Below are 57,671 nucleotides of genomic sequence, written 5' to 3' on the forward strand. Positions count from 1 at the left end.
ACGGCCCCGTCCTGCGGGGGCGCTGGTTGCCCTGGGCGCCCGCACTGCGCGGTACCGGCTTCTGGGAGGGGAGCCACCCTTTCGAACAAGACAACATGGTCAGCGCACCCCGCCCTCAACCGACAGGCGTGCGCCGAGCCGGTACCTCAGGCCTGTGAGCCGCGGTGACGCCGACGGAGGGGCACGCCGATCAGTGCGGCGACAGGTCCGGCAGCGAGCAGGATCGCCAACGCGGCATAGCCGTAGTTCAAGGCCGCCGCGGTGGCGATACCTGCCACCAGCAACGGTCCGCCGGCGTCGCCGAGCTCGCGGCCCAGCTCCGCGGTGCCCATCGTCTGACCGAGCCGAGCCTCCGGGGTCGAGGCCGCAAGGGCAGCGAACCCCACTGGCGTGATCAGGCCCGTCCCTGCGCCGATCAGGACCGCCGCGAGCAGAATCCCGGCAACGCCCGGCAGGGTCGCGCATCCCAGCCCGGCCGCCGCGAGCGCCAGGCCGCCGCCGAGACCGATCCGAGCGGTCAGGCGCCCGGCATCCAGGGCCCGCCCGGCCCACGGCTGGACCAGCGCGGCAGTGGCGGCGAGCACCGAGACCGCCGCACCGGTTGCGATCGTCCCCAGACCTGTCGCCGCCCCAGTGACCGGGAGAAAACCGACACCCACCGACAGGGCCGCAGTCGCGCCGGCCAGGGCGGCAGTCGGTCGCAGGAACGCTGGATCGGTGACCCGGCGAGCCAGGTCGAGCACCGTCTGCCGCTTGCGTGGCAGCGGCGGAATTGCCGGCACGGCCACCAATGCCCAGGCCGCAACCAGCAGACCGAGGACAGTCATCACCGCGAACAGCAGGCGGAACCCACCCAGCCACACCAAGGCGCCACCGAGCAGCGGGCCGAGGGTGTAGCCGATGCTCTTGTAGAACCCATAGCTGCCGAAAGCGCGGCCGTGCTTGGCGGCCGGGTTCAGTCTGGCGACCAATGCCGAGGCCGCTGGTGAGAACGCCGACGCCGCCGCGCCCTGGCCGAGGCGGGCTGCCCACAGCCAGCCTGGACTGTCGGCGAGCACGTACAACCCCGACGCCAAGGCGAAGCCGACCAGGCCGGCCAAGAGCACGGGGCGAGCGCCGACCCGGTCGGCGATGGTGCCGAACACCGGCTTCAACACGACCTCTGCGCCGTCGTACAGGGCCAGCAGCACGCCTAGCGTCAGCAGCGATCTGACCGCGTCGTCGGAGAAGCCGCCGAGGTTGGCAGCGACCGCGTGCGCGCCGAACGCGGTGGTGAATCCCGCTGCGTACAGCGGCGACATCCGCCGGCGTGATGCTGCTGCCTGGCTCGAAACCGGTTCAGTCATACCCCATTGGTACCTGGCTGACTGGATCTAAGGTGGGGAGCCCCTCACCCCCACCACCTGAACTCGTCCCAGAACCAGTTCCTGCACCACCTCAGGTGCAGCATCTGAAGGCGTCTGAGGTTGGGGTTGGCTGCTGGGGGGAGTGAGGTGGTGACGGTGGGTGGGGGGAGTGTTAAGGGGGCGTATGGAATTTCCCGGCTGTGATTGCGGAGGGAGGGACGCGGGAACCTATGGGTGGAAACTCGACGGGAGTTGTGACGGTGAGCGGGCGCTGGGGGCGTCGACAGCCGCGGATCTGTTGCTCTGCGCAAGGTGACAGGAGCCGTGCGTGAACCTCGTCGATTTGCTCTGGCCGCACCCCCCGCGGGCATGGCACGATCGGCCGTCGGGGGAGATACGTCACCAGGGGGCAGGCGAATGGCGAAAGCCAAGCGGGCGAACCACCGGACCGGTTCGGAGCGTGTTGACGAACCGGGTTGGGAGGCTGCGGCCGTCACCGGGAGTACTGTCCCGGACGCTAACGGGTACACCGGGCAGAACGGTCATGGTGGCAACGGTCAGGGCAGTGACGGGCAGGGCAGCAATGGGCAGGGCAGCAATGGGCAGGGCGGCAGCGGTCAGGCCGCGGAGGGTTCGCAGGGCGCTCGGCAGCAGCACGGCTCGCAGAACGGTCAGCAGCCGCAGAACGGTCAGCAGCCGCAGAACGGTCGCCAGCCGCTGAACCAGCAGGCCCAGGGCCGGCAGGCGCCGGGCGAGCAGGCGCAGGGCCAGGGTCGACAGGGCCAGCGGCCTCAAGACCAGCAGCCCCAGAACCAGCAGCAAGGCCAGAACGGACATGGCCAGAATCGGCCAGGCCAGAGCGGGCCAGGCCAGAGCGGACCGGGCCAGAGCGGGCCGGGCCAGAGCGGGCCGCGGGGGCCGGGGGCTCCGTCCACGCAGGTTTGGCGGACTGTGCAGGCGCCGCAGAACGGGCAGCCCGCGGCGACCGGGCCGGAGCGGGTCGGCGATCTGGATACGCCGGTGAAGGTGGATGAGATCGCCGTCGCGGCGATGGCGCTGTCCCAGAATCTGCAGGCCGCGGCCCGGGGTATGCCGGAGTCCGTTGCCTCGCGTCAGTTCCGGCGCGATCTCGACGAGGCCGCCGACACCTTCCGGGAGGCGGCGAACGAGCTGGAGATGACGGCCGGCAACCTGATCCGCCTTGCCGCGAACGAAGGTCAGAGCTGCGGCGTCACCTGGGGTGACTGCCCGGACCACGGCCTCACCTTGATGAACGTTGGTGACGTGGTCACCTGTCACGTCCTCGGCTGCCACCGCGAGTACGAGGGCGTGATCGAGCGCTGCACGCAGCCTGTCGCCTACCGGGTCGTGGACGCCGCAGGGCCGGCGTTGATGACGTGCGCCGGGCACGCGATCGCCTGCCGCCTGCACCTCGACGGCGCCGTCATCACCCTCGCCACCGACAGCCTCGAACTGCTCTGAGCTTCAGGACATTCTGAGAGGTTGGTCCGCCGGAACGGACCAACCTGCGTCAGAGAGCGGTTACTGGATGCGGCACGAGGTCAGCTGGTCGTTCGCGTTCGGGGTGATGGTGGTGAAGTTCGGCGTGTCCGCCGTCCTGGTCCAGCTCTGTCCGGAGAAGTTGTCCTCGGCAAAGATCGTCACCGACCAGTCGGCCGGAACCCGCACCGACGGCGCCCAATTGTCCTGTACGCCGGCCGCCTGTAACTGGGCTCGAGTGTAGTTGCCTTTGGCAAGCGATTGTCCAGTCGCACCGAGGTAGTCCACGTGCTCGAAGAAGGTCACGCTGCCGGCGCCCTGGCTGGGCATCGGCTGTGTCGGCCTGGTCGCGGTGACCGCGATCTGCCCTTTGAGCATCCGGCCGCCGTCATTCGTCAGCCTCAGGTAGTAGTCGGACGAGCAAGCCGTGCCGTCCTCGTTGAGAGCGCGAATCCCTGACCCGGTGGGGATCCAGGCCGAACTCTCGGGGGTCTTGGCGATCTGGTTGCCCTCGTTGAACTCGTCGAACATCGAGATGTACATGCCCTGCACACCGACCCGGGTCTGACGGAAAGAGTGCTGCCGACGGTGGCTCCGGCGGCGGCGGTGGCCGCTGATGCGGCCAGGAAAGTGCGTCTGGTGAGTGACATGTGCAGGCTCCTGTGGGGCGGGCAGGACTGCGGAGAGTGGCGTGAGCGTACAAACGGGTCCTTCGACGCGCAAGACTTCGCTGCAAAACCTCGACGGAACCTTGCAAGATCATGAGCACTTGCTCTCAAGGATCGTTCCTGTACGCCGGAAAGCGCGATCTCGTCCGCTCCGGGGTGATCTGGCGTTGATCCGAAGAAACTTCCTCGCAACATCTTGACGTGGACCACCCCGCTACTTAGTTTGTTGGCTCAACAGACAAAGTCTGTGACTGGCATCACAGATGCCGTTTTCTCCTGTCGGGGGAGAAGGGGTGGGGTCCGCATGACATTGACCGAGGGAAGTCGTCCGGGCCGCGGTGTGGTCGCTGCCGATCACGTCTCACTCCGGCGGAACAACCTGTCCGTGGTGCTCCGGCACGTGCGAGAGATGGGATCGCGCTCTCGCGCCCGGATCGCCGCCGACACCGGTCTGAACAAGGCGACCGTGAGTAGCCTGGTCGCCGAACTCGTCGAACGCGGCCTCCTCCGCGAAGGTCTTGCCGAGTCCGAACGCGGTGCCCTCGGTCGTCCCGGCCAGCTGGTCGAGCTCGACGGCAGCGGGGTCTGTGGAGTCGGCGCCGAGATCAACGTCGACTACCTGGCCGTCACCGCGCTCGACCTGAGCGGCGAGACCGTGATCGAGCGCCGGTTGCCGCTGGACGTCGCGCACCTCGACCCCGGTACGACGATGGACGAGTTGGCCAAGCTGATCCTCCATGCCGTCGCGGCGGTGGATTTGCGCGGCGGACAGACGGCCGGGGTCACTTTGGCGGTGCCTGGTCTGGTGCAGAGCGCGACCGGTGCACTCAAGCTGGCGCCGAACCTGGGCTGGGCGGAGGTCCCCGTCGTCGAGGCGATGCGCGACCGGCTCGGCCATCCGGCGTACCCGCTGCGGGTCGACAACGAGGCGAACCTGGCCGCACTCGCGGCGTACGCCGAGATGCAGATCGGGCCGGAAGACAAGATCCAGGATCTGGTGTTGCTCACCGGCGCCGTCGGTGTCGGTGGCGGCATGGTCACCGGTGGACATCTGTTGCGGGGCGGACGCGGGTTCAGCGGCGAGGTCGGGCACATGCCGGTCGCACCGGCCGGCGGGACCTGCGGCTGCGGCCGGACGGGCTGCTGGGAGACGGTCGTCGGGCTGACGGCTTTGTTGAACAAGGCAACGGATCCGGACGACCCGGTGCGGGACCCGTCGCTCGATGTGGAGCAACGACTCGCGGAGATCACCAGTCGGGCCGACGCAGGGGACAAGCGGACGCTCAAGGCGCTGGCCGATGTCGGCAGCTGGCTCGGGATCGGTGGCGCGATCCTGGTCAACATCCTGAACCCGGACGTCCTGGTGCTCGGTGGATACTTCGCGGTCCTCGGCCCGTGGCTGAAGAATCCGCTGGAGGTGGCGATCCGGGATCGCGTGATCGCGCCCGAGGGCGGCGGCTGCCGGGTGATCCAGTCGGACCTCGGTTTCACCGCGGCGGTCCGCGGCGGCGCCCAGATCTCCCTGGACCAGGTCTTCCTGGACCCGACCCTCGTCGGCCGCGAATCAACGGGGACAGCCCAATGACAAAGGCCGGCGCGATGACGAGGGACAGCGCGACGACCGCGGTGACGCAGTGACCGATCGGAGTGGGACGAGGAGTGGCGCAATGGGTGGGGCGATGAGTACGGATACGACAGACGAGTTGTTGCGGATGGCGGGGATCGTCAAGGAGTTCCCCGGCGTACGGGCGCTCGATGGCGTGGATCTCGACGTACGGCGTGGGGAGGTGCATTGCCTGCTCGGCCAGAACGGCGCCGGGAAGTCGACGCTGATCCGGGTCCTGACCGGCGCGCACCAGCCCGACGCCGGCACCATCCACGTCGACGGCAACGAGGTGTCGCTGAACAGCCCGACGGACTCCATCCAGCTCGGGATCGCAGCGATCTACCAGGAACTCGACCTGGTTCCGGATCTCACCGTCGCGGAGAACGTGTTCCTCGGCCACGAACCGGCGAGGTTCGGCCTGACCCGGCGGCACGAGACAACGGCCAGGGCTCGCGAACTCCTCACTGGCCTCGGCCACGGCGAGATCCCACCGGGCCGCCCGGTCGGGCTCCTGAGTGCCGCCGGTCAGCAAGTCGTGAGCATGGCAAGAGCGCTCTCCCGCGACGCCCAGCTGATCGTGATGGACGAGCCGTCGGCCGTGCTCGACTCCGAGGAGGTGGCGAACCTCTTCCGGGTGATCCGCGGCCTCACCGCCCGCGGTGTCGCGGTCATCTACATCTCGCACCGGCTCGAGGAGATCCGCGCGATCGGCGACCGGGTGACCGTGCTGAAGGACGGCGCGACCGTCGCGACCGGCCTCGACGCGCGCGAGACCCCGACCGCCGAACTGATCCGGCTGATGACCGGCCGCTCGATCGAGTACGTCTTCCCGCCCCGCGTCGAGATCCCCAGCACCGCACCCGTGGTCCTCGAGGTGGAGAACCTGTCCCGCCCCGGAGAGTTCGCGGAGATCGCTGTCTCGGTGCGAGCGGGGGAGATCCTCGGACTCGCAGGCCTGGTCGGCTCGGGCCGGTCCGAAGTACTGGAGACCGTGTACGGCGCGCGCCGGGCGGCGACCGGCGTCGTACGGGTCGACGGCAAAGAGCTCAGGCCGGGTCGCGTGCAGAGCGCAGTACGGGCTGGGGTCGGGTTGGCGCCGGAGGAGCGGAAGAGCCAGGCGTTGCTGCTCGACGAGGCGGTCTACAAGAACATCACCGTCTCCACGCTCGGCCGGTTCGCCAGCATGGGCTTCCTGAACAGTAGGGCCGAGCGCGAAGCCGCTGAGGAGCTGACCAGGGCACTCGACGTACGACCGGCCGGGGTGGACCATCCAGTCCGCAACCTGTCCGGCGGCAATCAGCAGAAGGTCGTCCTGGCCCGCTGGTTGCTACGCGATTGTCGCGTGCTGCTGCTCGACGAACCGACCCGGGGAGTCGACGTGGGAGCGCGATCCGAGATCTACGCGCTCGTACGCAAGCTGGCCGCCAACGGGGTAGCGATCGTGCTGGTCTCCAGCGAGGTCGAAGAGGTGCTCGGTCTGGCGGACCGGGTCGTGGTGATGCGGGAGGGGCGGGCCGTCCACAGCGGACCCGCGCAGGAAATCGACGAGCACCGGGTCCTGGATCTGGTGATGGAAGGAAGTGCCGTGTGATGAGTGAGGAAGTCGCACGACCCCCGGTGACGGACCAGCCGGACCAGCCGGACCAGCCGGCGGACCGGACAGCATCGACGCAGGCGACTGTGACGCAGGCGCCCGGGACGACCGTCAACCGCGGCGCGGGCATGGCGGGCAGTCTGTTGAGAGGTGGAGTCGGCCGGAACCTCGGCCTGGTGATCGCCCTCGTGGTGCTCTGTATCGTCGGCGTCGCGACCGGTGGGGACCGGTTCGCCAGTGGGGCCAATGTGCTCACCATCCTGCGCCTGGCCGCCGTCATCGGCGTGGTCAGCATCGGGATGACGTTCGTGATCACCGGCGGCGGGATCGACCTGTCGGTCGGTGCGATGGTCGCACTCGCCTCCGTCTGGGCGACCACGCTGGCCACCCAGCAACTGGGTGCCGACTACGGCTGGATCTTCATGGTCAGTACCGCGCTGCTGGTCGGCGCGGCCTGCGGTCTGGTCAACGGGTTACTGGTTGCCTACGGCAAGATAGTCCCGTTCATCGCGACCCTGGCGATGCTGGCCGGAGCGCGCGGACTGGCGGAGATCATCTCCGACCGGAAGACCCAGATCATCACGGTCAACCCGTTCGTCGACTTCTTCGGCGGATCGCTGATCGGCGTACCGGTGCTGGTCTGGATGTTCCTCCTGGTCGCCGCGGCCGGCTGGGTGCTGCTCAACCGGACCACCTTCGGCCGCCGGACGTTCGCCGTCGGCGGCAACGCCGAGGCGGCCCGGCTTGCCGGCATCAAGGTGCAGCGTCACACTGTCGCGCTCTACGTCCTGGCCGGGCTGTGCTGCGGGATCGCCGCGGTGATGCTGATGGCCCGTACGACGACCGGCAGCGCCACCCACGGACAGCTGTACGAGCTGGACGCGATCGCGGCGGTGGTGATCGGCGGCACCTTGCTGTCCGGCGGCCGCGGCACGATCGTCGGCACCGTGATCGGCGTACTGATCTTCACCACCTTGAACAACGTCTTCACCCTGAACAACCTGAGCATCTCCGCCCAGTCGGTGGCGAAGGGCCTGATTATCGTGATCGCGGTCCTCCTCCAGCAACGCCTGGCCGCCCGAGCCACCTGACCGGGGTGGTGGGGTGGGGGTCAGTAAGTGCGCCGCGCCCTAGGTCTGAGCAGTCGCAAGAACCCCTGTAGGTAAAGCATCTCTTTGGAGGACAAGATGTCCGCACGTCCCGCCCGACTACTGATCACCGCCGGCCTGGCCGGCCTGAGTTCGATGGCGCTGATCGCCTGTACCAGCAACACCCCCGAGGCCGAGAAGTCGACCGACACCGGGTCGAAGGCCGCCGCGGTGGCCAACGACGCGCCCGGCAAGAAGGTCAAGATCGGGTTCTCCGCTCCGGCGGCCGACCACGGCTGGATGGGTGCGATCACCAAGGCGACGAAGGCCGAGGCGGCCAAGTACCCCGACGTCGAGCTGGTCGTTGCCGAGGGCACCAACGACGTCAACCTGCAGATCAGCCAGGTGGAGACGTTCATCAACCAGAAGGTGGACGCGATCGTGCTGCTGCCCTTCGACGGCGCGGCGCTGACCGCGGTGGCGACGAAAGCGATGCAGGCCGGCATCACGGTGATCAACGTCGACCGCGAGTTCGACAACTCGTTCGCCGCCCGGACCACCGTCCTCGGCGACAACCACGGCATGGGCGTCTCCGCCGGCACCTACGTCTGCGAGCAGCTAAAGGGCAAGAAGGACGCGGTGATCGCCGAGATCGCCGGGATCGACTCGCTGCCGCTCACCCAGGCCCGCAGTACCGGGTTCAAGGAGGCGCTGGCCGACTGTGGGCTGAAGGTCAGCAACCGGGTCGCGGCCGAGTTCACTGTCGAGTCCGGCGAGAAGGCGGCGGCGAACCTGCTGCAGGCCGCTCCGAAGATCGACGCGATCTGGAACCACGACGACGACCAGGGTGTCGGCGTGATGGCCGCGATCAAGAACTCCGGTCGCAAGGAGTTCTTCGTCGTCGGTGGCGCCGGTTCGGCGAACGTGATGCGCGACATCAAGGCCGGCAACACGCTCATGCGCGCCACCGTCATCTACCCGTCGACGCAAGGCGCTGACGGTGTCCGACTGGCTCGGCTGCTGGTCCAGAAGAAGGCCCTCGGCGACCTGGTGGAGGTCGAGGTCCCGCGTCAGGTCCAGCTGTACGCACCCGTCGTCACCAAGGACAACGTCGACCAGTACCTGCCGACTGCATTTGAAAGCTGAAGGGAAGGAAGGCGCTGGGAGAGACCAGTACCTGCCGACCGCCTTCGAGAGCTGACAAGGAGAACTACCGGTATGACGAACCTGGGCATCGGCCTGATCGGGTACGCCTTCATGGGCGCCGCCCACTCGCAGGCCTGGCGGAACGCGCCGCGTTTCTTCGACCTGCCGCTGCACCCCGACCTGAACGTCCTGTGCGGTCGTAACGCGGAAGCGGTGCAAGCCGCCGCGACCAAGCTCGGCTGGACCGAGACGGAGACCGACTGGCGCAAGTTGCTCGGCCGCGACGACATCCAGCTGGTCGACGTCTGTACGCCGGGGGACAGCCACGCCGAGATCGCGATCGCCGCGCTCGAGGCCGGGAAGCACGTCCTCTGCGAGAAGCCGCTCGCCAACACGGTCGCCGAGGCCGAGGCGATGGCGGCCGCGGCGGCGAGGGCGTCCGCGCGGGGGATCAGGTCGATGGTCGGGTTCACCTACCGGCGCGTGCCCGCGATCGGGCTGGCCCGGAAGCTGGTTGCCGAGGGCAAGATCGGCACCATCCGGCACGTGCGCGCGCAGTACCTGCAGGACTGGATCGCCGATCCCGAGGCGCCGTTGTCCTGGCGACTGGACAAGGAGAAGGCCGGTTCGGGCGCGCTCGGCGACATCGGCGCGCACATCGTCGACCTGACGCAGTACATCACCGGCGACCGGATCACCGAGGTGAGCGGTCAGCTGGAGACCTTCGTGAAGGAACGTCCGGTCGCCGCGGAACACAGCGGCCTGGCCGGTACTGCGGGCGCCGAGCGCGGCCCGGTCACCGTCGACGACGCCGCGATCTTCCTGGCCCGGTTCGGCGAAGGGGCGCTCGGTGTCTTCGAGGCGACCCGCTTCGCGACCGGCCGGAAGAACGCGATCCGGATCGAGATCAACGGCAGTAGGGGCAGTCTGGCCTTCGATTTCGAGGACATGAACCTGCTGCACTACTACGACGCGACGGAGCCGGCCGATACAGCCGGCTTCCGCCGGATCCTCGCGACCGAGCCGGTCCACCCGTACGTCGCGGCCTGGTGGCCGCCCGGGCACCTGCTCGGGTACGAACACGGCTTCACCCATCAAGTGGTCGATCTGATCACCGCGATCGCCGAAGGTACCGACCCGTCCCCGTCGTTCGCCGACGGGCTGCAGGTGCAACGGGTGCTGGCGGCGGTCGAGGACAGCTCGGCCTCCCGACAATGGCAGGAGATTCCTGGATGAATTCATATACACCGACCAAGGACGACAAATTCTCGTTCGGACTGTGGACCGTGGGCTGGGAGGGCGTCGACGTCTTCGGTACCGCGGTCCGCGCCCCGCTCGACCCGGTGCTCGCGGTCGAGAAGCTGGCCGAGCTGGGCGCCGCCGCGATCTCGTTCCACGACGACGACCTGGTGCCTGACGACGCCAAGCGGCAGCAGACGCTGGAGCGCTTCACCAAGGCCCTCAGCGACACCGGCCTGGTGGTCGAGATGGCCACCACGAACCTGTTCGCCCACCCTGTCTTCAAGGACGGTGGCCTGACAGCCAACGACCGCGACGTACGCCGGTACGCGCTGGCGAAGGTCCTGCGAAACGTGGACCTGGCTGCCGAGCTCGGCGCGAAGACCTATGTGCTGTGGGGCGGCCGGGAAGGCGCCGAGTCAGGTGGCTCCAAGGACGTCCGGTCCGCGCTGGACCGGTACAAGGAGTCGATGGACCTGCTGACGGCGTACGTCCGCGAACAGGGCTACGACCTGCGGTTCGCGATCGAGCCGAAGCCGAACGAGCCCCGCGGCGACATCCTGCTGCCGACCATCGGGCACGCGATCTCTTTCATCAACGACCTCGCCGATCCAGACCTGGTCGGGATCAACCCCGAGGTTGGGCACGAGCAGATGGCCGGCCTGAACTACGCGCACGGCATCGCCCAGGCGCTGTGGCACGGCAAGCTGTTCCACATCGACCTCAACGGGCAGCACGGTCCGCGGTTCGACCAGGATCTGCGGTTCGGCGCCGGCAATCTCCGTGAGGCGTTCTGGACCGTCGACACCCTGCTCGGGTCCGAGGCCCGGCCGGGTTACGACGGCTATGTGCACTTCGACTACAAGCCGCCGCGCACCGAGGACCTGGACGGCGTCTGGGAGACGGCTCGCGGCTGCATGCGCAACTACCTGATCCTCCGCGAGAAGGTCCAGGCCTTCCGCGCCGATCCAGAAGTTGTGAAGGCGCTCACCGCGGCCCGGGTCACCGACCTCGCAGTACCGACTCTTGCCGACGGCGAAACGCTGGACGAGTTGCGCAAGGCGACTTATGACCCGGACGCACTGGCCGAACGTGGCCTCGGCTTCGAGTATCTCGACCAACTGGCGATGGACCACCTGCTCGGCGTTCGCTGAGCAGTTCTCCCGCGCAGGGCAGAGCACGGGAACCGCAGTAGCTGAACTGGCACTACCAGGGCCGAAAGATCCAGGGACCCGCCCTGGAACCCGCCCGGTGCTCCGGCACCGGGCACAGATGGAGCGCGCGCCTTATCCGACCCATGAGGAGCAACCCCATGATCCAGCTACGCCGGCACGGAACGCTCATCCGTGCCCTCGTGCTCGCCCTGATCGCCGCGTTGGCGATCCCCTTGTCAGCGACACTTCCCGCGCAGGCCCATCCCGGGCACGGGGACGAGACCTTCAACGCGCTGATCTTCAGCAAGACCGCCGGCTTCCGGCACGACGCGATCCCGGCCGGGATCCAGGCGATCAAGGACCTCGCCGCCGGCAACAACTTCACCGTCACCGCGACCGAGGACGCGGCGATGTTCAACGACACCGAGCTGGCGAAGTACGAGGTCGTCATCTGGCTGTCCACCACCGGTGACGTGCTGAACGCGGACCAGCAGGCGGCGTTCGAGCGCTACATCCGCAACGGCGGCGGCTATGCGGGCGTCCACTCGGCTTCGGACACGGAGTACGACTGGCCCTGGTACGGCAAGCTCGTCGGCGCGTACTTCGACAGCCACCCGGCCGGTACGCCGAACGCGACCGTGAAGGTCGAGGACCACGCGCACCCGTCCACCAAGGATCTGCCGACCACCTGGCCACGCACCGACGAGTGGTACAACTACCGGACCAATCCGCGCGGAGCAGTTCACGTGCTCGCGTCGCTCGACGAGTCGACGTACACGGGCGGGAACATGGGCGTCGAGCACCCGATCGCGTGGTGCCAGGACTACGACGGCGGCCGCGCCTGGTACACCGGCATGGGCCACACGATCGAGTCGTACTCCGATCCGGCGTTCCGCGAGCACCTGCTCGGCGGGATCAAGACGGCGGCGGGCGTGGAGCCGGCCGACTGTGGCGCCTCGCTGGATGCCGGCTACGAGAAGGTCACGCTGGACGACAACACCTCCAACCCGATGGAGCTGTCGATCGCCGATGACGGCCGGGTCTTCTATATCGACCGCAACGGCGCCGTGAAGATCGTCAAGACCAACGGCACCGTCGTCACCGCGGCCACCCTGGACGTCTACACCGGCCAGGAGTTCGGCCTGCTCGGGATCGCGCTCGACCCCGCGTTCGCCACCAACGGCTTCATCTATCTCTACTACTCGCCGACCGGATCCGATACCTACGACAAGGTGTCCAGATTCAAGCTCACCGGGGACACCCTCGATCTGGCCAGTGAGAAACAGGTCCTGCGGATCGACACCCAGCGCGAACAGTGTTGCCACGCGGGTGGCGCACTCGAGTTCGATGGCCAGGGCAACCTTTTCGTCGCCACCGGCGACAACAGCAACCCGTTCGACTCGGACGGCTACGCGCCGCTCGACGAGCGCGGCGGCCGCTCGGCCTGGGACTCCCAGCGCAGCGCGGCGAACAGCAACGTGCTGAACGGCAAGGTGCTCCGGATCCACCCGGAGGCGGACGGCACCTACACGGTCCCGTCGGGCAACCTGTTCGCGGCCGGTACGGCGAAGACCCGTCCCGAGATCTACGCGATGGGTTTCCGCAACCCGTTCCGGATCGGCATCGACCCGACCACCAACCACCTCTTCGTGGCCGACTACGGCCCGGACGCTGGTCAGTCCTCGCCGACTCGCGGCCCGGACGGCCGGGTGGAGTGGAACATCCTCGAGAAGCCCGGCTTCTACGGCTGGCCGTACTGCGTGGGCAACAACACGCCGTACAACGACTTCGACTTCGCCACCGGTACTTCGGGCGCCACGTTCAACTGCAACGCGCCGGTGAACAACTCGCCCAACAACACGGGCATCACCCAGCTGCCGGCCGCGATCCCCGCGACCATGTGGATGGGCAAGTCGAGTACCGGTGTACCGGAGGTCGGTGGCAGTGGCGCACCGATGACGAGTGGCGCGTACAAGTTCAACCCGGACAGCACCTCCGACCGGAAGTGGCCGGAGTACTTCGACGGCAAGGCCGTGTTCGCCGACTGGAACGACAGCCGGTTGTTCTCGGTGCAACTGAACGACGACCGGACCAAGGTCGCGGACGTCTCCCGGATGCTGCAGGGGATGAACTTCATCCGGCCGCATGCGTTGCAGTTCGGACCAGACGGTGCCTTGTACGTGATCGAGTGGGGGAGCGGGTTCGGTGGTAACAACGCTGACTCCGGCATCTACCGGATCGACTATGTACAGGGGAATCGGGCGCCGATAGCCCAGTTCACGACGGACAAGACCTCCGGCCCGGTGCCACTGGATGTCGCCTTCGACTCGGCCGGATCACGAGATCCGGACGGGCAGCCGATCACCCTTGCCTGGGACTTCGACGGTGATGGCACGACCGACAGCACCGAGGCGAAGCCGTCGCACATCTACACCACTCCTGGAGTGTTCACGGCCAGGCTGACCGTGACCGACAGCGATGGCCGGACGGCCGTCTCGAACAAGACGATCACGGCCGGCAACACCGCGCCGACGATCACGGTGGACGGCCCGGTCGACGGCGGGTTCTTCGACTTCGGCGACACGATCCACTACAAGGTGACCGTCACGGATCCCGAGGACGGCACGATCGACTGCAACGACGTGATCACCCAGCCGGGGCTCGGCCATGACGAGCACGCGCATCCGTACGAGCAGTACCACGGGTGCGAGGGGACCTTCCCGCTGCCGGGCGACGAGGGCCATGTCGGGGCGAACATCTTCGGCATCGTCACCGTCACGTACACCGACCAGGGCGCGCCGGGCTCGGGCCGGATCACCACGCAGAAGGTGATCCAGCTGCAGCCGAAGACGCGCGAGGCGGAGTTCTTCGACGAGACCGGTGGGCCGGGCGCGACTCCCGGCGTACAGGTCGAGGACACCGGCGACGTGGCCGGTGGCGGCAAGAACATCGGGTTCATCGAGGACGGCGACTGGTGGGGCTGGAAGCCGACCAACCTGACCGGGATCGACCAGATCCAGCTGCGCGCGGCCTCGCCCGATGCGGGTGCGACCGTGCAGGTACGGCAGGGTTCGCCGACGGACGGCCCCGTCATAGCGACCATCCAGGTCACGCCGACGGGTGCCTGGCAGACGTACGGCAACTTCACGGCACCGGTGAGTGGCGCGTCGTTGGCCAGTGGGCCGCTGTACTTCGTGAAGACGACGGGCCAGCTGAACGTCAACTGGGTGAAGTTCATCGGCAAGGGCGTGACCGAGAACGAGCGTCCGGCCGTCACTGTGACGGCCTCCACAGTCCAGGGACCTGCGCCGCTGAAGGTGGACTTCACGGCCGCGGCAACCGATCCCGAGGGTGACCTGCCACTGTCCTACGTCTGGAGCTTCGGCGACGGCGCCACGGCCACGGGCGCTTCCGTGAGCCACACCTACACGATTGCCGGCACCCACATGGCGACCGTGAAGGTGACTGACGCCCGCGGTGCCGCCGGTAGCGCGAGTGTCAGCGTCAAGGTGGACGCAACCGCTCCACCGACCTGCCTGACCGGCCGATCGGACGGCTTCGACGGTACGTCGGTCAACACGTCCCGCTGGAACTCGATTGTCAGAGGCAACCAGGAACTTGCCGTCAGCAACGGAAACCTGAATCTGCCGCTGACCGCGACGGACATCTACGGAACCGGCAACACCGGTACGCCGAACCTCGTGCTGCAGTCGCTCCCGGCAGGCGCCTGGCAGGCGACGACGAAGTTCACCTTGCCGGCCCGTCTCGCTTACCAGCAGGCCGGGTTGATCGTCTACGGCGACGACGACAACTACGCCAAGATGGTGATCCAGGGCCGGAACACCACCTCCTCGGCCGCGGACCGGGTCTTCCAATTCATTCGCGAGGAGAACGCGGTACCGAACGAGGTCGCGGCGTCGAACACGGCCAACCTCGGCGCGGACTACCCGGACACCGTCTGGGTGCGGTTCACCAGTGACGGTGTGAACCTGAAGGCGTCGTACAGCGCTGACGGTGCGACCTTCACGGAGATGTCGGAGACCAAGCAGCTGGCCGGGATCGCCAACCCGAAGATCGGTCTCTTCGGCCTGGCCAACCGGACCGAGGCATTGCCGATCACCGCGCAGTTCGACTACTTCACCATCACCCCGGACGACACCGCCGAGCAGCCCACACCGGATGACGAGTTCACCGGTACGACGCTCGACGCCTGCCGGTGGTCCGCGAGCGTGCGGCCCGACCCCACGGCGTACCGGGTGACCGGTGACAAACTCGAGATCGACACTGGCAAGGGCGACATCTACCAGGGCACGGCCACGAACCCGAAGAACCTGCTGCTGCAGCCGGCTCCCGACGGCAACTGGACGATCGAGACCAAGGTGGACGGGTCGGCCTTCGACGAGGCGTACCAGCAGGCGGGCCTGATGCTGTACGCCGATGACGCGAACTACGTGAAGTTCGACTTCCTTGCCAGCAACGCACCCGGTGGCACCGTCAGCCGGGGGATCGAGTTGCGCAGCGAGGTCGCGAACGCGATCGTCGAGCCGGCTCCGAACGCCTCACCGGCACCCACCCAGGGCGTCTGGTACCTGAGGCTGGCCAAGAGCGGGACGACCTTCACCGGCTCGTACTCCGCCGACGGCTTCGCCTGGACCGCCTTGCCGGCCGTGACGAACACGGCCGTCGGATCGGCCAAGTTCGGGATCTACGCCTTCGGTGTGGATCAGGTCGCGTCGAAGACGGCGAAGTTCGACTACTTCAAGCTGGTCAAGGACACGGTGGCGCCGCAGGTCAATCTGTCGCTGAACCCGGGCACGCCGTCCGGTCTCGGCGGCTGGTGGAACGACGCGGTGGTCGCCACGGCGATGGGTACGGACGATCAGCCCGGTCAGGTCTACCTGGAACGGAAGATCGACGACGGGGACTGGGCCGAGTACACGGCTCCGATCACCGTGTCGGCCGAGGGCACGCACACCGTGCAGGTCCGGGCGAGTGACACCGCCGGGAACGTCTCGCCGGCGGAGTCCGTGACGGTCAAGCTCGATCGGAGCGCGCCGAAGGCGACCGTCACCGGGATGACCAGTGGCGGGACGCTCGGGGTGGCCTCCGTGGCGACAGTGGCCGCGACCGCGACGGACGCGTTGTCCGGAGTGGCCTCGGTAGCGCTGACCGTGGACGGGAAGCCCGTCCCCGCGGGCGGAAAGCTGGACGGCGTGGCACTCGGGCTCGGCGCTCACGTGCTCGCCGTCACGACGAAGGACAAGGCCGGCAACACCGCGGTGACCAACGTTCCGTTCACGGTCACCGTGTCGTACGCCGAAGCCACCAAGCTGGTCGAGCGGTACCGGGTCGCCAAGACGTTGCCATCGGCAACAGCGACGATCCTCAAGGTGCAGCTCGCCCGGGCCGAACAGCAGCAGACCCGGGGCCATCGGGCCGTGGCGATCGTCGCCATGAACCTGTTCCTGGCCCAGGCGGCGACGGTCAGCGACGTACCTGCCCGGACGCTGCTGACAGCTGTGGGTCAGGACCTGTTGGCGAGGATCTGACCCGATGACCGTCGCCGTGCGAAACCGCATCCTGTCCGACGCGGAGAGGCGTACAGGAGCTCTCGACGGACCGGAGTGGTTCGGCCCCGCTCCGGACCCCGGGAGAGCGGTTTCGCACGGTCGGCGGGGGACCGGCTCGTCCGGTCCTCGTCCCCGGCGCCGGGGCCTGCGCTCCGGTCGCGGCGCCGGGGACACCCGAACACCCGAAGACGAGAAGGAGTAGACGTCATGGCACGACCGATCACCCTGTTCACGGGCCAGTGGGCCGACCTGCCGTTCGAGGAGGTGGCCCGGCTGGCGTCCGAATGGGGCTACGAAGGCCTGGAGATCGCCTGCTGGGGTGATCATCTGGACGTCCGGAAGGCGGCCGAGGACGAGTCGTACGTCCGGAACCGGCTGGACATCCTGGCGAAGTACAACCTGAAGGTCTGGACGATCTCCAACCACCTGCTCGGCCAGGCGGTCTGCGACGACCCGATCGACCAGCGGCACCAGGCGATCCTGCCCGCGCACATCTGGGGCGACGGGGACGCCGAGGGCGTTCGGCAGCGGGCCGCCGAGGAGATGGCCACGACCGCACGGGCCGCCCGGGCGCTCGGGGTGGATGTCGTCGTCGGCTTCACCGGATCGTCGATCTGGAAGACGGTGGCGATGTTCCCGCCGGTACCGCAGTCGATGGTCGACGCCGGCTACCAGGACTTCGCCGATCGGTGGAACCCGATCCTGGACGTCTTCGACGAGGTCGGCGTCCGGTTCGCGCACGAGGTGCACCCGTCGGAGATCGCGTACGACTACTGGTCGACGACCGCCACGCTGGCGGCGATCGGGCACCGCGAGGCCTTCGGCCTGAACTGGGACCCCAGCCATTTCGTCTGGCAGGACCTCGACCCGGTCGGCTTCCTCTGGGACTTCAAGGACCGGATCTACCACGTCGACTGCAAGGACGCGAAGCGTCAGGTCGGCAACGGCCGCAACGGCCGGATGGGCTCGCACCTGGCCTGGGGCGACCCGCGGCGCGGCTGGGACTTCGTCTCCACCGGCCACGGCGACGTCCCGTGGGAGGCGTGTTTCCGGATGCTCAACACGATCGGCTACACCGGCCCGATCTCGGTCGAGTGGGAAGACGCCGGCATGGACCGCCTGGTCGGTGCGGCCGAGGCCCTGCAGTTCGTCAAGACCCTCGCCTTCGACCCGCCGACCGCGTCCTTCGACGCGGCGTTCTCCTCCTGAGCCGAGCTGAGTCGAGTTGAGTGCCTGTGGTGCTGGACCCTGCTCAAGCCCAGCACCACAGGACATCTCGTACTACGGCCGCCCGGGCAGCCGGTAGTTGTCGCCGAGGACCTGACCCCGGTCGGGCTTGTAGAGGTCGAAGCCACGCGAGTTGCACTGCAGGCCACCGTTGATGCAGTGGCTCACCAGCGCCGCCAGCGTTTGCGGGTCCCAGGCGTTGAAGAAGTCGTAGTGCCAGGAGTACCCGCGCCCGCTGGCCAGATGGATCTGGCTCTCGTCGCCGTCAGCGGGGAACGCGATCTTGAACTCGAGCATCGGCAGCGCGACCGGGTGGTCGGCCGGACAGACGAGGTTGACCGGGTAGGCCATGTGGCTCTTGTGATCGGCGGAGTCCAGGTGGACACCGTCCCAGCAACTCGGCGCCTGGTAGCGGACGTTCAGCTGGGTCCCGGCCGGGCAGTTCGCCGGGAAGTCCCAGTTGTGCGTGGTGTTGCCGCACTCCCAGCCCTCGACGGCACCGGGTGCGGTCCGGAACTGTTCCTGGGTCGCGGCCGGGCTGCCGACGACGAACCGGATGCCTGGCGGGAACGGACGGACGTCCTGGTACCGCAGGATGCCCGACTTGTAGTAGATGGTCTGCGCCCAGGTCTGGATGATCGGCTGGTCGCCCCGGAACATGGTCGGCCACCAGTACGCCGAGTTGTCGTCCGGATTGAGGCAGGTGTTCGTGTACGGTCCGGTCGCGGTCAGCGACTCGAACGTGGTCGCTGCGTTCGTGCTGGTGTTGCCCACGAAGCTGTGTTCGTGGGAGGCGCCCGGCATGTTCGGGAACACGATCGGGTCGTTGGTCGCGCGGTGATGGACCGTGCAGTTCACCTGGAACTCATGGTGCGTGACCAGGTTGTCGGCCTGGGCGGAGTTACCGGTCGCGGCTGTCAGCAGCGCGGCCAGGGTGAGGGCGGCGATGCCGCCGGCGGACAGGACTTTCTTCCTTTTCTTGAACACGGAGCTCCTCCTGTCGAGGGATTCCGCGGGGCGGCGGCCATCTTCTTTCGACTACAGCGGCTGGCCCGCGGTGGGACACATCGCGGGAGAGCGCTCTCTGGAACAGCCTCATCCCGGCCCTGCCCGGTGTCAAGAGCGCCCCGGTTCCGGAACCGGCTGAGCGTGACGAGGCGTTGACAAGGAGGCAACGCAGCCGTAACCATCAGCTCACGAGAGAGCGCTCTCTGATCTCTCGGCCACCGGCAACCCACCCCTGTCCCGTGCCGGTCGCTGTGCCGAACCGCCCCTCATGCACACAGCGAGGAGTACCCCGATGAATTTCCTGATAAGACACGCCCGGCTGCAGCCCCGAAGTCGCAGACGTCGTGTCCGTTCGGCGATCGCGGCCACGGTCGCGGCCGCCACCGTCCTGCTCGGCAACGTCGTCCTGGCCGGACCCGCCCAGGCCGCAACCCTGCTCTCACAGGGCAAACCGGTGACTTCCTCCGCCGACGAAGGCGCCGGTACGCCGGCCTCCGCGGCAGTGGACGGCAATCTGAACACGCGCTGGTCGACGCCCTTCAGCGATCCCCAGTGGCTCCAGGTCGACCTCGGCGCGTCCGCGGACGTGAGTCAGATCGTGCTGCGCTGGGAGGCGGCGTACGCCACGGCTTACCGGATCGAGGTGTCGAGCAACGCCCAGAACTGGAACCCGATCTACAGCACCACCACCGGCCACGGAGGTACGGAGACGCTCAACGTGACCGGCAACGGTCGCTATGTGCGCTTCTACGGCACTCAGCGCGTCGGCGGCTACGGCTATTCGCTGTGGGAGTTCGAAGTCCACGGCACTCCCGGTGGCAGCGGACCGCCTCCGGGCACCGGCACCGTGCGGGTCGCGGGCAGTCAGGGCAACTGGCAGCTGCTGGTGAACAACGCGCCCTTCACGATCAAGGGCCTCACCTGGGGTCCGCCGGCGAACGAGGCGGCCCAGCGCCTGCCCGACCTGAAGTCGATCGGCGTCAACACCGTCCGCACCTGGGGGACGGACGCGGGTTCCAAGCCGCTCTTCGATGCCGCGGCTGCGAACGGCATGCGCGTGATCGCCGGCTACTGGCTCCAGCCTGGTGGTGGACCCGGTAGCGGTGGCTGCGTCAACTACGTCACCGACGCGACGTACAAGGCCAACATGCTGGCCGAGATCCGGCGCTGGACCACGGAGTACAAGGACAACCAGGGTGTGCTGCTCTGGAACGTCGGCAACGAGTCGGTGCTCGGCATGCAGAACTGCTTCTCCGGCACCGAGCTGGAGAACCAGCGCATCGCGTATGCCAAGTTCGTCAACGACGCGACCAAGGCGATCCACGCGATCGACCCGAACCACCCGGTCACCTCGACCGACGCCTGGACCGGCGCATGGCCGTACTTCAAGCAGTACACGCCTGACCTCGACCTGCTCGCAGTGAACTCGTACGGGCACATCTGCGATGTCAAGCAGGACTGGATCAACGGCGGCTACACCAAGCCGTACATCGTCACCGAGGCCGGGCCGGCTGGTGAGTGGGAGGTCCCGAACGACGCCAACGGAGTACCGAACGAGCCTACGGACCTCCAGAAGCGCAATGGCTACCTGCAGGCCTGGAACTGCATCACCGGGCACGCGGGTGTCGCACTCGGCGCCACGCTGTTCCACTACGGCACCGAGAACGACTTCGGGGCTGTCTGGTTCAACCTCACGCCGGCCGGCGAGAAGCGGCTGTCGTGGTACGCCGTACGGCAGGCCTTCGGTGGTCAGCAGGGCGGCAACACGGCACCGGTGATCAACAACATGACGCTGAGCCGTACTACGGACGTCCCGGCCGGCGGCACCATCTCGGTGAACGTCAACGTGACCGACCCTGACGGGGACGCGTTGACGCACGAGTTCAAGGTGGGCGGCAAGTACATCGACGGCAGCGGTGCCCTGGTGGGTACGCCGTCCAGTGGCAACGGGCCGTTCACGGTCACCGTGCCGCAGCGGCTCGGGGTGTGGAAGCTGTACGACTACGTCCGTGACGGTCACGGCAACGTGGGGATCGAGACCCGGTCGTTCCGGGTCGTTGCCCCTCCGGTCGAGGGCACCAATATCGCCCGGGGCAAGACGGTGACGGCCTCGTCGTACCAGCAGGTCGGCAATGGCGCGCCGTACCCGCCGTCGAACGTGACGGACGGGAACAACACCACCCGGTGGGCCAGCGACTGGTCGGATCCGCAGTGGATCCAGGTGGATCTGGGGTCGGTGCAGTCGTTCGACCGGGTCCAGCTGATCTGGGAAGGCGCGTTCGCGCGGTCGTACCGGATCGAGGCCTCCGACGACGGCAACAACTGGCGGCAGGTCTACACCACCGCGGACGGGAACGGTGACGTCGACGATCTCGCGCTGACCGGATCGGGGCGGTACGTCCGGCTGACCGGGACCCAGCGCGGGACCGGCTTCGGCTACTCGCTCTACGAATTCGGGATCTACCGGCGCTGAAATGGGCCAGGGCCCGGCGGTCGTGGCAGCGGCCGCCGGGCCTGTGGACAAACGACAGGGGAGACGGTGTTGTCAGAGATACGATCCGGTGCCATGAGCACGAAGCCTGCGAATCGCGAGCCCACCTTGGAAGATGTCGCCTCGGTGGCCGGCGTTTCGCGCGCGACCGCGTCCCGGGTCATCAACGGCAGCGACAAGGTCAACGCCCAGATGATCCGGAAGGTGCGGCAGGCCGTCGAAACGACCGGCTACACGCCGAACAAGGCAGCCCGGACGCTGGTGAACGGCAAGACCGGCTCGATCGCGCTGGTGCTGTCCGGGTCGGACGGCTCGGCCGAGCAGGTGTTCGGCGATCCGTTCTTCGGGCGGATCGCCGGTGGGGTGGTCAAACACCTCAGTAATGAAGGGATCCATCCTTCGATGGTGCTGGCCGATTCCGACGAGGCGCGCGCCAAGGCTGTTGCCTAAGTACGCCGGGGTGGTGCCGACGGCGCGCTGCTGGTCTCGACGCATGCGGACGATCCGCTGCCCGGGTTGTTCGTTGCCGAGGGACTGCCTGCGGTGCTGTTCGCCAGGCCGGGTCGGCCGACGCCGATCAGCTTCGTGGATCTGGATCATGACAAGGGTGCCGCGCTGGCGGCCGAGCGGCTGGTCGACCGGGGTTGCCGGAAGATCGCCACCATCTCCGGGCCGCCGGCGGTGCTGGCGGCGCAGGACCGTGAGAAGGGGTTCCGGCAGGCGATGGCCCAGCACGGGTGGCCTTACATACCGGTTGCTGTCGGCAACTTCACCCGGGAGAGCGGCGAGCTCGCGATGAGGCGACTGCTGCGCGACCACCCCGACCTGGACGGTGTCTTCGTCGCCAACGACCTGATGGCCGAAGGGGCACTCCAGGTACTCCACGACCACGGCCGCCGGGTCCCCGACGACGTCGCGGTGATCGGCTTCGACGACAGCCTCCCGGCCCGCCAGTCCGAACCAGGCCTCACCACGATCGCCCAGCCCCTCGAGAAGATGTCCGCCGAAATGGCCCGCCTCCTGCTGGCCCGAATAGCGGACCCCACCATTCAACCCACCTCGGTCATCTTCGCTCCCCAGCTGGTAGTCCGAGAGTCCGCCTGAGTCCCGTGCGAAGCCGAGCAGGTGCGAGCAGCTGAGCCCAGGCGCCCGGGCAAGACGGCCGGATCAAGCGGCCGGGCCAGGCGGCCGGGCCAGGCGGCCGGATCAAGCGGCCGGGCCAGGCGGCCGGATCAGGCCGCCCGGTTCAGCCCATCGGGCCAGGGATCAGAGTCACGCGGCAGGGTCGGGGATGAGGGTTGCGGACTGGGTGGTGATCCAGGGGAGGTCGGCTTGGCGGGACCAGCGGTTGACCTCGGTGGCGAGCGCGGCTGCGCCGAGTGCGTTGCCTTCGTCGCGGGTGAGCACGGCGAGCAGGGTCTGCTGGGCGAGGGCTCCGAGGAGGTGACCGATCTGCTGGCGAAGTTCGGTGGAGCGTTCCCAGTGCGCGCGGGCCAGCTTCAGGTCGCCGGCTGTGTGGGCGTGGTCGCCGAGATGTCTTAGCGCCAACGAGATCACCATCTTGTCACCGGAACTCTTGCCGAGCTCGAAGGCGGCCGTGTAGTGCGCGAATGCCTCGTCGGGCAGCACTTGAAGGTTGTCCGCGATCACGCCCGCATAGAACGCCGCATGCCCGGCACGAGCCTCATCAGGCGCAGTCGCCTGCAGTGCTTCAGCTTGCAGCCCCAACTCCTTGCCCAACTCGGCAGCGCCCTGTTCGGCGCCCGGCTCCTCGCCCTCGGCGCCCGGCCCCTCGCCGTCGGCGCCCGGCCCCTCGCCGTCGGCGATCGTGTGCTCGCGGGCGAGCGCCTTTCCGTAGGTCTTGCGGAGCGTGAGCATGGCGAGGTCCCAGCGGTGGATCTCGTCGGGGGACTCGGTGAGTGCTTTTTCGAAGAGCTCCAGGGCGGGTGCTGCGGTGTCCACCACCTGGGCGAAGTCCTGGTCGACGGCGACCTCGGCCCGCGCGGCGGCCAAGGCCAGCTTCTCGGCGGAATCGGCCGGGGTAACGGCTTCGAGGAGGTGGGTGGCGTCGGCCCAGCGGCCGGATCGCATCAGGGTGGCGGCGGAGCGGAGGACGGCGGAGAGCGCGATCTGGGTCATCTCGGCAGAGTATTTTGATGTCGAAAGGTTTGACAACAAAGCTTCATGCGCCGAATACTTCGGCGCATGAAGGATGCGATCGACCAGCACATCGAGCTGTGGGCCGCTCGGGAACTGCCAGACCTGGATCTGCGGGTGGAGGGCATCTCGACTCGGTTGCACGTGCTGGCGAAGTACCTGGACCGGCGTCGCGACGCCGTGCTGGCCGGCCATGGGCTGCAGTGGTGGGAGTTCAAGACGCTGCACATGCTGCGCCGCGGCGGTCCGCCGTACAAGGCGACGCCGGGGCAGCTGGCGACCCAACTCAACCTCTCGCCGGCAACGCTGACGAACCGCCTGGACGCACTGGTCCGGCAGGGCTACGTACTGCGGGAGCACGACCGCGACGACCGCCGGAAAGTGGTCGCAATGCTCACCGACGCCGGTCTGAAGATCTGGCAGCAGGGCATCGGCGACATCAGTCGCGTCGAGGAGGAGCTGGTCGGCGAGCTCGGCCGGGCGGACCAGGACCAACTCATCGGCCTGCTCCGCCGCCTTGTACTGGCGACCGAAAGGTCCTGACGACCGGACCGAGGATGCAGAAGCGGCCGACGACTTTGTTGCGCTCAGTAGTTGATGTCAAGAACGACCAGTCGGCTCCGACTTACCGGTGAAGGCGCCCCAGACAGGGGGCCCGGGACTGGAGAGCGGACCGATGGAACCGATGAACCTGCTGGTAGCGCGCAGGACGGTCGCCGACGACATGCGACGCCAGGTGAACCCCCTTCCGGACGGAGCTGCACAGCAACGCCGGACCCGGATCACCCGCCAGGTGGTGAACCTGTTCAGGCGCTCCGTGACCAGGCACTCGCGGTCGGCCGGGAAGCCCGCGGCTGCACCCCGGGTCGTGTCAGAGTCGTTCGGTGACTGATACGACGAACAAAGCGGCTGTCCTACTGGCGGCGTACGACGATCAACTGCGGGGCGGCAGCGAGGCGGCCGACGTGCCGACCAGCACCGACGGACCGGTGATCCGGGTCGAGTATCCGAACCGTGGCTTCGTGAGTTACCGCTCTCTCGAGGGCGTCGACGATCTGGACGCGTTGATCGCACGGCAGCGGGACTACTTCGCGGAGAAGAACCAGCCGGTGGAGTGGAAGACGCGGGGTCACGATCTGCCCGCCGACCTGATCGACCGGTTGACGGCCGCCGGGTTCGTTGCCGAGGAGCGCGAGACGGTGGTCATCGCCGAGAGCGCGGACATCGTCGAGCGGCTGAGCGGGCGCGACCAGGTCGACGGCGTCACCATCCGGCGTACGGCTGAGGAGTCCGGCTTCGCGCGGATCGCGGCAATGGAGTCGATGGTCTGGGACCAGGACTGGTCCTGGCTCACCGACGACCTGATCCGGCGCCACGCCACCGGTCTGACGGACATCTTCGTCGCGGAAGCCGGCGGCGAGGTCGTGTCCGCCGCGTGGGCCGTTTACAAGAAGGGCACGGACTTCACCGGGCTGTGGGGCGGTTCCACCCTGGCCGAGTGGCGGGGCAAGGGGATCTACAAGGCGCTGGTCGCGGTGCGCGCCGCCCGGGCGGTGGAACTCGGCTACAGGTACCTCCAGGTCGATGCCTCGGACGACAGTTCGCCGATCCTGCAGCGGCTCGGATTCCTGGCGGTCACCACCACCACCACGCCGTACGTCTACACGCCCCAAAGCTGACCCAGAGCTCTTCCAGCTAGGCGTTCAGGCTTCTCGTCAACACTGGTTGTGGCGCTCAGGGATTTGCTCGCAGGTGGTTGACGATGAGGTCGGCGACCGCTCGCATGCCGGCCTCGTTCGGGTGGTACGGGACGCCGCCGAAGGGGACGAAGCGGAAGCCGGTGGTCCATGGCTCGGGGGAGCCGACCGCGTGGTCGAGGCTCGCGCTCGATGCGGTAATCAACTCGGCATCGGTCCTCTCCGCAGCCTTCGCGAATGCGGCGGCCAGACCTTCGGCCATCATCACGACACTCGGCAGTTGCTCCTCGTTGAGCGGTACGTCGAGTCGCGGCCGGGTGCCCGGTCCGACCAGCGTGAGGTAGTCGACGAGCAGGATCCGGCTGCGGGGAGCGCTCTTCCTGATCTGGGTCGCGATCTCGGTCAGCGAGTCGGCGGCAGCGTCGTACTCGCTCTGATCCTTCAGATAGCTGACGCGGGCCCGGATCCGGTTGCCGAGCCGCTTGGCGATCAGGCCGACCGGCCGGGCCAGCGTGTTCATCAGGCTGCCGCGGATGAAGGTGCCGATGTAGTCGAGGTCGTTGCCGCCGATCGTCACCGTGACCAGTTCCGTCTCGGGGCCGATGGCACCGAGCTGCGGCGGTGCGTCGTTCTGCGATTCGGACAGGACGTTCGCGGTCGTCGCCCCGGAGTACGTGACGTCGACGAGATCCAGCTCCAACGCCTCGGCCACCAGGTGCGCGTAGTTGCGCTGCGACCGGCCCGAAGCCTTGTCGAGCCGTGGCTTGACTCCGGAACCGGCAGCGAACGAACTGCCCAAAGCGACATAGCGACTGCCAGGTGAGATCACCGCACCGAAGATAGCCGCTGTGCGGTCACGATGTGCAGGCATCCCATCCTGGCCGGGCTTCCAAGACGTGGTCAGTTCGAGGCGATCCAGGGGTCCTCGGGCTTGCTGCCGGGGCTGAAGCCGTTCGACTCGGCCAGTGTGGCGGCTTCTCCAAGGCCGTGGCCGAGGGCTTCCGGGAGGTGGGCGTCGCTGCCGAAGGTCACGCGGCGGCCGCCTTCCTCCCGCCACCATTTGAGGATCGTCGGGTGGAGCGGGATCCGGGTGTTGATCTCCAGAACGCGCTCTCCGGCGGCCAGCGCGCTGAGGGCGTGGCGAAGTTCGTCCTCGAAATCGGTCGGCCTGAAGGCCTCGCTGCCGCCGGGCCAGGAGCGGACGGGATAGTCGACGTGGGTGAACACCTCGAAGGCATCCGAGCCTCTCACCATCCGCGGGATCTCCGCCAGGTACGCGCGGAAGACCTCGTCGGCAGGCCGGTGCGGAAACAGCTCCCAGGGCTCGGCGTACTCGTCACCGTCGAGCAGGCAGTGCAGCGAACCGATCACCCGCTCGAAGGTGCCCTGGGCAAGGAGTCCGGCGACCTCGGTCACATGCAGGTGAGGCTGCCCGACCTCCATCCCGGTCAGGATCCGCAGCTCCGGGTACTTCGCCCGGCAGCGCTCCACCGACTCCAGATATCCCGCGACATCGAGGACGGGCGCGTTCAGGATCCCGTCGGTGACCAGGTCCGCGAACTTCTCCGCGAGGAATCCGGCCCGGAACGGCGTGAAGTCCACATGCTCGGTGAACGAGACCGCCGGCAGCCCGAGCTCCATCGCCCGCGCGCAGGTTTCCTCCATCGCACCTTGATTCGCGTCCCACGAGAACTGGCTGTGCACATGTCCGTCAGCAGGAAGTCCCATCCGTCAGCTCCGGACCATCTGCCGCCGTCGCACCACATCTTGAAAGTCCACCTCGCCACAGTAATCCGGGCCGGAGGGCACCGCCCGGGTGATCGGGCAGCCACCCAGGCATACTCCTCGGGTGATCGACCACTTCGGTACCGCCGCGATTCGTGAACGAGTGCTGACCGCCTGGGCGGGCCGGACCGGTGCGGTTCCGGGAGGACGCGAACGCCGAGGAGGACCTCGCGCTCGGCGGCTACCTCGACCGGGTGGTGATCGAGCTGGCCCAGAACGCAGCCGATGCCGCCGCCCGGGCGGGCGTGCCGGGGCGGGTGCACTTCTCCTTCCACGAGGGAACCTTGGTCGTCTCGAACACCGGTACGCCGTTGTCCGCCGAAGGAGTCGAGTCGCTCGCGACGTTGCGGGCGTCGGCCAAGCGCGACGATGCGGATGCCAGCGTCGGCCGGTTCGGGGTCGGGTTCTCGGCGGTGCTCGCGGTGACAGACGAGCCGGTGATCCTGTCGCGGACCGGTGGCGTCCGGTTCTCGCGCGCGGACAGTGCTGCTGCGGTCGCCGAGGCGGGCGTAGGGTCGCCGGGACTGGTGGACGAAGTACGGCGTCGTGATGGTCAGGTGCCCGTACTCCGGCTGCCGTTCGAGGCCGACGGAGAACCTCCCGAGGGCTACGACACCGCAGTGATCTTGCCGCTGCGGGACGAAGCCGCGGCCGAGCTCGTACGACGGTTGCTCGGCGAGGCTGATGACGCCTTGCTGCTGGCGCTCCCCGGCCTGGAGCGGATCGAGATCGATCTCGATGGGGCGGTGCGGGTGCTCGCCGACGCCGAGTCGCGGTGGTACGTGCGGCGGGCCGGCGGGAGCTTCGACGAGAACGACAGAGAGCGCTTGCTCGCGGATCGGCCGACCGAGGAGCGCTGGCGGCCGCACTGGTCCGTGCTCTGGGCGTTGCCGCGTGATCCGCTGGGGGAGGTGCCTTCGGTGGTGCACGCCCCGACGCCTACTGACGAGCCGTTGTCCCTACCGGCGTTGCTGTTGGCAACCTTTCCGCTCGATCCCTCCCGGCGGCATGTTGCCGCGGGGCCGTTGACCGATCGACTCGTTCACGAAGCGGCGACGGCGTACGCCGAACTGCTGCGGATCCGTGCTGAGGAAGACGCCAACGTGCTGCCGTTGGTGCCCGTCGGGCTGGCGGCCGGCGGGCTCGACCGTGCGCTGCGAGAGGCGATTCTGGCCGCCCTGCCGACGACTCCGTTGGTCCGCTCGGTCGAAGACGGATCGCTGCTGCGGCCGGGCGACGGGGTGGCTATCGACGGCTCGGACGACGCGTTCAACTCTGTCATGGCTCCGCTCGTGCCGGGTCTGATCGCCTCTCCCCGTCAGGATCGGACCGCACTGGATGCGCTCGGCGTCCGGCGGCTCGAACTCGCCGACCTGGTCGACCAACTCGGTTCGGTGGCCGAGACGCAATCGCCGGAGTGGTGGCGGGAAATCTATGGAGCGCTCTCCGAGATGGTGACGGACGCGTTGCTGCGCGAGTCTCTCGGGACTCTGCCGGTTCCGCTGGCGGACGGTCGGCTTGTTCGTGGCGTCCGTGGCCTGCTCCTGCCCGGCCACGAGTTGGCGGCCGACGTACTGGCTGTCTTCGGCGAGTACGGCGTACGAGTGGTGCATCCGGACGCCGTACACGGAACGCTGGAACGGCTGGGAGCGCTCTCCACGACGCCGCGCGCGTTGCTGGAGGACAGCGCCGTACGAGTTGCGGTCGAGCATTCCGGTGAGGCCGATGATCCCGAGGTCATCGCCAACGCCGTACTGACCGTGGTTGCCGCCGACGCGTCCCAGGCAGAAGGTCTGTGGTGGCTGTCCGACCTCGTACTGCGAGACGCCGACGGCGAGCTGGTCCCCGCGAACGCACTGGTGATTCCGGGATCGCCCGCGGCGTCCGTGCTCGATGACGAAGAGGTCGCGCCGATCTCTACCGAGATTGTTGATCGCTTCGGAATCCCTGCCCTCGAAGCGATCGGCGTACTCAACTCACTCGGGATCGTGGCTGCTTCGGACGTCGCCCTCGATGACCTGCCCGAGGCACTGGCCGACCTGGACGGGATCGAGGACTGGGCGTACGACGTCGCGCCCGGCGGCTCGAGGTTCGGGGCGACGGTGGGGGAGCTGGCCGCGATCCGCGACCTCGACTGGGTCGTGGACGACGCCTGGCCCGAGGTCCTCGAGTTGATCGGCGCGTCGCCCGAGCTCCGGCGAGCCTTGGTGGAAACGGTCCGGGTGGTTGGTCCGGACGACCGGCCCGCCGGCGGACCGTCGTACTCGGCCTGGTGGATCCGGGAACACCTTCTCCTCCCCGACGGCGAACCGCTGGCCGGGCGAGCGGATCCTGACGCTGATCCGGTGCTCGCGGCGTACCTGGACGAGGCACCCGACTGGACGGCACGGTTGGATCCCGAGATCCGGACCGCGATCGGCCTGGTCCGCGAGGTCGGCGATCTCGAGGCCGACGGCGTCGCGCAAATCCTTACCCGGATGGCGGATCCCGCCCGAGAGATCACAGAGAGCGCGCTCCTACGACTCTGGAACCACCTCGGCCAACTCACGGTCTACGCCCCGGACCCCCCGACCGAGATCCGAGTCCTCACCGGCGAAAGCGCCCGCCCAACCACTGCGGAACAGCGCGACGAGTCGGTCGGTGGCGGTGCCAGTACTGCGATCGTCGCCGCCGGCGAGGCCGTCGTCGCGGACGCACCGATGTGGCTGCAGCGCACAGACCTCGGTGGTTTCGTCGTGGCCCGGGGTGTAGTGGCAGACGGCCTGGGTGATCTGCTCGACCTCCCGATGGCACAAGAAGTTGCCGAGGGCAAGATCGACGCCCCGGGAACAGCGGCCGACGTACCGGCGATCGTTCGCGAACTCGTGCCGCGGACGCCTGAACTTTGGTGGGAACACGAGGAGCTCACCGTCGACGGCGTCGAGGTCTCCTGGTGGGTCAGCGAAGACGGCGAACCACATGCCGCAACGTTCGACGGCCTGGCGAAGGCTCTCGCCTGGGCCTCCGGTCGCTGGGACCAACGACACGTCATCCTCGCCATCCTCAGCGACCCGCCCCGCGCCTCCGAACTCCTCGTCGACGCAGCCTTCGACCGCGGCACCGACAGCACCGAGTAGCACCGATCGGTCTCCTCGGTGCCTGGACCTTTACAGGGCCGGATGCACACGAGACTCTCGGAGCACCAGCCGGCGAGTCCGGCCTTCGGAGCCAGACCCAGAAGATCACCACCGATGAAGCGCGGCCGACGATCCCGGTACCGAGGGCGGCCGGATCATGGCACCGGCCCTGATGGAAGGCGATCTGAGCTTGGCCGACCTGCCTCGGTGCTGAAGGGGATCGCCACTTCCGCATCGGCGTTCGAGCAGTTCCACGCGCCCGCTGTCGCCAGCCTGATGGTGTCGTCGCTCAGCCCGGCCGAGCGCGACGAACTCGCCGCCCCGCTGCAGAACCCGGACCTCAGCCGCAATTGGAGCACCGACACGAGCCGGTCGTCGCTCGTCCAGACCATCCTCGACCGCCTCCAGAGCCTCCGCACAGACGGCTGATTCGTCTGGTTGTTTGGCGGGCAGAGCTCGCCTTTGTCGGCCTCATTGCCCAGGTGCCAGTAACGCCGTGTTGTCTGTTTGCCGTCAGGCACCTCCACCGCTGAGCTTTGTTGTGTTTTCCCTTGTAAAATTGGGGAAACAGGGTTGCCTGCCGATTTGTAGCGGAGGTCATCCGGTGCGTAGAGTCGAACACATGTTCGACTCGAATCTGGATGATCTCAGTGCGAAGGCGACGCTTGCTGCGGCGGCGCGTTTGCAGGAGGAGCGCACCCGGATCGATGTCGATTTGATCGAGCATGCGCAGCATTTCGCTGATCTTCATCCTGACCCTGCTGTGATTCCCGGTCATGTCGAGGCGCCGCCTGGTGGTGAGCGGGGCAAGGTGTACGGCGGTCAGGGGTGTCCGGGGGTGGCGGAGTTCGCGCCGGCCGAGTTTGGTGCGGTGACCGGTCGTAGCAAGGTGTCGGCCGCGTTGTTCATCGGGCAGGCTCTGGCGTTGCGGCACCGGCTGCCGTTGACGTGGGCGCAGGTCAGGGCTGGTCATGGTGAGGCGTGGAAGGCGTTGCAGATCGCCAAGGCCTGTACAGGGTTGCCCGAGGAGGGTGCGGCGATTGTTGACGAGCGGGTCGCGGACATCTTCGACGGGTTGACGCCACTGCGCCTGGCCAACATCGTCAAGGCCGTCTTCTGGCAGGTCGACCCGGTCGGGGCCCGGGCCGAGGCGGAGCGGAGGGCCCGTGAGCGGGGTGTGTGGCCCGGCCGGACCGACGAGCACGGCACCACGATGTTGTCGTCCGGGCGTCGACTGGTGACGTGATCCGTTTCAACGCGACCGTCCGCGAGGTCGCTGGCGCTCTGGCCGCTCTCGGTGACACCGACCCGTTGAACCAGCGCCGCGCGAAGGCGATCGGCATCCTCGCCGACCCCGCCTTCGCCCACCAACTCCTCCAGGTAGCCCAGCACCTCACCAACGCCGGCCCCGCCGGCCCTTCCACTGCTCCCGAGCAGGCGACTGCAACGGGGCTCGAGACCGTGCCCGAGCCCGCGACCGCACCCGAGTCGGAACCCGCGCCCGAGCCCGCGACCGCACCCGAGTCGGAACCCGCGCCCGAGCCCGCGACCGCACCCGAGTCGGAACCCGCGCCCGAGCCGGAATCCGAGTCCGCGATTGCAATCGCAACGGCGACGGCGTCCGCGACGGACTCCGCGGCCCCGACCGTGCCCGAGGCGGCGACGGTGTCCGGATTCGGATTCGGATTCGGATTCGAGTCCGGGTTCGCGGTTGCAACCGCGACGGCCACGGACCCCGCGACGGTGTCCGAGTCCGAGACCGCGGTGGGCGCCGACATCGCCAGTGATTCGGCAGTCGCTAGGCACAAGGACTGGGATTGGGGTATCGGTGAAGAGCCCGATGCCGATGCCGACCGGGATTCGCCGCATCCCAGCATCGCCGGTCATCCGCTCGATGACTGGACACCGGCCGCTGCCCTTGTGCCTCAGCCGCTTGGCCCTGTCCGTGCGTTGAGCCCACTGCCCGGTCCAGTGCCAGGTCCCGGTCCACGGACCGGTGCTCCGCCCGACCCGGGCTTGGATTCTGGTCTCGATCTGGGTGCTGGGCTCGGAGACGAACCGGACCAGGCTGCCAAGCCTGGCCCGGGGATGGGTGCCGCCGCGCGCCGGGAACTCGCGGGGAAGTTGGCGGCGATCAAGCAGGCCGCCTATCGCGACGGCATCGGCTCCACCGGCCGGCGTGGGCCGGCCCGGACGTTGTTGTACGCGCACATCGCCGACGCGACCCTGCTCGCCGATGAAGGAGTCGCCCGCGTTGAAGGGTTCGGGCCGGTGTCTGTGGCACGGCTTGGTGAGCTGCTTGGGCATGACCAGGTCGTGGTGCAGCCGGTGATCGACCTCAACGACGACACCGTCAGCGCCGACGCCTACGAGATCCCGCACCGGATCCGGGAGCGCGTGAAGCTGACCCATCCGGTTGAGTTGTTCCCGTACGGGTCCGCCGAGACCGGGATCAACACCGATCTCGACCACATCAAGCCCTACCGCAAGGACGGACCGCCGAAGCAGACGAACACAGCCAACCTGGCGCCGCTGGGGCGGCTGAGCCATCGGATCAAGACGCATGGAGGCTGGACTGCCACGCGCCTTGACGCCGACACCATGGAATGGATCACCCGGTACGGGTTCAGGCTCCACGTCACCCACCGCGGCACCACCGCATCCGGCCACCAGACGAATTCGCCTGAGCGCTAAGGCGACCTGCCAGGCCCTGCCATTGTGGTTGGCAGCCCACAGTCGCGACGCGTTCATGCCTCTTGCGGGCGAGAAACGCAGTGACGGAGAGCTCGGCGCGCAGCGGCAGACCGTCGCGGAGTTGCTCTCCAGCCTCAGCAACGGTCGTGAAACCGAAGCGGGCCAGGAGATACGCGCGCAACGCCCACGTCTTCCGCCTCCGCGGCACCCGGGCCGGCCCCTGACCCGGCTCGATCACCGGCGGCCCCATCAGCCGGATGCTCGTCATCGCCCCCCTCCCCGAGGTACTCGGCATGCGCCGCCAGCGTCTGGTCGGCGCCGTCGTCGACTGCAGCGGTACGTCGGCGAGCTGGGCCGCGAACTGGGCGCGATCTTCCTCGGAGAGCGTTCCCGTGAGTTTGGTGATCGGTCCGTAGAACTGCCCGAACCGCTCGGAGAAGTGCTCCGCGGAGCGGCACCGGAAGACGAAGTCACGCTTCGTCAGCGTCACCCACTCGACCGGTCCCCGAACAGCTCGGCGAGATGCTCCTCGGTACCCCACAAGGTGCCCGGCCGGACACCCGCGGGTGGCGGCGCCCACTTCGAGACCGTCTCGAACACCTGCCCGACCGGCCCGCTGCTTGTCCTTGATCGCCTCGAAATCCACAGCCGTACTCGTCATGCGACTTCCCCCAATGAAGAACCCAGTCTGGTCACCGCCCTCGCGGCGTAGCCAAAAACCTCCTGCACACCGTGTGACGAGGCGGGTGAGAGCTCAGGCGGGCCGCCAACTACGGAGCGCGAACCATCGTTGTCAGTGGTTGGTGTTTGCACTGATCAGCACGGTGAGTACTTCCGTTGCAGCGTTAGAGCCAGAGCCTTGCCAACGTTGTCATCGGTATTTATAGTCCGAGGAAATGTTTCCAGAACGTAACCGCCGGATGACAGCTGGTGAGCTGAAGGGAACCATCGTGAACGATGCGCCGCGCCCGCAATTCGAAGACGTAACAGACGTCCTCCGCCATCAGGTCACCCGCCGGACCGCGATCGGAGGCGGTGCCGCCGCTCTGACCGCCTTCCTGGCCGCGTGTTCAGGCAAGGGGTCGTACTCCGACAAGCCGGCCAACAAGCCCGCCGCGACCAAGTCGGTCCAGATCGGCAAGGCGAACATTCCGACGCCGCGCGACCAGACGGTGACTATCGCCCAGGTGGAGTACACGGTCTTCAACAGCTGGAACCCGTTCATCCCGAACGGCATGGCGCACGCCGCCGGCCTGGAGACGCTCGCGCAGGAGCCGATGTTCCTGCTCAACCTGGCGACCGGCGAGCTGGTCAACTGGCTCTGCACCGGCTACAAGTACAACGACTCGTTCACGGAGCTGACGTTCAACTTCGATCCGAAGGCCAAGTGGAGCGACGGGCAACCGCTCACCTCGGCCGACTTCAAGTTCACCGTCGAACTGCTGCGGGACCGCAAGGATCTCCTCGGCGGCGGTGGCGACCTGTCCGAGTTCGTGAAGACAGTCGAGACCCCGGACCCGCAGACCGCCGTGATCAAGATGACGAAGGCCACCCCACGGCTGCACTACGGGTTCATCGCGGCCATCGCCGGCCCGCAGTACTCGGTCATGCCAGAGCATGTCTGGAAGGGTCAGGACCCGACGAAGTACCGGGCGAATCCGCCGATCGCGAGCGGTCCCTACGTGCTGAAGCAGGCGATCCAGAGCCAGAAGATGTTCGTCTGGGAACGGAATCCGGACTACTGGAACAAAGACAAGCTCGACCCGGCGCCGAAGTACGTGATCTTCCAGAGCACCGCCAAGCAGTTGGACTCGGCGTCGCTGGCGTTCGAGCGGGCCGAGTTCGACGTCGGCTCGATCGACGAGCAGCACGCCAAGCAACTGCGCAACACCGGCTACCCGAGCCTGGTCACCACCCAGTTCCACGACCCGAACCCGCGGGTCTTCTGGCTGAACAACGATCCGGCCCGCGGCGTGATGGCCGAGGCGAAGATGCACTGGGCGATCAACTACCTGATCGACCGGGAGAAGATCGGCAACAACATCTGGCCGGTCAAGGTGCCGCCCGCGCAGTACCTGTGGGCGGACTATCCGAGCAACGACAAGTGGAAGAACGACGAGCTGGCCGCGAAGTACAAGTTCGAGTTCGCGCCGGACAAGGCCGTCAAGCTGCTCGACGAGATCGCGCCCAAGGGCGCCGGCGGCAAGCGGATGTACCAGGGCAAGGCGATCAGCCTGGAGATGATCACGCCGTCGCCGGTCGACGGGCAGGAGTACGCGATCGGGAACCTGCTGAAGACCGAGCTGAACAAGGCCGGCGTGCCGACCACACTGCGCAGCCTGAGCGGTTCGGTGCATGACGAGAAGTTCCAGCGCGGTGAGTACGACATCGACTCCCAATGGGCCGGTGCGGCCTTCGATCCCGAGCAGATGTACACCGACTGGGAGAGCAGCAAGGCCAAGAAGGTCGGCGTCAACGCCGTCGACAAGAACAAGTCGCGGTTCCGGGACCCGAAGATGGACGAGCTGTCGGCGAAGCTCGCCCAGCTCGACCCGACCAGCGCCGAGGCCAAGCCGCTGCTGGATCAGGCCCTGGAGATCTACTTCCAGAAGCTGCCATTGATCCCGACCATCCAGACCGGCTACCCGTCGTACTTCAACACCACCTTCTGGACCGGCTGGCCGACCGACGACGACCTGTACCAGGTCCCGCTGAACTGGTGGCCGCACTTCGTCTTCGTTCTCGGCAAGCTGAAAGCCACCGGACAGAAGGGCCCGGCGTGACCGCGACGGCCCCGCCAGCCGAGGCCGTCGAAATCACCGCCAAGAGCGCAGCCCGTAGTGGGCTGCGCGCCTGGCTGTCGCGGCATCCGCTGGCGGCGTACGCCTTGCGCCGGTTCGGGTTGTACCTGGTCGAGTTGTGGGGCGCGCTGACCGTCGCGTTCTTCTTCTTCCGGCTGATCCCCGGTGACCCGGTCCGGACGCTGATCCAGACCCTGCAACAGAACTACATCTACAACCAGCAGGCCAGCACCGAGGTGATCGCCCGGTACCAGCACGAGTTCGGGCTCGACGGCAACATCTTCACCCAGTACCTGAAGTACATGAACAAACTGATCCTGCACGGGGATCTCGGGCCGTCGCTGATCAACTACCCGACCCCCGCGCAGAACGTGATCCTGCATTCGTTGCCCTGGACAATCGGTTTGCTGGGCATCTCGGCGGTACTGGCCTGGGTGCTCGGGATCATCATCGGCGCGGTCGCCGGCTGGCGGCGCGGGAAGGCCGGGTCGGCGATCATCACGAACCTGTCGATCGCGCTCTCGCACGTTCCGTTCTTCTTCGTCGCGCTGATCCTGGTCTACATCTTCGCGTACACCCTCGGGATGCTGCCCGCGCGATCGGCGTACGACTCGAACATCAGTCCGGGCCTCAGCCTCGACTTCATCGGCAGCGTGCTGAAGTACGGGTTATTGCCGGGCCTGTCGATCGTGGTGATCGGCGCCTTCGGCTGGATCCTGTCGACGCGGATGCTGATGGTCCCGGTGCTCGGCGAGGACTACCTCACGTACGCCGAGGCGAAGGGCCTGAAGCCATGGCGGATCCTCACCCGCTACGCGTTGCGGAACTGCTACCTGCCGCAGGTGACCGCCTTCGGGATCTCGCTCGGCTTCATCTTCAACGGCAACGTGCTGGTCGAGCAACTGTTCAACTACCCGGGACTCGGGACCACTCTGGTCACCGCGATCCAGCAGTTGGACTTCAACACGATCCTCGGTGTGACGGACATGGCGATCTTCTCGGTGCTGACCGCCGTACTTCTCCTGGACCTCCTCCTGCCCCTGCTCGACCCACGCGTCAAGTACTGGAAGTGATGACGATGCGAGTGCTGACAGCCGTACTACGTACCGTCCGGGACAGCAGGCGATTGGCTACGGGACTGGTGATCCTGGCGCTGATGGTGCTGCTCGCTTTGTTCAGCCCGTTGATCGTGCATGCCATCGGCAACGGACACGACCCGCTCGAGCTGGCGGCATACGAGAAGTGGCTGGTGCCGTCGGGGGATCACATCCTGGGCACCGACCAGTTCGGCCGGGACGTGCTGGCGATGGTGGTCAGCGCGATGTCCGTGTCACTGCAGATCGGTGCGATCGCCGGCGTGATCTCGACCGTGGTCGGCGTGATCGTCGCGTTCGTGGCCGGCTACAAGGGCGGCTGGGTCGACGGGGTGCTCTCGACGTTCACCGGGATCCTGCTGGTGATCCCGACGTTCCCGCTGCTGATCGCGCTCTCGGCGTACGCGAAGAACGTGAGCCTCTTCCGGGTCGGGGTGATGATCTCGATCTTCAGCTGGCCGTTCGCGGCGAAGACGATCCGCTCGCAGGTGCTGAGCCTGCGCTCCCGCCCGTACGTCGACCTGGCCCGGGTGAGCAAGGCCCGCGACCTGGAGATCATCGGCACCGAACTGCTGCCGAACCTGCTCCCGTTCATCGGGGTCGGCTTCGCGTCCTCGGCGCTCGGCGCGATCTTCGGCCTGGTCGGCCTGGAGGTGATCGGGCTCGGACCTGGCGGCGTGATCGACCTCGGCCAGATCATCTTCAACGCGATCAACACCGGCGCGCTGACGCTCGGCGCCTGGCCGATGTTCGTCGTACCGATCGTCTTGCTGACCTTGCTGTTCGCGGCGCTGAACATGGTCAACATCGGACTCGAAGAGGTCTACAACCCACGGCTGAGAGGAGTGGCCGGTGAGTGACGACACCGTACTGGAGGTGGCCGGTCTCGAGGTCACCTATTCGACCAACCGTGGTGATGTGAAGGCCGTGCAGGACCTCGACCTGTCCGTACGCCGGGGCGAGATCCTCGGCATCGCGGGGGAGTCGGGCAGCGGCAAGAGCACGCTTGCCGTCGCCTTGCTCAGATTGCTCAAACCACCGGGCCGGGTGACGGCCGGCAGCGTCGAGTTCCGCCCGGCCAACAGGTCTCCGGTCGACCTGCTGAAGGTGCACGGAGAGCAGCTCCGGGTGCTCAGGTGGAGCGCGCTGTCCTATCTGCCACAAGGCTCGATGAACTCGCTGAACCCGGTGATGCGGATCCAGGACCAGTTCCGCGACGTCATCCTGGAGCACGCGCCGGAACGCAAGGAAGCGCTCTCCGAGATGATCCCGCGGTTGCTCGGCCAGGTCGGCCTGGAGCCGCGGGTCGGGCGGATGTATCCGCACGAGCTGTCCGGCGGGATGAAGCAACGGGTGCTGATGGCGATCTGCGTCGCGCTGGAACCGGACCTGGTGATCGCCGACGAACCGACGACGGCGCTCGACGTCACCATCCAGCGAGTGATCCTGCAGAGCCTCGCGGACCTGCGCCGGGACTTCGGCGTGACGCTGATGGTCATCTCGCACGACATGGGAGTGCACGCCCAGCTGGTCGACCGGGTGGCGGTGATGTACGAAGGCCGGCTGGTCGAGGTCGGCGACGTCCACCAGGTCTTCAAGGACCCGCGGCACGACTACACCCGGCAGCTGATCGACTCGATCCCCAAGCTCGGAAGGAGGCCATCATGAGCGTCATCGAACTCGAAGGCGTCGAGCAACGCTTCCACGCCCGTGGTACCCCTGACGGCTACCTGACCGCCCTCAAGGACGCGACCTTCACGTTGCACTCCGACCCGCCGCAGATCGTCAGCCTGGTCGGTCAGAGCGGCAGCGGGAAGTCGACCATCGCCCGCAACATCCTCGGCCTGCAGAAGCCGACCGCGGGCCTCATCAAGTACGACGGCAAGGACATCTTCAAGCTGTCCCGCGCGGAGAACGACAATTATCGCCGCAACGTCCAGCCGGTGTTCCAGGATCCGTACTCGATCTTCAATCCGTTCTACCGGGTGGATCGGGTGCTCTGGAAGGCGGTCAAGAAGTTCAACCTCACGCGTGACCGGGCCAAGGGCCTGGCCATGATCGAGGAATCCCTGAACGCCGTCAGCCTCGACCCGGCGAACGTTCTCGGCCGCTACCCGCACCAGCTCTCCGGCGGTCAACGGCAACGCATCATGCTGGCCCGGATCCACATGCTCCGGCCGGAGTTCGTGATCGCCGACGAACCGGTCTCGATGCTGGACGCCCAGATCCGCAAGACGTTCCTCGACATCCTGCTCGACTTCCGGCGCGATCACGGGATGACGACCCTCTTCATCACCCACGACCTGTCCACCGTCTACTACCTCGGCGGCGATGTGATGGTGATCAACAAGGGCAGCATCGTCGAACGCGGCGCGGTCACCTCGGTGATGCACGAGCCCTCCCACCCGTACACCCGCCTGCTGCTCGACTCGATCCCGCCACCCGACCCCGATCAGCGCTGGACCAACCGCATCGAGGTCGACGACTCCGGCGACCAGACCCCGGCCACGGCACCGCAGGAGCCCGTAGTGTGACGAGTGGTTGCTGAGAGCAAGCTGAGGCGGGTGTCGGTGGGGCCGGGCGTCCGGAGGGCTGAGACAGTGGTCGGGTGATCCTTGCTCTGGTGGGTGCGTTCGGTGCGGCTGTTCTGTACGGCGTGGGTACCGTCCTGCAGGCCGAAGGGCTTCGCCGGTCGGCCCGGTCGACGGCGACCACCTTGTGGGGACGGATAGAAGCAGGCTGGCTGTACGTCGTGGGGCTGGCGCTCGACGGCGCCGGATTCCTCGCCTCGGTCGCCGCCCTCAGATCGCTTCCGCTGTTCATCGTCGAGTCCGCCGTCGCGTCGAGTGTGGCCGTGACCGCCATCCTGGCTGCGATCTTCCTCGGCGGCCGGCTGGACCGGCCGACCGTGATCGCGCTGATCGTCGTCGGGCTCGGGCTGGTCGGTCTTGCCGCCGGAGCTGTCGAAGGCCCCGGCCGAGAGCTGACCGGCTCCGCGGCCGTGCTCCTGCTCGTGCTCACCGTCCCGGTCGCGGCGGTCGGCCTGCTCGCGCTGCGGATGCCGGTCGGGCGAGCTGTGCCCGTGCTGGCCGTCGTCGCCGGCCTCGGCTTCGGCGGGGCGGGAATCGCGGCTCGTACGCTGAAGGTGGCCACTCCGTGGTGGCACGAGGTAGGCGATCCGGTGTTATGGGCCTTGGTGATCTACGGCATTCTGGCGCTGGCCGCCTTCGGGGTCGCCTTGCAACGAGGCTCCGTGACCGTCGTCGCCGCGATCACCTTCAGCATGGAGACTGTGGTGCCGGCTGCGGTCGGCCTGATCTGGCTGGGGGACAAGATCCGGCCCGGGTTCGCCTGGCTGACCGTATTGGGGTTCGTCCTTACTCTCGGTGGGTCGGTGCGGCTGGCCAAGTTCTCCACTGCCGAGTCGATGATTGAACAGTGACCAAACAGCGGACCGTACGCCGGTTGGCAGTGGCGACCGTGGCGATGATGCTGTGCGCCGGCGGTCTGCTCGCCACCACCGGCACGGGTGGCACGGCCGATCGGGAGAGTACGAGCCTTCCAGCGACGCCTTCACCGGGTAGCAAGGCGTTGAAGGTCGTGGCGCTCGGCGACTCGGTGACCTCGGGCGCTGCTTGTGGCTGCGCCGCGTTCCCTGGGGTCTATGGCCATCTCTTGAGCCAGCGGACCGGCGTACGGGTGGCTGTCGACAACCGAGGGGTGAGTGGTCTCGACTCCGAGGGGCTCCTGCAGCAGCTTGACGAGCCTGGTTCGGCCACGGGCCCGAGCGGTGAGCGGCGCGGACGTCGACCTGCTCACGATCGGCGCCAACGACTTCGGGGATCACCACGACGAGATCGTCGAGGCGAGCTGCGCGAAGGCCGGCGCCGGCGATTGCGTCAGCGACGAACTGGCGCAACTGTCCAGCGACTTGCGTCGCATCTTGAGCCGGCTCCGCCAACTGCGTGCCGATCGGCCGACCACCGCGTTGGTGACCGGATATTGGGACGTTTTCGAGGACGGCCAGGTCGCACGGCAGAACTTCAGCGCTGACGGGATCGCCGCCACGGTCGACCTGACCAAGCGGGTGAACGCGGTCATCGCCGCGGCCACGATCGCCGAAGGCGCGATGTCCGTCGAGCTGTCCGGTCCGTTCCAGCGCGCGGGTGACATCACCAAGCTGCTCGCGCCCGACGGCGATCACCCCGATGCGGCCGGGCATCAGCTGATCGCACAGGTCCTCCTCGCGGCCGGACTGCCCACGATGAGGCCGCGATCATGACCCGCTTCGGCCGCTTCCTGGCCGCCGTACGACGACCAGGTGTTCGCGGGCGGTCCACCAGCGCGGCCGTCGTCGTGGTGGCGCTGGCTCTGGCGGTCGGAGCGTTGATCCTGCTGCTCCTGCTCCAGCGCGCCTTGATCAACAGCGTGTCCGATGCGGCCGGCGACCGGTCGCTCGACATCGCGACCCAGGTGAAAGAGGACGGCCAGCGCGGTCTGCGGGAGGAGCTGGTCGAGAACACCCGGCCGAGCCAGCTGATCCAGGTGCTGGACCAGAACGGCGCGGTGGTGGCCAGTTCGTCCCGGCGTACGGAGCCGTCGTTGACGGACCTGCGCCCGGGTGACGGCCAGATCCTGCGCAACGAGATCGGCCGGATGCCGTTGGTCGACGACGACCACGACTTCCTGATAGTTGCCCGTGGCACCGAGTTCGAGGGTGCCCGGTACACGGTGGTGGTCGCCTCGTCGCTCCAGACCCAGCGCGAGACCGTCGAGACCGTGGTCTTCTACCTGCTGCTCGGGTTCCCGTTGCTGCTGCTCCTGGTCGGGCTGGCGATGTGGATCCTGGTCGGCCGTGCGCTCTGGCCGGTGGAGCGGATTCGCGCGCAGGTGCACGGGATCGGTGCCGGCCAGTTGGCCGAGCGGGTCCCGGTGCCCGCCACCCAGGACGAGATCGCGCGGCTGGCGGTCACCATGAACGAGATGCTGGATCGATTGCAGTCGGCGCAGGAGACGCAACGCCGGTTCGTCGCCGATGCGAGCCACGAGTTGCGGTCGCCGATCGCCACCCTCACCGCGGCGCTCGACGTCGTCGTGGTCGATGTCTCCGGGCAAGCGTGGCTGGATCTGCAGCAGGTGATGGATGCCGAGACCGGCCGGATGCGCCGCCTGGTCGAGGATCTCCTGCTGCTCGCCAAGGCGGACGACGACGCCCTGCGGTTGCAGGGCTCCGACGTCGATCTGGACGACCTGATCGAGTCCGAGGTCCGCCGGCTGCGGAGTTCCGACGGGCCGGTCGTGCAACGCGACGTACAGACGGTCAGGGTTCGCGGCGATGCGGACAAGCTCTCCCAAGTGATCCGCAACCTGGTGGAGAACGCGAGCCGGGCCGCGAGGAGCACTGTCCGCTTCACGCTGGCAGAAGAAGCCGGTACTGCGTTGCTCACGGTCGAGGACGACGGTGACGGCGTGCCGATGGCGGACCGGGAGCGGGTGTTCGAGCGCTTCGTCCGCCTCGATGCCAGCCGGGACCGGGGCAGCGGCGGATCGGGGCTCGGCCTGGCGATCGTCAGCGAGGTGCTCCGCTCACACGGTGGTTCTGTGCGGATCACCGACTCCCCGCTGGGCGGTGCGAGGTTCGAGGTGACCCTGCCGACCGAGAGCCCGTCGCCCGGGGGACGGTAGACGCGACGGTGAGGGTGACCGCCGATCGGCAGGGTCGTACTAGGAGGTCGTCGTCCGCTCGAGGCCTAGTTGGGCGCACAGCCACGGGAAGATGTAGCTGAAGGCGGACTCGGCGAACTGCCAGTTGTGGGTGCCGGGCAGGACCGTCAGCTTCGAGGCGATGCCCTGCTTCTTGCCGGCAGTGATCAGCAAAGTGGCCTCTCTGGCGTGCAGCTTCTCCTCGGTGCCGTCGAGGTACCGGCCGGTCAACGCCGGGAAGCGGCCGTGCTTCGCGATCACCGTCAGCGGGTCGTGTGCGGCGTACGCGGCCGCGGATCCGCCGAACAGGTTGGCGATCGTCTGCGCCTTGTCGCCGGTGTTCGGGAACAGGTCACCGGAGATGTCGACGAAGTGCCCGAAGGCGGTCGAGTGTTCGGTGGTCAGGCCGATCGCGCAGGTGCCGCCCATCGAGAACCCGGCCACCGCCCACGCCTTCGGGTTCTTCGAGGCGCCGAAGGTCGAAGTGATGTACGCGGGGATGTCGCGGTACAGGTGGTCCTCCGCCTGGCCGTGCGGGCCGTTGACGCATTCGGTGTCGTTGCTGAACGCGGCCGTGGCATCGACGAAGACGAGGATCGGACCGAGCCCGTGGTGATGAGCGGCGTACGCCTGGGCGGTCTTGACCGCGCTGCCGATCCGCACCCAGTTCTCCGGCTTGGAGCGCTCGGCGCCAATCATCTCGACGACGGGCAGGACCGGATGGCGCGGCCCGTGGAACCACACCGGTGGCAGGTAGACGAGCTCCTGGCGATGCGCGAAGCCACTCGGTACGGCGGGGATCGTGACGCCGACCAACTCGCCTGAACGAGCCCCGGCCGGATCCTTGTTGTCCTTGATCTGTGCGAGTGACACCTGCCCGGGCGGCTGCTGACCTTGCAGACCGGCCACGGCCGCCCCGACCGTCGGGTAGTAGCCGACGAACTGATTGATGCCGTTGACACCGACCACCGCCGCGAGAACGAAAGCCAGTACTGCGGCCAGCCGGCGACCCCAATGAGCACTCGACCAGCCCACGCCCAGCAGCACCAAGGCACCGAAAGCACCGGACAGCCAGATCCAGACGCGCACGGGCAGCGGGTCGGTCATCCCCACCGCCGGCGCGATCACCTTCACGACCAGCACCCCGGACAACGCCGTCCCGACGACCACGATCGGCAACCGCCGCGTCCGCCACCTCGCATCCCGCCACCCGATCGCGAACAGCAGCACCACGACCGCCACGATCTCCAGCGCCACAGGCAGCCAGCCTTTGAGCAGCGACACCTCAACAACCATCAAACGCCTCCCCAGAATGAACTACCCACCGTCGGCTGCGAGGCGGTAGCCCATACCGCGGACGGTTTCGATGGCGTGCCGGTCGAACGGGGCGTCGAGTTTCAGCCGCAGATAGCGGACGTAGACCTCGACGACGTTGGGATCGCCGTCGAAGGCCGGATCCCAGACCGACTCGAGGATCTCGGTCTTGGTGACGATGTCGCCGCGGTGCCGCATCAGGACCGGCGTCCAGACGCCGCGGCGACGGAGCTCCTCGAGCACCTTGTACCCGTTCAGCTTGGGCAACATGATGTCGAGCACGATCACGTCGTACGCGCTCTCGCTCGCCGCCCAGACCGCGTCTTCGCCGTTGTGCACGACCTCGACCACGAATCCGGCGTCGGTGAGGCCGCGGCGGACCGTGTCGGCCAGCCGCACCTCGTCCTCCACCATCAGCACCCGCATACCCCCAGTCTGACCTCGGGCCACTGAGAATCCGCTGAATGCCGCTCCGGCCGGCCCCTTCCGGCGGCGACTCAGCGACTTCTCAGCCCGACCGGGATACCGTCGAAGGATCTCGAGGGGGCTCATATGGCATTAGCAGGTCTGATCCGGGGCGGAATCGTCACGCTCGTCATCGCGACGGCGGTCGCCTGTGGCGGACACACCGCCAGGCAGGACACCAGCTCGCAGCCTTCATCGGCTCCGACGACGCCCCGTAAAGAGGTGATCAGCAAGGACGACACCTGTCCACCCGCACCGCCCGCCGAGCCGGTGCCGCCGTCACCGCACCCGGGCAAGGTCACCAAGATCCTGCTGGTCGTGCTGGAGAACAAGAACCCCTGCGCCAGCACCAAAGGCATGCCGTACCTCGCGGCGCTGGCCGACAAGTACGCCAAGGCCGGCCTGTACTACGCGATGGCGCATCCCTCCCTGCCGAACTACCTCAGCCTCGCCGGCGGCTCCACCTTCGGCATCCGCGACGACCGTTCACCGGCCGCGCACAAGCTGACCGGACCGTCCGTCTTCGGCCAGGTCCTCGAGGCCGGCGAGATCGCGAAGACCTACGCCGAGGACATGAAGTCGAACTGCCAGCTGGAGCAGGGCAAGAACGACCCGTACGCCGTCCGCCACAACCCGTGGCTCTACTTCGCCTCCGACACCGAGCGTCAGGGCTGCCAGCAGTACGACGTGCCGGCCGGGACCGTGACGGAAGGGGAGTTCCACGACGACGTCGCCAACGGGACCCTGCCGACCTTCGGATTGCTGGCGCCGAACCTGTGCGACGACGCCCACGACTGCCCACTCGGCTCGGCGAACACCTGGCTGACGAAATGGTTCGCCCCACTCCTGGCAGGGCCCGACTTCGCCTCCGGCCACCTCCTCGTCCTGATCACCTTCGACGAGGACGACAAGCACGCCGGCAACCGCGTACTCACCGTCGCGGTCAACCCTTCCCTCCACCACCTGGTCATCGGCACCCGCCTCGACCACCTGGCCACCAGCAAGGCAGTCTCCACCCTCGTCTCGGCCCCACCCCTCCGCGAAGCAGCCAAAGCCCCCGACCTCTTCACCGCCCTCGGCCTCGCCCACTGAACTCCCGCTTGCGATGGCGGGTCAGGCGGTGATGATGGCCGGATCGGTGACTCCGGCCTCACCGGTCTCGACATGACCGGCGAAGCGGCGGAGGAAGCCGTTGTCACCGGCAACGACCACCGATACGTCGTACCAGCTGTTGGTGCGGTTGAGGTCCACCTGGTAGGTCGCCTTGGTGCCCGCGCGCAGCTTCAGCACCTTCGCGCGGCCGCCGTACGCGTTGGTGATGGTGAAGGTGGCCTGGCTGCTGCCGGTGTTGGTGAGAGTCAGTTCGAGGTCGCCGTTGCGGCCGTTGTGCCGAGCGGTCACCTCCGGACCCGCGACGGGCTTGCCCTTGAAGGTGCGCAGGAAGCCGTTCGGGCCGAAGACGGTCAGGTCGGTGACGCCTCCCGAATAGGCGGTGTTCCAGCTGTCCGACAGCGTCTTCCCGGCTTCGGTCGTGTAGGTCCATGGCCCGTCCGTGCGATTGGCGGAGGTGACCAGGAACTGTGCGCCCGCCTGCTGTCCTGAGGCGAAGGTCAGCGCGAACTTGCCGGTGCTCGGCGTCGCGGCGCCGTCCACACTCGGTGCATAGGGCAACGGTCGGGTACGCCGCCGGCCGCGCTCCTGGACCGGCAGCTTGCCAACGGCCGGCGGCGTCGGCGCATAGTCGGGGTGCCGGTCGTTGTCCGGCGGCTCGTAGGCCGCGGTGTCGGGCAGCCGGTCGACCTTCGTCGTCGACCTGGCGAAGTCGAAGGCCGAGCTCAGGTCGCCGCAGATCGCGCGGCGCCAGGGCGAGATGTTCGGTTCGTGGACGCCGAACCGGCGCTCCATGAATCGGATGATCGACGTGTGGTCGAGCACCTCGGAGCAGACGTATCCGCCGGTGCTCCAAGGCGACAGCACCAGCATCGGGACGCGCTGGCCGAGACCGTACGGACCGGCGGCGTACTTCGTGCTGCCGGGGAACAGGTCGGGCTGGACGTTGACGGTGGACAGGCCCTGGTTCGCCGAGCCGGGCGGGAACGGCGGGACGGCGTGGTCGAAGAAGCCGTCGTTCTCGTCGTAGGTGACGAACAGCGCCGTCTTGCTCCAGGTGTCCGGGTCCGACGTCAGCGCGTCGATCACCTGTGAGATGTACCAGGCGCCGTAGTTGACCGGCCAGTTCGGGTGCTCGGTGAACGCCTCCGGTGCCGCGATCCAGGAGATCTTCGGCAGCGTGCCGGCCTGGACGTCGGCGCGCAGCCGGTCGAACAGGCCTTCGCCGGCCTTCGCGTTCGTCCCGGTCCGGGCCTTGTCGTAGAGCGGGTTACCCGGCGTCGCGTTGCGGTAGTTGTTGAAGTAGAGCAGCGAGTTGTCGCCGTAGTTGCCGCGGTACGCGTCGTCGATCCAGCCCCAGCCGCCCGGCCCGTCCAGCCCGTCGCCGATGTCCTGGTAGATCTTCCAGGACACGCCGGCCTGCTCCAGCCGTTCCGGGTACGTCGTCCAGCCGTAGCCGGCCTCGTCGTTGCCGAGGACCGGGCCGCCGCCGGCGCCGTCGTTACCGGTGTAGCCGGTCCACATGTAGTACCGGTTCGGGTCGGTGGAGCCGATGAACGAGCAGTGGTACGAGTCGCAGATGGTGAACTTGTCCGCGAGCGCGTAGTGGAACGGGATGTCCTCGCGGGTCAGGTAGGCCATCGTCGTCGGCGACTTGGCCGGCACCCACTGGTCGTACTTGCCGTTGTTGAACGCGCGGTGCCCGTCGGGCCAGCTGTGCGCGAGGTCCTGGATGAACTGCATACCGAGGTTGTCGGCCTCCGGCCGGAACGGCAGCACCTCCTTGCCGCCGCTCGTCTGGTGGAAGACGGACTTGCCGCTCGGCAGGGTGACCGGTCGCGGGTCACCGAAGCCGCGGACGCCGTTCAGCGAACCGAAGTAGTGGTCGAACGAGCGGTTCTCCTGCATCAGCACGACGATGTGCTCGACGTCGTTGATGTCGCCGTTGCGCCGGTGCGCGGGGATGGCGGCGGCCCTGCTCGATGCTGTTCGACATGGCGGCGAAGGCGGCGGTGCCACCGGCCAGCTGGAGGAATCTCCGGCGGTTGAGTTCTGGCATGTCTGATCTCCTCGTGGGCGGGACGGTCGGAGTGTTCAGCGCGCACGCTGCTTCCACAGCACCCTCATCTGTACAGCCGTCGGACGTCAGATGAACTGCTACTTCGGCGTGTCGTTCAGGCTGCGGCCGGGATGTCGGTGAGGGCGTAGTAGACGGGGAGGGCGACCCATTCGCCGATTATCGGGAGGTGCCCGAGTTCGAAGATCGGCCAGGCGGCTTCCTCGAGTTTCCGCCGGTTCGCGGCGATCAGGTCGGGATCGCCGTTCGTGCCCGATTGGCAGGGGCCGGCGAATGAGAATCAGCAATGGTTTGGTCGTGGCCGGACCATAACGTGCAAGAATGTACGGAAACAAGGAGGAATGTGCATGCTTGCGGCGCAGCGGAAGGACCTGATGCTGGCCCGACTGGCCGGCGACGGGCGGATCGTGGCGAAGGATTTCGCCGCGGAGTTCCACGTCTCCGAGGACAGCATCAGGCGGGATCTCAGGGAGCTGGCCGAGGCGGGCCTGTGCCAGCGGGTGTACGGCGGCGCGCTCCCGGTCTCGCCGGCGGTCGCCGACTACTCGACGCGGCAAACGGTTGCGGTGGACAGCAAGACCAGGGTCGCGGCGACCGCGGCCGCACTGATAGAGCCAGGCAGTGCGGTGATCCTCGACGGCGGTACGACGGCGTTGGCTGTGGCGCGAGCGTTGCCGCCCGAACTGGAGGCGACGGTGATCACCCACAGCCCGACGATCGCGGCAGCCCTGGGGGAGCATCCGTCGATCGAGCTGTTCATGATCGGCGGCCGGATTTTCAAGCACTCGATGGTCGCGAGCGGTGCCGCGGCGGTGGAAGCAGCCCAGGCGATCACGGCCGATCTCTTCCTCGTCGGCGTGACCGGCGTCCATCACGAGGCAGGACTCACCACCGGCGATGCCGACGAGGCGGCGATGAAACGCGCCCTCTCCCGCCGGGCCGGCGAGACCTACGTCCTCGCCAGCTCAGAAAAACTCGGCGCCGCATCGCGCTACCCGGTTCTGCCGCTGCACGACATCACGGCGGTGATCACCGACGCGAAGGCCACCAGCCGCGCAGTACAGGACCTCGAGATCGCAGGCGTCCGCATCCTCGGCGCAACCTGACCGACGCGCTCGACTGCCGAAGTACCGGTGTCCCCGACCCGCGCCCCGTCCCACCCCCACCCCCACCGACGCCCCGCCTGCGCTTGCGTCCGAAGAACTGGAGGGACGTGTGTTCCACTTCTTCGGACGTAAGGCCTTGGAGCAGATCGATGTCCCCCGCAGGGCGGGCTCCGGGGGCGTCCCGATGGGTTGGGCAAGTCGCCCGCAGCGTGATTGGGCAGTCGGCCGGCGCCAAGTTCGGCGGCGCCTGGGATGCCCCCGTCGGCCGCAGTACGGACATCTCTGTGCACCGGCTGAGCGTTCCGGGCCGATCGCACGCTCAGGCCGTGCACAAAGGCGCGGAACGTCAGCGCCGGTGGCGGCCCTTGTGCATCCGGTGAGCGTTCTCCGGCGACGGAATGCTCAGCCCGGCCGGTGCACAGAGACGCCGGACTGGGGAGAAATGCCGCACTGGGAGAGACGCCGTAGTGGGAGAGACGCCGTAGTGGGAGAGACGCCGTACTGGGAGAGACGCCGTACTGGGAGACGGGGGGGCTTGGTGGGTTACTTGGCGATGGTTACGCAGGTGGCGGTGGACTTCTTGGTGGGGTCGCTTTCCGAGGTTGCGGTCAGGGTGACTCGGCCGTGGGCGGCTGAGTTCGGGGTGTGGAGGGCTTGGACCGGGACGGTGATGCGTTGGCCGGTCTTGGCGGTGGTGAGGGCGTTCTGCAGGTTGACCGACCAGCCACGACCGTCTGCCTTCGCGGACAGCCGATAGACGTCGGCGTTGAGGTACTTGCTGACGTCCTCCGGGTGCTGGCCCGCGGGCGGCGCGGCCTTGCCCGTGTTGGTGAGCGGGAAGGTGCAGGTGGTGACACCGTTGGCCGGTCGGCCGACTGTCGGCAGCAGCCGTACGCCGCGCTCGGCCGGACCGGCGCCGTCGAGCGACTTGACCGCGACCGTGTAGGAGAGGACGCCCTTGCCGTCGCGGTGCACGTTGGTGATGTAGAAGTGCAACCGGTTGGCGGCGTCGACGTACTCGTACTCGCTGCCGGAGTTCGTCCCCGCGTGGAACAGGGCGTCCGAGAGCTGGCGGTAGTCGCCGATCGTGATCGGGACCTTCGTACCGTCGGGGAGCACGTAGTCGGTCATCCCGATGTTCTGCGGATTGGCGTCGATGACCCACTCGAAGGGTGCCGCGTCGACATCCTTGGTCTTGGCCAGCAGCACTCCGGAGTCGGGCGTGAACGAATCGGTGCCGACCCGGTCGACCACCTCGACGGTGTAGTTGTTGTAGCCACGGCCGTCGCACATCGGATCCGTCTTCGGATCACAGGCCGGCGCGAGATCGCCGCCACCGAGCTGGAGGTTGATCCCGGACAGCCCGGTGGCGCCCGGCTGGATCTCCCGGGCAGTGACGTCGGCGACCACCACGCCGGACTGGGCCAGCGCTTCGCGGTTCAACCGCAGTACGTTCTGCTCCTCGACCATGCCGAGCTTGATCTTGTTGCGCAGCATGTGTTGCGCGCCCATCGACGAGCCGCCGGTCGCGGGGATCATCCAGCGGCTGTGTGGACCACCCGGCCCATTGAACGTTCCGCGGCTCAGCATCTCCCAGATCCCGGAGTACGAGCGCCGGGGCGGTACGCCGAAGGGGTTGTTGTAGTTGTCCCCGATGCCCAGGACATGGCTCAGCTCGTGCGCGTACGTCGACATGCCAGAGCTCTCGCCCTGGGTGGTCGAGCCGCCACCGGCGTTCGGCCACAGGGACGAGCCGGCCGCCCACGAGGTCCATTCGACGTACCGGGTGTTCGACCAGTTCGGCAGGGCCGGGTCCGGCGGCCCGAAGTCGTCGGTGACGTCTTCCTTGGTCGGGAACTTCATCGACCCGAACTCCTGCCAGGTGGACGATTCGTCCTGGCCCGCGCTGAGGTAGAAGACGAAGTCGAAGCCCGCCGGGACCTGGGCACCGACATCGGCGGCCCAGGCCGCGCGCGCATCGGTCCGCAGGTTCTTGGTGCAGTTGTCACCGGCCGGGCAGGCGCTGCCGCCCTGGAACTCCATGCCGTACTCGTAGGACTTGCCGGGCATCTGATACGCCCCGAAGGCAGTGAGCTGTACGCCGTACCGGCCGCCGGAGTCCTCCATCCAGTATTCGTGGATGGTGTGGCCGCGATTCAGCGCGCCGGGCTTGTTCAGGAAGTCGCGGTAGAACGCGGGCACCTGGTCGCGCGGGATGCCGTTCGCCTCGGCGCTCGGGTTGCCGAACGGCGTCGAGTGCTTCGGCTGGGTGATCACGAACGGCTGGTTCGGGTAGTCGAGTACGACGAGCGCGCCCTTGAACGTCCGGACCGACCCGGTCTTGCTCGGGTCCGCCCAGTTCGTTCCCGGCGGCAACTTGTAGTCGGACCAGGTCATCTGGTCCGGGTTGGCCCAGTTCTGCGGGTCGATCGGGCCGGCCGCGGTGGCCAGTCGCGCGGGGGAGGCGCTCTCCTGCCACGGCTGGGTCTGCGGCCAGTTGTCGTACTGCCAGGCGTTGGCCGGGTCCGGTGGTTGCGACGGCGACGGCGACGGCGCGGCGAGCGCGAGGCTGGGGACGGAGACTGCGGCGAGTACTGCGATCAGCCGCAGCGGAAGGCGGAATTTCCGGTGGTCGGGCACGGGCGGGCATCCGATCTACATGGGCGGGAGAACGGCTTCTCACAGCTTGCCCTGCCCGCGGCGACGGCGACAGCCGATGCGGCCTGTCTCCATCGGAAAGACTTCTGGATCAAGCGCTCCGGCCCTGGGCCGCGAACTCGGTGCCGCGGGCATCGAAGAGTTCATGAACAAGAAGTCGGTCCGGCTCTGAGCCGGCCCGGGTGGAGGACCGGTTCGCGCTCCCGGGCCCCGGTGGCGTACGGTCACAAGATGCCCGTTTCCGGCAAGTTGAAGGCCCTGATCGTGTGCGAGACGTTGTCCGGTTCGACCCGGCTCGTCGCTGAGGAGATCGGGAAGGGGATCGGCAAAGGACTCGATGTCGAGATCATCGAGGTGAGCAAGGCACCGGCGCAGCTGGACGCTTCCGTTGCCCTGCTGGTGATCGGCGGTGCCCCGCAAGCATTCGGGAGCACCCGACCGACAGCGGATCGGCCGGTTCCGACGCCGGACAGCGGTCTGCGCACGTGGCTCGGCGGCCTCACCGGTACGGCGAATCTCGCCGCCGCGGCTTTCGACACCCGGCCGATGCACAGCCGGCGGCTGCCCGGGTCGGCGGCGAACGGCGTGTCGATCCTGCTCGGCAAGCGCGGCTACACGCTGGCAGCGACTCCGCACAGTTTCTGGCTCAAGGACGCCGCGGAGAACCTCGCCATCGGCGAAGCGGCTCGTGCCCGGCGCTGGGGCGACGAGCTCAACGGGGCTCTCACCAAACTCCGCAACCCCGCCCCCGCGCGCTACCGCCCGAAGGCCGGCCACTCCGGCTAGTCCCGGTCACACCTCGCGTCGGCCGGCCGCCGCGGCAACCTGTCCGATGCTGCGCTTGCTGGCCGAGCACGGGTGCGGGTAATCCCACGCACCCTCCTACGTCGGCGCTCCCACCCATCCCGGTCCGCCGTTCCTGCGTCGCGGCTGGTGGGTAGGTGCAGGCGCGCTGCGGGCGGGTGTTGTCACCAGAAGTTCTCGCCGTTGACCTTGACGGTGTGCGGTTGTCGGGGCAAGCTCGCAGAGTTTGATCTATTGGTATGAATTTGATCCATAGACCTCTCGTGAGTGCGCAACTTTGTTCCCTGTCGCCGCCCCGCTCGAAGGGAAATGCAGATGTCCGTCACGCGCAGGAAGTTCATCGCTACGTCTGCCGGTGCCGTCGCGGCCGGCATCGCGGCGGGCCAAATCGCCCCCGAGACGGCCCGTGCCGGTACTACGGGGACGTTGACCGACGCGAAGCACATCGTGATTCTCATGCAGGAGAACCGCAGTTTCGACCACTACTTCGGGACCCTGCGCGGAGTGCGCGGTTTCGGCGACCGCAGCGCGATCCAGATCCCCGGTGGTTACAGCGTCTTCAACCAGCCCAATGGTGGCGGCCGCCACTACCCGTGGCAGTTCAGCAAGACCAAGCCGGCCGGTGGTGCGGACCCGGAGCGGCTGGCACAGTGCAACGGCGATCTCGGCCACGGCTGGTCGGACCAGCACAGTGCCTGGAACGGCGGCAAGCTCGACAACTGGGTCGCGGCGAAGGCCTCGGTCCGGGCGCTCGGTCACCTGGTCCGCAACGACATTCCCTTCCACTACGCGTTGGCGGACAGCTGGACGATCAACGACGCGTACTTCTGCTCCATCCTGAGCGCAACGGGCCCGAACCGGACCTATCACTGGAGTGGCCAGATCGATCCCGGTGGCGTCGCCGGCGGACCGGCGTACGACGGAGGCGACGAATCCGGGCTCCGCTGGCAGACCTACGCCGAGGCTCTCGAGAACGCAGGAGTCAGCTGGAAGGTCTACCAGAACGCCTCCGACAACTACGGCGACAACGCGTTGGCCTACTTCGCCCAGTTCCAGAACGCGCCCGCGGGCAGTGCACTCCGCGTCAAAGGCATGTCGTCCGTACCCCGCGTCACCGGTCGTACTCCGGACGACATCCTGGCCGCGATCCGCGCGGACGTGACCGCCGGGACGCTGCCCCAGGTCACCTGGATCGTCCCCAATCAAGAGGTTTCCGAGCACCCCTACGCGACTCCGGCCGACGGCGCGAACTTCGTGCGCGGCGTGATCGAGGCGCTCAACGCCGACCCGGCCGTGTTCGACTCCACCATCCTCTTCCTCAACTACGACGAGAACGACGGCTTCTTCGACCACGTGCCGCCGCCCAGCGCCCCGGCCGGAACCGCGGGGGAGTACTGCAAGGGCGCCGCGATCGGTCTCGGCTTCCGGGTGCCGCTGCTGGCGATCTCTCCGTGGAGTCGCGGCGGCTGGGTGAGCTCCGAGGTCTCCGACCACACTTCCGTACTACGGTTCCTCGAGCGCTGGACGACCGCGATCGGCAAACCCGCGACGACGCCGAACATCAGCGCCTGGCGCCGGCAGGTGTGCGGGGATCTGACCGGGATGTTCGACTTCGCCCACCCGGTCTACGGACTGCCGAGCCTTCCGGCGACCCCGACGATCGGCTACGGCAGCTGCACCCTGTTGCCCAACCCGGCTCCGGTGGACAACGCGCTGCCGGCGCAGGAGCCGGGCACCCGACCGGCGCGAGCCCTGCCCTATCAACCCACTGCGAATCTGGACCGCCTGGAGATCGGAGCAGCAGGGAAGATCCTCGTCTGGCTCGCGATGTCCAACACCGGTACGGCGGCCACCCACCTCGCGGCGTACGCCAATGCCTACCGCACCGGCGGACCTTGGCAGTACACCGTCGGCCCGCAAGGCAGCACGAGCGACTTCTTCAACTGCGGCACCGCCTTCGGAGACGGGAAGTACGACCTGTCCGTCGTCGGCCCGAACAGATTCCTTCGCCGCTTCACGGGCAACGCCACCACAGCCGGCAAATATCTGTCTGCAAGTGCTTCGTACGCCGCGGCGCCCGATACCGGCAAACTCGCGATCTTCTTCGAACTCACCAACACGTCGACCGCATCGGTCACGTTCACCATCCGCTCGAACAACTACCGCGGCGACGGCCCCTGGACCTACACCGTCCCCGCCGGCGCCTCGACCACCGACTACTTCAACGCGATCGCCTACACCTCCGGCTGGTACGACTTCACCATCACCGCGAGCTCCGACGCCTCCTGGACCCAACGCTTCACCGGCCACCTGGAAACCAGCACACCATCGGTGTCAGGCTGACGGCAGTCAGGACCATTCCCAGGCGATGCCGATGAGGCCGCGGTCCACCGACGGTACGACGACGTGGACGCGGCCGTCCGGGCTCATCATCAGTTCACGCCGCAGGATGTCCGGCTCGCCGGAGTGATGGCGGCGGAACTCGCTGACCCGGACCGGCATCGCCGCCCGGTCGAACTTGATCTCCAGGACGTAGTGGGTGCCGGGCCATTCGTGGAAACGGTAGTAGTGCTGCGACTCGATCCCACTGCGGTCGTCGATCTCGTAGCGGACGACCGCGGTGTCGCCGACGGTCAGCATCCGGTCCAGCAACAGCTCACCCAGTACGGCGCCGTCGTCGGGGTCCCGCGCCACCCGGCCGGTGCGGCAACCGGTCACGCCGCGTGGCGCGATCAAGGTCACGTCACAGCCTGGTTCGCCTTGGTGCACGACGATCTGACGGTCGGTCTCCTTGACCGCGACCAGGGTCTGGACCACCCGCTTCGAGGTCACGCTGCGATCCGCGCCGATGACGATCTCCTCGACCACGGTGACACTACGCAGCCGGCCGTGGGCGTCCCGCCGTACTTCGTCCAGGAGGCGAGCCAGCGTCGGCGCGTAGTCGACCACGGCGTACGGCGTGGTCTCGACGATCGGCTCCGAGCGTGCCGGCGGGATCCGGACCGCCAGCCAGCCGACCGGGAGATCCAGGAGTTCCTCGAGCGCGGTGACCACCGCGAGTGAGCCGTGCCGGGGATGGCGGCTGCCGTTCTGCCACGTACTGAGGGTGGCGACACCGACGTGCAGACCGCTGCCGGCCAGTTTGGCCTGGATCCGGTTGAGAGCCAGACCCCGATTCGCGATCGCGGTACGGAGGGCGTCGGCGAAGGGCGCGTCGGGGCTGATGTCCGGGACGTGGATCCGCGCTTCGGTCATGGTCGTGATCCCTCGATGAGGCTTGGTCCGCCGTCAGTGTAAACGTTCACAGCTGGACGATGGTGACCGGCGTCACCTGCTGTTCACCGCGGGTTCGCCGTTCACACCGCCTCCGCGCGCGATTCCAGGTCCTTGTCCAGCGGTGATCGGGTGATCACGATGAGTCCCCTCACCGCCCCACAGAGGAGGACCCATGAGGAGGGTCAGGACCCGCCGTACCCGGTCATTGCTGCTGGCAATGATCATCGGGCTGGCAACGCTCGTCCCACTCGCCCCGGCGGCCTCGGCCGCGCCGGGCAGCTGGTATCTCAACCTCACCGGCCAGTCGCAGCAGAAGTCGAACTGGTGCTGGGCCGCGTCCGGCAACAGCGTCGCGACGTTCTACGGCTACAACTACTCGCAGAACCAGTTCTGTAACCTTGCCTTCGGCAACGCCCAGAACGCCACCTGCCCGAACAACCAGGCGACGCTGGGCAACGACCAGCGCGCGTTCGGCTCGATCGGGATCAGCCAGGGCAACTACGTCTCCGGCACGCTGAGTTTCAGCACCCTGGTCACCGAGTTGTCGAACAACCGCCCGGTGATGACCCGGATCGGCTGGACCGGCGGTGGCGGCCACATGATGGACATCATCGGCTACGACTCGTCGAACAGCACGATCGAGTACTACAACCCCTGGCCGGACGACCAGCGGTACAACTACTCGACCTACAACTGGTACCGGTCCAACTCGCAGTTCACCTGGACGCACTCGCTCTACCGGATCGGAGCCTGAACCATGGCGCCCTTCAAGCAGCATCTACTGAGGATCGCAGCGGCGCTGGGGATCGGCACGCTGACGGTGTTCTCCGCGGCCGCGACCGCCGGTGCGGCGACACCAGGCCCGGATCTCACCGCGGCGTCCGGTGCGGCCCACTCGGCCCAGGCCGGGCAACTCCTCGACAAGGCCGCGCAGCAGATGGCTCAGCGGTCCGGCCTGGCACCGTCGGCGAAGGCGGCATCGGCGAAGGCGGCCCTCGTCGTACAGCAGGACACCGTTCCTGTGTACGCGTTGAGTGCCGATTTCGTCCGGTCGCGGTCGAACGAGGTCGGCACCCTTTGGTACGTCGCCACCAAGGCGACGAAGGGGAGTGCCGTGATGACCGTCTACACGGCTCCCGACAAGGCCACCGGGGCCTGGCAGCCGGTCAACATCGCGACCGGTGACACCGAGGCCAAGATGGCTGCGGCGGCCCACGGCGCGAAGGTGCTGACCGAGCCGCAGATCGGTGCCTGGTACGCCGTTTCGGGTAACCAGATCCGCGCACTCGACCCCGATGGGATCAAGGCGATCGGGACCAAGCCGATCAGCCTCACGTCGTACCGGCAGCAGGTCGCGGCCCGGTACGCCGACAAGCAGGCGGGCAGTGCCTACGCGAAGAACGGCACCGCTGGCGGGTACGACGTCTCGGCCGCGGCGCCAGCCACGGCAGAGGTCCAGTCGGAGTCGAATCGTGGAGCCTGGATGGTGCTGGTCGGCGGAGCGGGTGTGGCTGTCATCTGCGGTCTGCTGACCGTGGTCGCTCGGCGTAGGCGAGTGCTCGCCTGACCTTCGAGAACCGATGAGGCCGCAGGCTCCGACAGCTGCGGCCTCTAAGGTTGCGTGCGTGACCAACGTGAGGGCGTCCCACATCGTCTGGGACTGGAACGGGACTCTGCTCAACGACAACACCGTGGTGCTTGCCGCCGTCAACGATGTCTGCGCCCACTTCGGCCGGGCCGCGCTGACCTGGGAGGAGTGGCAGGGGTTCTACTCACGACCGGTGCGGCCTTGCTACGAGCGGGTGCTGGCGCGCGTCCTGACCGACGAGGACTGGGTCTCGGTCGATCGGCTTTACCACGATCGGTACGACCTGCTGCTGCACACCTCCGCGCTCGCCCCCGGCGTACCGGACGAGTTGCATTCGTGGATGGCGACCGGGCGCACGCAGTCGCTGTTGTCGATGTGGTTCCACTCGCAGCTCCTCCCAACCGTGGACGGTCACGGGCTGACCGAGCTGTTCCAGCGGATCGACGGACTGCCGGGGGAGCTCGGTGGCGAGTCCAAGACCGAGCACCTGGTCCGCCACCTGGAGGCGCAGAGCCTGGATCCGGCCGGCGTGCTGGTGATCGGCGATGTCGTAGACGACGCGGAGGCCGCGCTCGCGGTCGGCGCGCAG

47 protein-coding genes (1 of these 47 cut by a window edge) are annotated in these 57,671 nt (G+C 67.7%); 34 read left to right on the forward strand and 13 right to left on the reverse strand.

The genetic code is table 11. The features are described 5' to 3' along the window. Positions 1 to 146: 146 nt before the first annotated feature. Positions 147 to 1,346, reverse strand: a complete 1,200-nt coding sequence (locus tag F1D05_RS01035; protein WP_206686024.1) for an MFS transporter — start codon at positions 1,344 to 1,346, stop codon at positions 147 to 149. Positions 1,347 to 1,745: 399 nt separating this feature from the next. Then, complete coding sequence (locus tag F1D05_RS01040; RefSeq protein ID WP_185445394.1) at positions 1,746 to 2,183, reverse strand: hypothetical protein; 438 nt, start codon at positions 2,181 to 2,183, stop codon at positions 1,746 to 1,748. Between the two features lie 114 nt (positions 2,184 to 2,297). Between F1D05_RS01040 and F1D05_RS01045 the strand changes: the two genes are divergently transcribed. Then, a complete protein-coding gene (locus tag F1D05_RS01045; RefSeq protein WP_185445395.1) occupies positions 2,298 to 2,828 on the forward strand; it encodes a hypothetical protein in 531 nt (176 codons plus the stop codon). Between the two features lie 60 nt (positions 2,829 to 2,888). Here the strand turns inward: F1D05_RS01045 and F1D05_RS01050 are convergent, their stop codons facing one another. After that, complete coding sequence (locus F1D05_RS01050) at positions 2,889 to 3,389, reverse strand: hypothetical protein (RefSeq protein ID WP_246486348.1); 501 nt, start codon at positions 3,387 to 3,389, stop codon at positions 2,889 to 2,891. A 429-nt stretch (positions 3,390 to 3,818) separates the two neighbouring features. Here F1D05_RS01050 and F1D05_RS01055 point away from each other — a divergent pair, with 429 nt between their 5' ends. From F1D05_RS01055 to F1D05_RS01090, 8 genes are all read left to right on the forward strand, one after another. Next, entirely contained in the window at positions 3,819 to 5,099 is a 1,281-nt protein-coding gene (locus F1D05_RS01055; protein ID WP_185445397.1) for an ROK family transcriptional regulator, read from the forward strand. 94 nt (positions 5,100 to 5,193) lie between these two features. Further along, the gene (locus F1D05_RS01060) at positions 5,194 to 6,711 is read left to right on the forward strand and encodes a sugar ABC transporter ATP-binding protein (protein WP_246486349.1); all 1,518 of its coding nucleotides are present in this window, start codon (positions 5,194 to 5,196) and stop codon (positions 6,709 to 6,711) included. Beyond that, the gene (locus F1D05_RS01065) at positions 6,711 to 7,805 is read left to right on the forward strand and encodes an ABC transporter permease (RefSeq protein ID WP_185445399.1); all 1,095 of its coding nucleotides are present in this window, start codon (positions 6,711 to 6,713) and stop codon (positions 7,803 to 7,805) included. The genes F1D05_RS01060 and F1D05_RS01065 overlap by 1 nt, the downstream gene beginning before the upstream one ends. A gap of 96 nt (positions 7,806 to 7,901) precedes the next feature. Next, positions 7,902 to 8,948: a substrate-binding domain-containing protein gene (locus F1D05_RS01070; RefSeq protein WP_185445401.1), complete on the forward strand. Its 1,047-nt coding sequence runs from the start codon at positions 7,902 to 7,904 to the stop codon at positions 8,946 to 8,948. A gap of 72 nt (positions 8,949 to 9,020) precedes the next feature. Continuing rightward, the gene (locus F1D05_RS01075; protein ID WP_185445403.1) at positions 9,021 to 10,184 is read left to right on the forward strand and encodes a Gfo/Idh/MocA family protein; all 1,164 of its coding nucleotides are present in this window, start codon (positions 9,021 to 9,023) and stop codon (positions 10,182 to 10,184) included. Further along, complete coding sequence (gene xylA / locus F1D05_RS01080; RefSeq protein ID WP_185445405.1) at positions 10,181 to 11,341, forward strand: xylose isomerase; 1,161 nt, start codon at positions 10,181 to 10,183, stop codon at positions 11,339 to 11,341. The genes F1D05_RS01075 and xylA overlap by 4 nt, the downstream gene beginning before the upstream one ends. A 158-nt stretch (positions 11,342 to 11,499) precedes the next feature. After that, the gene (locus F1D05_RS01085; RefSeq protein WP_185445407.1) at positions 11,500 to 16,890 is read left to right on the forward strand and encodes a ThuA domain-containing protein; all 5,391 of its coding nucleotides are present in this window, start codon (positions 11,500 to 11,502) and stop codon (positions 16,888 to 16,890) included. 228 nt (positions 16,891 to 17,118) lie between these two features. Continuing rightward, positions 17,119 to 18,120 (forward strand): sugar phosphate isomerase/epimerase family protein, encoded by a 1,002-nt coding sequence (locus F1D05_RS01090; RefSeq protein ID WP_185445408.1) that lies wholly within the window; start codon positions 17,119 to 17,121, stop codon positions 18,118 to 18,120. A gap of 72 nt (positions 18,121 to 18,192) precedes the next feature. On the opposite strand, the gene F1D05_RS01095 is transcribed toward F1D05_RS01090, so the two are convergent. Further along, entirely contained in the window at positions 18,193 to 19,125 is a 933-nt protein-coding gene (locus F1D05_RS01095) for a DUF1996 domain-containing protein (RefSeq protein WP_185445410.1), read from the reverse strand. A gap of 313 nt (positions 19,126 to 19,438) precedes the next feature. Here F1D05_RS01095 and F1D05_RS01100 point away from each other — a divergent pair, with 313 nt between their 5' ends. The 3 genes from F1D05_RS01100 to F1D05_RS39540 all read left to right on the forward strand — a co-directional run bounded on the left by F1D05_RS01100 (position 19,439) and on the right by F1D05_RS39540 (position 22,741). Next, entirely contained in the window at positions 19,439 to 21,619 is a 2,181-nt protein-coding gene (locus tag F1D05_RS01100; protein WP_185445412.1) for a discoidin domain-containing protein, read from the forward strand. 93 nt (positions 21,620 to 21,712) lie between these two features. Beyond that, positions 21,713 to 22,087, forward strand: coding sequence for a LacI family DNA-binding transcriptional regulator (locus F1D05_RS39535; protein ID WP_246486350.1), 375 nt, complete (start codon positions 21,713 to 21,715; stop codon positions 22,085 to 22,087). A 66-nt stretch (positions 22,088 to 22,153) separates the two neighbouring features. Then, positions 22,154 to 22,741 (forward strand): LacI family DNA-binding transcriptional regulator, encoded by a 588-nt coding sequence (locus F1D05_RS39540; RefSeq protein WP_246486351.1) that lies wholly within the window; start codon positions 22,154 to 22,156, stop codon positions 22,739 to 22,741. A gap of 168 nt (positions 22,742 to 22,909) precedes the next feature. Here the strand turns inward: F1D05_RS39540 and F1D05_RS01110 are convergent, their stop codons facing one another. Continuing rightward, complete coding sequence (locus F1D05_RS01110) at positions 22,910 to 23,776, reverse strand: hypothetical protein (protein WP_185445414.1); 867 nt, start codon at positions 23,774 to 23,776, stop codon at positions 22,910 to 22,912. A 66-nt stretch (positions 23,777 to 23,842) separates the two neighbouring features. On the opposite strand from F1D05_RS01110, the gene F1D05_RS01115 reads away from it, so the two are divergent. The 3 genes from F1D05_RS01115 (at position 23,843) to F1D05_RS01125 (ending at position 25,473) form a co-directional block, all read left to right on the forward strand. Continuing rightward, positions 23,843 to 24,337, forward strand: a complete 495-nt coding sequence (locus tag F1D05_RS01115; protein ID WP_185445416.1) for a MarR family winged helix-turn-helix transcriptional regulator — start codon at positions 23,843 to 23,845, stop codon at positions 24,335 to 24,337. Positions 24,338 to 24,470: 133 nt separating this feature from the next. After that, positions 24,471 to 24,686: a hypothetical protein gene (locus F1D05_RS01120; RefSeq protein WP_185445418.1), complete on the forward strand. Its 216-nt coding sequence runs from the start codon at positions 24,471 to 24,473 to the stop codon at positions 24,684 to 24,686. Continuing rightward, the gene (locus F1D05_RS01125; RefSeq protein ID WP_185445420.1) at positions 24,679 to 25,473 is read left to right on the forward strand and encodes a GNAT family N-acetyltransferase; all 795 of its coding nucleotides are present in this window, start codon (positions 24,679 to 24,681) and stop codon (positions 25,471 to 25,473) included. The genes F1D05_RS01120 and F1D05_RS01125 overlap by 8 nt, the downstream gene beginning before the upstream one ends. A gap of 55 nt (positions 25,474 to 25,528) precedes the next feature. Here the strand turns inward: F1D05_RS01125 and F1D05_RS01130 are convergent, their stop codons facing one another. Together F1D05_RS01130 and F1D05_RS01135 are read right to left on the reverse strand one after the other, a co-directional pair. Then, entirely contained in the window at positions 25,529 to 26,320 is a 792-nt protein-coding gene (locus F1D05_RS01130) for an SGNH/GDSL hydrolase family protein (RefSeq protein WP_206686026.1), read from the reverse strand. A gap of 71 nt (positions 26,321 to 26,391) precedes the next feature. Next, on the reverse strand, positions 26,392 to 27,219 hold the full coding sequence (locus F1D05_RS01135) for a PHP domain-containing protein (RefSeq protein WP_185445424.1): 828 nt from the start codon (positions 27,217 to 27,219) through the stop codon (positions 26,392 to 26,394). A gap of 188 nt (positions 27,220 to 27,407) precedes the next feature. On the opposite strand from F1D05_RS01135, the gene F1D05_RS01140 reads away from it, so the two are divergent. The 4 genes from F1D05_RS01140 (at position 27,408) to F1D05_RS01155 (ending at position 33,086) form a co-directional block, all read left to right on the forward strand. Then, positions 27,408 to 30,392, forward strand: coding sequence for a sacsin N-terminal ATP-binding-like domain-containing protein (locus tag F1D05_RS01140; protein WP_185445426.1), 2,985 nt, complete (start codon positions 27,408 to 27,410; stop codon positions 30,390 to 30,392). A 207-nt stretch (positions 30,393 to 30,599) separates the two neighbouring features. Then, a complete protein-coding gene (locus F1D05_RS01145) occupies positions 30,600 to 30,821 on the forward strand; it encodes a hypothetical protein (RefSeq protein ID WP_185445428.1) in 222 nt (73 codons plus the stop codon). Positions 30,822 to 31,014: 193 nt separating this feature from the next. After that, positions 31,015 to 31,638, forward strand: coding sequence for a DUF222 domain-containing protein (locus F1D05_RS01150; RefSeq protein ID WP_185445430.1), 624 nt, complete (start codon positions 31,015 to 31,017; stop codon positions 31,636 to 31,638). Next, entirely contained in the window at positions 31,635 to 33,086 is a 1,452-nt protein-coding gene (locus tag F1D05_RS01155; RefSeq protein WP_185445432.1) for a hypothetical protein, read from the forward strand. Before F1D05_RS01150 ends, F1D05_RS01155 begins: the two co-directional genes overlap by 4 nt. Here F1D05_RS01155 and F1D05_RS01160 read toward each other — a convergent pair. After that, positions 33,031 to 33,747: a hypothetical protein gene (locus F1D05_RS01160; RefSeq protein ID WP_185445434.1), complete on the reverse strand. Its 717-nt coding sequence runs from the start codon at positions 33,745 to 33,747 to the stop codon at positions 33,031 to 33,033. The two genes, F1D05_RS01155 and F1D05_RS01160, sit on opposite strands and share 56 nt — an antisense overlap. Before the next feature lie 235 nt (positions 33,748 to 33,982). On the opposite strand from F1D05_RS01160, the gene F1D05_RS01165 reads away from it, so the two are divergent. The 8 genes from F1D05_RS01165 to F1D05_RS01200 all read left to right on the forward strand — a co-directional run bounded on the left by F1D05_RS01165 (position 33,983) and on the right by F1D05_RS01200 (position 42,666). Further along, positions 33,983 to 35,869, forward strand: coding sequence for an ABC transporter substrate-binding protein (locus tag F1D05_RS01165; RefSeq protein WP_246486352.1), 1,887 nt, complete (start codon positions 33,983 to 33,985; stop codon positions 35,867 to 35,869). Further along, a complete protein-coding gene (locus F1D05_RS01170) occupies positions 35,866 to 36,960 on the forward strand; it encodes an ABC transporter permease (protein ID WP_185445436.1) in 1,095 nt (364 codons plus the stop codon). Before F1D05_RS01165 ends, F1D05_RS01170 begins: the two co-directional genes overlap by 4 nt. Next, on the forward strand, positions 36,960 to 37,841 hold the full coding sequence (locus F1D05_RS01175) for an ABC transporter permease (protein WP_185445438.1): 882 nt from the start codon (positions 36,960 to 36,962) through the stop codon (positions 37,839 to 37,841). Before F1D05_RS01170 ends, F1D05_RS01175 begins: the two co-directional genes overlap by 1 nt. Beyond that, positions 37,834 to 38,649 carry an ABC transporter ATP-binding protein gene (locus tag F1D05_RS01180; RefSeq protein ID WP_185445440.1) on the forward strand — a complete coding sequence of 272 codons (816 nt, stop codon included), beginning with the start codon at positions 37,834 to 37,836 and terminating at the stop codon, positions 38,647 to 38,649. Before F1D05_RS01175 ends, F1D05_RS01180 begins: the two co-directional genes overlap by 8 nt. After that, entirely contained in the window at positions 38,646 to 39,515 is an 870-nt protein-coding gene (locus F1D05_RS01185) for an ABC transporter ATP-binding protein (RefSeq protein ID WP_185445442.1), read from the forward strand. Before F1D05_RS01180 ends, F1D05_RS01185 begins: the two co-directional genes overlap by 4 nt. Before the next feature lie 74 nt (positions 39,516 to 39,589). Beyond that, on the forward strand, positions 39,590 to 40,423 hold the full coding sequence (locus F1D05_RS01190; protein ID WP_185445444.1) for a hypothetical protein: 834 nt from the start codon (positions 39,590 to 39,592) through the stop codon (positions 40,421 to 40,423). A 282-nt stretch (positions 40,424 to 40,705) separates the two neighbouring features. Further along, positions 40,706 to 41,263 (forward strand): SGNH/GDSL hydrolase family protein, encoded by a 558-nt coding sequence (locus tag F1D05_RS01195; RefSeq protein WP_281388890.1) that lies wholly within the window; start codon positions 40,706 to 40,708, stop codon positions 41,261 to 41,263. Continuing rightward, the gene (locus F1D05_RS01200; RefSeq protein ID WP_185445448.1) at positions 41,260 to 42,666 is read left to right on the forward strand and encodes a sensor histidine kinase; all 1,407 of its coding nucleotides are present in this window, start codon (positions 41,260 to 41,262) and stop codon (positions 42,664 to 42,666) included. Before F1D05_RS01195 ends, F1D05_RS01200 begins: the two co-directional genes overlap by 4 nt. A gap of 39 nt (positions 42,667 to 42,705) precedes the next feature. On the opposite strand, the gene F1D05_RS01205 is transcribed toward F1D05_RS01200, so the two are convergent. Then, a complete protein-coding gene (locus F1D05_RS01205; RefSeq protein WP_185445450.1) occupies positions 42,706 to 43,980 on the reverse strand; it encodes an alpha/beta hydrolase in 1,275 nt (424 codons plus the stop codon). A 21-nt stretch (positions 43,981 to 44,001) separates the two neighbouring features. Further along, entirely contained in the window at positions 44,002 to 44,424 is a 423-nt protein-coding gene (locus F1D05_RS01210) for a response regulator transcription factor (protein WP_185445451.1), read from the reverse strand. Between the two features lie 126 nt (positions 44,425 to 44,550). Here F1D05_RS01210 and F1D05_RS01215 point away from each other — a divergent pair, with 126 nt between their 5' ends. After that, positions 44,551 to 45,555 carry an alkaline phosphatase family protein gene (locus F1D05_RS01215; protein ID WP_185445453.1) on the forward strand — a complete coding sequence of 335 codons (1,005 nt, stop codon included), beginning with the start codon at positions 44,551 to 44,553 and terminating at the stop codon, positions 45,553 to 45,555. 21 nt (positions 45,556 to 45,576) lie between these two features. On the opposite strand, the gene F1D05_RS01220 is transcribed toward F1D05_RS01215, so the two are convergent. After that, positions 45,577 to 47,592 carry a phosphocholine-specific phospholipase C gene (locus F1D05_RS01220; RefSeq protein ID WP_246486353.1) on the reverse strand — a complete coding sequence of 672 codons (2,016 nt, stop codon included), beginning with the start codon at positions 47,590 to 47,592 and terminating at the stop codon, positions 45,577 to 45,579. A 405-nt stretch (positions 47,593 to 47,997) separates the two neighbouring features. Here F1D05_RS01220 and F1D05_RS01225 point away from each other — a divergent pair, with 405 nt between their 5' ends. Then, positions 47,998 to 48,756 (forward strand): DeoR/GlpR family DNA-binding transcription regulator, encoded by a 759-nt coding sequence (locus F1D05_RS01225; protein ID WP_185445455.1) that lies wholly within the window; start codon positions 47,998 to 48,000, stop codon positions 48,754 to 48,756. A 543-nt stretch (positions 48,757 to 49,299) separates the two neighbouring features. Here F1D05_RS01225 and F1D05_RS01230 read toward each other — a convergent pair. After that, the gene (locus tag F1D05_RS01230; RefSeq protein ID WP_185445456.1) at positions 49,300 to 51,396 is read right to left on the reverse strand and encodes a M6 family metalloprotease domain-containing protein; all 2,097 of its coding nucleotides are present in this window, start codon (positions 51,394 to 51,396) and stop codon (positions 49,300 to 49,302) included. Positions 51,397 to 51,645: 249 nt separating this feature from the next. Here F1D05_RS01230 and F1D05_RS01235 point away from each other — a divergent pair, with 249 nt between their 5' ends. Beyond that, the gene (locus tag F1D05_RS01235; protein ID WP_185445458.1) at positions 51,646 to 52,200 is read left to right on the forward strand and encodes a flavodoxin family protein; all 555 of its coding nucleotides are present in this window, start codon (positions 51,646 to 51,648) and stop codon (positions 52,198 to 52,200) included. A gap of 333 nt (positions 52,201 to 52,533) precedes the next feature. Further along, complete coding sequence (locus tag F1D05_RS01240) at positions 52,534 to 54,561, forward strand: phosphocholine-specific phospholipase C (RefSeq protein ID WP_185445460.1); 2,028 nt, start codon at positions 52,534 to 52,536, stop codon at positions 54,559 to 54,561. A gap of 6 nt (positions 54,562 to 54,567) precedes the next feature. Here the strand turns inward: F1D05_RS01240 and F1D05_RS01245 are convergent, their stop codons facing one another. After that, positions 54,568 to 55,473: a hypothetical protein gene (locus F1D05_RS01245; protein ID WP_185445461.1), complete on the reverse strand. Its 906-nt coding sequence runs from the start codon at positions 55,471 to 55,473 to the stop codon at positions 54,568 to 54,570. 193 nt (positions 55,474 to 55,666) lie between these two features. Here F1D05_RS01245 and F1D05_RS01250 point away from each other — a divergent pair, with 193 nt between their 5' ends. The 3 genes in view from F1D05_RS01250 to F1D05_RS01260 are tightly spaced (at most 58 nt apart) and all read left to right on the forward strand, a layout consistent with a single transcriptional unit that may run on beyond the window. Beyond that, positions 55,667 to 56,248, forward strand: a complete 582-nt coding sequence (locus F1D05_RS01250) for a papain-like cysteine protease family protein (RefSeq protein ID WP_185445463.1) — start codon at positions 55,667 to 55,669, stop codon at positions 56,246 to 56,248. A gap of 3 nt (positions 56,249 to 56,251) precedes the next feature. Continuing rightward, positions 56,252 to 57,061, forward strand: coding sequence for a hypothetical protein (locus F1D05_RS01255; RefSeq protein ID WP_185445465.1), 810 nt, complete (start codon positions 56,252 to 56,254; stop codon positions 57,059 to 57,061). Between the two features lie 58 nt (positions 57,062 to 57,119). Further along, a protein-coding gene (locus F1D05_RS01260) for an HAD family hydrolase (protein WP_206686027.1) crosses the window boundary here: on the forward strand, positions 57,120 to 57,671 show its 5' portion. 102 nt of this gene lie beyond the right edge of the window; 552 of the gene's 654 nt are visible here — the first part of the coding sequence; its start codon is at positions 57,120 to 57,122; its stop codon lies beyond the right edge, outside the window.

Source organism: Kribbella qitaiheensis (assembly GCF_014217565.1).
Lineage (GTDB): Bacteria > Actinomycetota > Actinomycetes > Propionibacteriales > Kribbellaceae > Kribbella > Kribbella qitaiheensis_A.

Excerpts from the sequence above, each read along its gene's own strand:
- F1D05_RS01035 (WP_206686024.1), bottom strand. The coding sequence starts at position 1,346 with ATGACTGAACCGGTTTCGAGCCAGGCAGCAGCATCACGCCGGCGGATG.
- F1D05_RS01040 (WP_185445394.1), bottom strand. The coding sequence starts at position 2,183 with ATGTCCGTTCTGGCCTTGCTGCTGGTTCTGGGGCTGCTGGTCTTGAGG.
- F1D05_RS01050 (WP_246486348.1), bottom strand. The coding sequence starts at position 3,389 with ATGTACATCTCGATGTTCGACGAGTTCAACGAGGGCAACCAGATCGCC.
- F1D05_RS01055 (WP_185445397.1), top strand. The coding sequence starts at position 3,819 with ATGACATTGACCGAGGGAAGTCGTCCGGGCCGCGGTGTGGTCGCTGCC.
- F1D05_RS01060 (WP_246486349.1), top strand. The coding sequence starts at position 5,194 with ATGAGTACGGATACGACAGACGAGTTGTTGCGGATGGCGGGGATCGTC.
- F1D05_RS01065 (WP_185445399.1), top strand. The coding sequence starts at position 6,711 with ATGAGTGAGGAAGTCGCACGACCCCCGGTGACGGACCAGCCGGACCAG.
- F1D05_RS01070 (WP_185445401.1), top strand. The coding sequence starts at position 7,902 with ATGTCCGCACGTCCCGCCCGACTACTGATCACCGCCGGCCTGGCCGGC.
- F1D05_RS01075 (WP_185445403.1), top strand. The coding sequence starts at position 9,021 with ATGACGAACCTGGGCATCGGCCTGATCGGGTACGCCTTCATGGGCGCC.
- xylA (WP_185445405.1), top strand. The coding sequence starts at position 10,181 with ATGAATTCATATACACCGACCAAGGACGACAAATTCTCGTTCGGACTG.
- F1D05_RS01085 (WP_185445407.1), top strand. The coding sequence starts at position 11,500 with ATGATCCAGCTACGCCGGCACGGAACGCTCATCCGTGCCCTCGTGCTC.
- F1D05_RS01090 (WP_185445408.1), top strand. The coding sequence starts at position 17,119 with ATGGCACGACCGATCACCCTGTTCACGGGCCAGTGGGCCGACCTGCCG.
- F1D05_RS01100 (WP_185445412.1), top strand. The coding sequence starts at position 19,439 with ATGAATTTCCTGATAAGACACGCCCGGCTGCAGCCCCGAAGTCGCAGA.
- F1D05_RS39535 (WP_246486350.1), top strand. The coding sequence starts at position 21,713 with ATGAGCACGAAGCCTGCGAATCGCGAGCCCACCTTGGAAGATGTCGCC.
- F1D05_RS01110 (WP_185445414.1), bottom strand. The coding sequence starts at position 23,776 with ATGACCCAGATCGCGCTCTCCGCCGTCCTCCGCTCCGCCGCCACCCTG.
- F1D05_RS01115 (WP_185445416.1), top strand. The coding sequence starts at position 23,843 with ATGAAGGATGCGATCGACCAGCACATCGAGCTGTGGGCCGCTCGGGAA.
- F1D05_RS01120 (WP_185445418.1), top strand. The coding sequence starts at position 24,471 with ATGGAACCGATGAACCTGCTGGTAGCGCGCAGGACGGTCGCCGACGAC.
- F1D05_RS01135 (WP_185445424.1), bottom strand. The coding sequence starts at position 27,219 with ATGGGACTTCCTGCTGACGGACATGTGCACAGCCAGTTCTCGTGGGAC.
- F1D05_RS01150 (WP_185445430.1), top strand. The coding sequence starts at position 31,015 with ATGTTCGACTCGAATCTGGATGATCTCAGTGCGAAGGCGACGCTTGCT.
- F1D05_RS01160 (WP_185445434.1), bottom strand. The coding sequence starts at position 33,747 with ATGACGAGTACGGCTGTGGATTTCGAGGCGATCAAGGACAAGCAGCGG.
- F1D05_RS01165 (WP_246486352.1), top strand. The coding sequence starts at position 33,983 with ATGTTTCCAGAACGTAACCGCCGGATGACAGCTGGTGAGCTGAAGGGA.
- F1D05_RS01175 (WP_185445438.1), top strand. The coding sequence starts at position 36,960 with ATGACGATGCGAGTGCTGACAGCCGTACTACGTACCGTCCGGGACAGC.
- F1D05_RS01185 (WP_185445442.1), top strand. The coding sequence starts at position 38,646 with ATGAGCGTCATCGAACTCGAAGGCGTCGAGCAACGCTTCCACGCCCGT.
- F1D05_RS01200 (WP_185445448.1), top strand. The coding sequence starts at position 41,260 with ATGACCCGCTTCGGCCGCTTCCTGGCCGCCGTACGACGACCAGGTGTT.
- F1D05_RS01205 (WP_185445450.1), bottom strand. The coding sequence starts at position 43,980 with ATGGTTGTTGAGGTGTCGCTGCTCAAAGGCTGGCTGCCTGTGGCGCTG.
- F1D05_RS01210 (WP_185445451.1), bottom strand. The coding sequence starts at position 44,424 with ATGCGGGTGCTGATGGTGGAGGACGAGGTGCGGCTGGCCGACACGGTC.
- F1D05_RS01215 (WP_185445453.1), top strand. The coding sequence starts at position 44,551 with ATGGCATTAGCAGGTCTGATCCGGGGCGGAATCGTCACGCTCGTCATC.
- F1D05_RS01225 (WP_185445455.1), top strand. The coding sequence starts at position 47,998 with ATGCTTGCGGCGCAGCGGAAGGACCTGATGCTGGCCCGACTGGCCGGC.
- F1D05_RS01235 (WP_185445458.1), top strand. The coding sequence starts at position 51,646 with ATGCCCGTTTCCGGCAAGTTGAAGGCCCTGATCGTGTGCGAGACGTTG.
- F1D05_RS01240 (WP_185445460.1), top strand. The coding sequence starts at position 52,534 with ATGTCCGTCACGCGCAGGAAGTTCATCGCTACGTCTGCCGGTGCCGTC.
- F1D05_RS01245 (WP_185445461.1), bottom strand. The coding sequence starts at position 55,473 with ATGACCGAAGCGCGGATCCACGTCCCGGACATCAGCCCCGACGCGCCC.
- F1D05_RS01250 (WP_185445463.1), top strand. The coding sequence starts at position 55,667 with ATGAGGAGGGTCAGGACCCGCCGTACCCGGTCATTGCTGCTGGCAATG.
- F1D05_RS01255 (WP_185445465.1), top strand. The coding sequence starts at position 56,252 with ATGGCGCCCTTCAAGCAGCATCTACTGAGGATCGCAGCGGCGCTGGGG.